The organism is Spirosoma lacussanchae (assembly GCF_005870035.1).
Lineage (GTDB): Bacteria > Bacteroidota > Bacteroidia > Cytophagales > Spirosomataceae > Spirosoma > Spirosoma lacussanchae.
This window is the reverse complement of record NZ_SWJG01000008.1, coordinates 1-57,671: the sequence shown is the minus strand read 5'-3', so window position 1 is coordinate 57,671 and position 57,671 is coordinate 1. Positions and strand designations below refer to the sequence as shown.

Genomic DNA, 57,671 nt, shown 5'->3' with positions numbered 1-57,671 from the left:
CAGAACCTGTTCACCCTGACCCCATTCTGGAAAGGTTTCGACCCCGAAATCAACAACAACACGGCTGAGTTTTATCCGCTCATGAAAACCTATACCGTTGGCCTAAACCTGAAGTTCTAGACATCGCCATGAAAAAGACAGTTTCGATTATTGCGCTGGCCCTCCTGGCCCTGGGTTGTAAGGATTTTCTGGACCGACAGCCCTTAGATACTCCATCCAGTGCCACCTTCTACGCCAACGAAGCCGAAATCCGGATTGGCCTGACGGGTGTCTACAACGCGGCTTTCTGGAATAGCCGCGGCAATGTACCCGACCTGAAACGGATTGAGGGTACTACCGATCTGATCATCTCCCGCAAAACCGACCCCGAATCGCTGGTGGCCATGGGAAACCAGGGGCCCTTCGTGATTGGCAACGCCATCTCGGAAACCGGCTGGCAGCAGGGCTACCGCCTGATTGCCCGGGCCAACGAACTGCTGGAGGGTATGAAACGGGGCGAAGCCAGAACCAGTAAGGCCAGCTACGACCGGATGCGGGGCGAAGCGCTAACGCTGAGGGCCTGGGCCTACCTGAACCTCATGACCTGGTACGGCAACGTCGTGTATTACACCCAGCCCCTTCAGCCCGATCAGTACGAAACGCAGCCCCAGACGCCTAAAGAAGAAATTGCCCGCGCACTTTACAAAGACCTGGACGAAGCCTACGCCGGGCTGGATCTGAACCCCGCCGAACGGGGCCGCATGAGCAAGCACATGGCGCTCGGAATCAAAGCCCGGCTGGCTATGCTGATCAAGGATTACGCCACGGCGGCTGAGGCTACCAACACCATCATAAGAAGTGGCAACCACAGCCTGAATCCCAACTACCAGGCGTTGTTCACCCTGGCCGGACAAACCGCCAACGTGGGCCGCGAGGTTATGGGGCAGATGATGTACCCGGCCGAGAACCCGAATATTGCGTCGTGGCAGGTGGTTGGATATACGCCCCGGCAGACGCTGGGTGCGCAAAGTAACAACTTCCCCACCCAGGCCATGGTCGATAAGTTCGAATGCATTGACGGCAAGCGAATCGACGAATCGCCCCTCTACGATCCGGCCAATCCAAGCCGTAACCGCGATCGTCGACTCCGCTGGACGCTCTACATGCCCGGCGATACCATTGAAGTCAGGATGGTGAAAGCCGCCAGCCTGCCGTATCAGAACCCGAATCAGCGGTTTATCTACAACATCCACAGCGACCAGATCTTTCGCTACAACTGGAACACCCAGCGCTACGATGTCATCAACGGCAACCCCGATTTTGTGACCTCATCCAACAGCGTCTGGCAGTTCGGGGCCACGGGGGCCGTGGGTGGTGTTGGCTACGTATGGCGGAAATACAACGATCCCGACCAATACGTGTGGGAGTTGAAGACACCGTTTATACTGATGCGGTATGCCGAAATTCTGCTGACGTATGCCGAAGCCAAAATCGAGCAGAACCAGATCGACGCGTCGGTAACGGACGCCATCAACGCGGTTCGTCGGCGGGCGGGTCAACCGGCGGCTACGGTAACGGATCAGGCCAGACTGCGGCAGCTGGTGCGTCGGGAGCGCGCAGTTGAGTTTGCCACCGAAGGACTCCGGCTGTTCGACATTCGGCGCTGGGAGATCGTCAAGGAAGTACTGAACGGACCTATTGTCGGGGCGGCCATCAACCCCGCCAACGTGCCGGCCATTCCGTCATTCGGGGCCAAAGGGTCCGTGCAGGATCTGAACGACATACCTGATTACTCGGCCAGCGTTGCCCAGCGAATCAAAAGCCGCAACGAAACCCGGCAAAACGTGGATAAACACGCGCTCTGGCCAATTCCGCAGGGTGAAATCGATAAAAATAAAAGTTTGAAACAGAATCCAGGCTGGTAATAAACTTGTCCAGGTAGTTAACGTACGCTCACGTCTCATGCAAAAATTTGTTCTTTTCAGCCTGTTGTTTGTCCTGCCTGCCCTCCTGGGGCAGTGCAGACAGACGGCAGCGGTCGAGGCTGGTCCGGGCCGCCCGCCCGTGTCAACCCATTTGCGGGGTGTCTGGCTCACCAATGTGGGCAGCCAGGTCCTGAGTACCCCTGCCGGCATCAGGCAGGCCGTTGCAACCTGTCGGCAAAACGGTATCAACCACATTTTCGTGGTCATGTGGAACAAAGGCCGGACATTGTACCCGTCGCGTGTGATGAAAAATACCTTCGGTATCGAAATCGACGAAACGCTTAGCGGTCGTGATCCGCTCCGTGAACTGCTGGACGCGGCTCATGCCGATTCGATCCGGGTATCGGCCTGGATGGAGTATGGCTTTGCGGCCGAAAACAATGGCTTCGGCGAACACATTCTCCGGCTCAAACCCCAATGGGCCGCGCTCGGTCAGGATGGGCGGGTGGTGGTTAAAAACGGCTTCAAATGGATGAACGCTCTCAACCCCGACGTGCAGGATTTTATGCTGTCGCTGCTGAAGGAAGTGACTACCAACTACCCCGACCTGGACGGTATTCAGGGTGACGACCGGCTACCAGCTCTACCCACCGAATGTGGCTACAATCCGGAGGTACTGGCGGCCTACAAACAGGAAACGAACGGCTCGATACCAACAGATCCGAAAACCGACACGAAGTGGGTAAACTGGCGGGCCGACCGGCTTAATCAGTTTGCGAAACGCCTGTATACCGAGCTGAAAGCCATCCGACCGTCTTTGCAGATTGCAATGGCCCCTAGCATTTACCCCTTTGCGAAGACTGAATATTTGCAGGACTGGCCAACCTGGGTGCAGAACGGGTGGGTCGACCTGATTTCCCCACAGGTGTATCGGTACAACATTGATGCCTACCGGAATGAACTCGACAAAATCACTACCCAACAGATTTCGGCCGACAAACTGCCCATGCTGGCTCCGGGGGTGCTGCTAAAGGTGGGAAGTTACAAGCCGACCCGTCAGTTTCTGGAGGCTATGATCCGCGAAAACCGACTGCATAAACTCAACAATGAAATCTTTTTCTATTACGAAGGCCTTACCGAACAACCCGACTTTTTTAAAACCTACTCAACTAACTGACTGTAAGCTGGATACTAGCGCCCCGTGCTCTCCTGCGCGTTGACCGCGCTGACCAGTAGGCAGGCCTCATTTTCATTTTACACCATTATTTCACATGACTGTTTTAGACCGGTTCGCCGACCTGTACAAGTGCGAATTACTGACCAATATCATCCCCTTCTGGCAGGAGCATGCTGTTGATACCGAACAGGGCGGATATTTCACCTGCCTCAACCGCGATGGATCGGTTTTCGACACGGACAAGTTCACCTGGCTACAGGGCCGTCAGGTATGGACCTTTTCGATGCTCTACAACCTCGTCGGTCAAAAGCCCGAATGGCTTGATATGGCGCTGCACGGAGCCGATTTTCTGGAAAAGTACGGCCGTGCTCCTGATGGGTCCTGGTATTTTTCGACCACGCGGTCTGGCAAACCGCTGGTGCAGCCCTACAACATTTTTTCAGATTGCTTCGCCACCATGGGGTTTGGGCAACTCTATAAAGCCACGAATACCGAGCGCCATGCCGACATAGCCCAATCAACGTTTCACCAGATTCTCGATCGGCGGCATCAGCCGAAACGGGGCTGGGATAAAAGTGTGGTCGGTACGCGGCCGCTGAAGAATTTTGCCTTACCGATGATCCTCTGCAACCTGTCGCTGGAACTGGAGCACCTGCTCGATGCGTCGCTGGTGAGCGGCTTGATCGACGAGTGTATTCACGAAGTGATGGAGGTGTTTTACGATGAGTCGCTGGGGCTCATCCGCGAAAACGTCGCGCCGGATGGCTCCGTGGTCGACAGCTTTGAGGGGCGGCATCTGAATCCTGGACACGCCATCGAAGCCATGTGGTTCATCATGGACCTGGGGCAGCGGCTCAATAAGCCCGCGCTGATCGAAAAGGCCAAAGAGCTGACTCTTCAGCACCTGGAGTACGGCTGGGACAAAACTCATGGCGGAATCTTTTATTTCCTCGACAGCAAAGGTTATCCGTCGCAGCACCTCGAATGGGACCAGAAGCTCTGGTGGGTCCACGTTGAAACCCTGGTGGCACTGCTCAAGGGCTATTATTTCACAAAGGATGAACGCTGCCTGACCTGGTTCCTGAAGGTGCACGACTATACGTTTAACCACTTTCGTGATGCCGAGTATGGAGAGTGGTTCGGCTACCTGAACCGGCAGGGCGAGGTACTGCTCCCGCTGAAGGGGGGTAAATGGAAAGGTTGTTTTCACATTCCGCGGGCGCTGTACCAGTGCTGGCAGGTGCTGGAAAAGATCGAAGCCAGTGCCCTTGTCCCCAACCCTCATACAGCCTGATCATTATCCGCTATCGTATAGGTTGTCACGTCGCCCTGGCCAAGCTGTTGCCAGGGCGATGTATTTTTTGGGGATGTCCTGGGCCAATCAGAGACTTTATAACCGACCGTCGGTTGCCGAAGATCTTTTCCGGTTGCGGGGATTCCCTGCTGACATAGGGCTGTCATGGGTGGGCTGTTCCTTTGTGTGGTTAACTAACGGATAAACATCCAGCACGCAGTCATGGAAAACACAACCCAAATTGAATCCTCACAGAATCAGACGTTCCTTTCATCGCAGCAACTGCTCGATCACTGGCAGGCGCACCGGCGGCTCACCCGGCGGCTGATCGAGACATTCCCCGACGATCAGTTTTTCACGTATTCGCTGGGTGGCATGCGTCCCTGTGCCGAACTGATCGCCGAAATCCTGGGTATGACCGGGGCCGGCATGGAGGGGGTTCGGTCGGGCCAGTGGGATGCCTTTCAGACAATGGATGCCTCCAGTAAGGAAGAGGTACTGGCCCAGTGGGACCAGGTCACGACCCAGATCGATACCATCTGGCCCCAGATTCCGTCGAGCCGGTATCAGGAAGTTGATCTGGCGTTTGGCCTGTACGAGGGCACAATTTATTGGTTCATCCTGTACCTGATCGACAACGAAATCCATCACCGGGCGCAGGCCTACGTTTATCTGCGCACGTTAGGCATTGAACCCCCTGCTTTCTGGGACCGCTCGTAGCTGTTATAGCTGCCTATACCAACGTGTAGGAGGACAGGCTATTTCTTGTCATCCTGACGAAGGAGGAATCTAAGACTGTCTTTACCAGAAAGTCAGGGACGTCTTGGGTTTCTCCTTCGTCGGTAAGATGGTCTAATTAATCGGCACAGTGAACTTGCTTAACTGGCAAGACCATGCAGTATAAAAAATCAACCGGTTAAGTGTCGCAAATACGCCGTGACCTTAAAGGCCTAAGGTATCGGGGTGAGAGCGTTCTTTCGTAACCCTTTTTTCCTTGCTGAAATAGCAAAGTACTGGGTTGACCGGTAGTGAGTTAGCGGGTGGAGAAGCCGGTATACGCCGTTCTGCGTGGGAACCCGTTGAACGGGCTTTTTGGGAACCCGCCGGTAGAAAGTGAATACTATACCGTTTTACTTCCAATAATATCCCGACAAAACTCAGCCCCTTCGTCAACGTCTGAACTACCGTGAACCGACCCGGATCAACTAACTTTTCATTTGCCATAAAACCTCTTTTTTGGATAGGTATGGCTGCGCTGATCATTGGCGGTTGGGTCGCACGGGAGTCGGCTACGAGTTACCCGACAGCTGCTTCCAGTCCCAATGTCGTGTTCATCCTGACCGACGACCAGGGCTGGGGCGACCTAAGCCTCCACGGTAATCGGTACGTAGAAACCCCAAACCTCGATCGGCTGGCCCGCAGCGGGGCCCAGTTCGAGCGCTTTTTTGTCAGCCCGCTCTGCGCCCCCTCCCGCGCCAGCCTGCTCACGGGCCGTTACCACCTCCGCACCGGCACGGTGTCGGTCACCCAGGGCTGGGAACGCATGCGTGGCGCTGAACTGACCCTGGCCGAGGTATTTCGCCAAAATGGCTATTCCACCGGCTGTTTCGGCAAATGGCACAACGGAGAACACGCGCCCGAAGACCCCAACGGACAGGGATTTGACGAGTTCTTGGGCTTTTGCGCAGGCCACTGGAATAACTATTTCGATACCGACTTGCAGCATAACGACCAGATGGTGTCGACCAAAGGGTTCATCACCGATGTACTGACCGATGCCGCGCTGAACTTCATCAGTACGAACAAGGCCCGGCCTTTTTTCTGTTATGTGCCGTTCAATGCCCCCCACAGTCCCCACCAGGTAGCTGATCGATACTTTACTAAATACAAGGCTAAGGGTCTGGACGATGAACAGGCCAGTATTTACGGCATGGTCGAAAACGTCGACGATAACGTGGGGCGGCTGTTAGCAAAACTGGACGAGCTGGGTTTGGCCAAAAACACGATAGTTGTGTTTGCGACCGACAACGGCCCTAACGGCCACCGCTACAATGGCAATATGAAGGGCATTAAAGGGTCGGTCGACGAAGGAGGTGTGCGCGTGCCGCTCTTTATACGATGGCCGGAAAAGATACGTCCCCAAACCCGCATCCGACCCAATACGGCCCATATCGATCTACTTCCGACGCTGGTGGGTTTGTGTAGGTTGCGCTTCAGACCTGCCAATCCGATTGATGGCCGTAACCTGTCGGGTCTGTTGCTGGGCCATACCGATACGCTGCCCGATCGCCTGCTGTTCACGCACGTGGCCGGGATGGGCCCGAATGGCATACCTGCCGAACCAGGGGCTGTTCGCACGGCTCAGTACCGGCTGGTGTTGCAGAAAGAGCAGGTTCATCTGTACGATATGCTCCGCGATCCGGCGCAGTCGACGGATTTGGCCGCTGAAAAGCCTCAGCAGGTTCAAACCCTGCAGAACGCCTATGAGGGCTGGTTCCGGGATGTGTCGCGGGCTATTAGCGCTTCACGGCCGGTGCCGGTAGCGAGTCAGCGGGTGTTGCTTCAGGCGCCGGAAGCCCACTTTTCGGGTAAGGTGCGCTACCAACAGGGCAATGGCTGGGCTAACGACTGGATAATCAACTGGCAGTCGCCCACGGATTCCATCTGGTGGGATGTTGACGTACAGCGCCCGGGGGCGTACCAATTGAGTCTGCAATATACCGCACCTGAATCCGCTCTCGGCACGGTATTGACTCTTACGGCTGACAGCAAGACGCTGCAACAAACGCTCAGAACCAGTTTCGACCCACCCCAAAAACCCAGCCCCGACCGGGTTCCCCGTAAAGAAGTGTATGAAAAGCCCTGGGCGTGGCTGCCGTTTGGCACGCTTACCCTGACTGGGGGCCATCAACGGATTCGGCTTCAGGCCGGATCAATCCCGAATGGGCAGGGGGCAGCCGTAAAAGCGCTACTGCTTACCGCCCCGAAATAGGCTATTAACGAAAGTGTCATCAACCCATTTGGTAGCCGAAGTTGCCGGTGTACCATTGAGCCGACGGAGAATTTGGCGGCTGTTTGGCGGTTTTTTTCCTGTCACCAGCCCGGCTATTCGCTACCAGTTTCGTACGGCGCTGTTTCCTGTCAGTGACTTCTGTTATATTATCAATCCATTAAGCGTGCCCGTTCACCTGTGTTCATGGTCTGGCGCTTTTTACTTTTAGGGCCGCAAGCAGAAAACCAGCTCTACCACGGCCTTACTTACGTTGGCTGCTGATCCTCGATATAACGTTGGGCGAGTTCTGACCCTCTCGGGACTGGACTGCTGACTTTCCGATCAACTCATGAACAATCTTGTTTTGTCCGCCCTGCTGTTGGGCGCCAGTCTGGTTACGGTCGCTCAGCCGACATCTCAATACTCGCCAGCCCAGGCTCACTCCCATAATGATTATGAGCAGACCATCCCGTTTGGGCAGGCCTACGACCAGCAGTTCGGTTCTATCGAAGCGGATGTAGTTGCGCGGGACGGACGGCTTTTTGTGGCGCATGACTCCGCTGCAATCAGGGCGGGCCGTACCCTGGAGTCTCTGTATATTATGCCAATTGTTGAAAAAATACGGGAGAACAAAGGGAGGCTGTACCCGGAAGCTGACTACAAGCTGCAATGGCTGATCGACTTAAAAACACCTGCTCAACAATCATTGCCTCTGCTGGTCAGGTTGTTGAGCCGTTATCCGGCTATTTTTGGTCCGGGTGGTCAGGTACAGGTAGTCGTGAGTGGAAACACCCCAGCACCCGACCAATACGACAGTTACCCCAGCTGGATACAGTTCGACGGTCGCCCCGATGTTGTCTATTCCCCCGGGCAACTGGCTCGTATTGGTCTGATCAGCCAGGACTTTACCAGGTACACCCGCTGGAACGGAAAGGGACTCATCGTAAAAAGAGAGCGGCAAACCATTCAGCAGGTTATCCGGCAGGTACACCAGCAGGGCAAAAAGATCCGCTTTTGGGCTACGCCCGATCATGTGAACGCCTGGAAAACCCTGATGAATCTGGGAGTCGACTACATCAATACCGATCAGATTGCCCCGCTTGGCCAGTTTCTGCGGCAACGCCAGACGGCCGAGTACCAGCATATGACCCCGCATACTCTTTATCAGCCCACGTACCGCAACAACGATAACCGCAGCCGCGTCCGAAACGTGATTCTGCTCATTGGCGATGGCATGGGGCTGGCCCAGATATACGCGGGTCTGACCGCGAACCGGGGTGAGTTGAACCTGACCAAACTGCTGAACATTGGTTTCTCGAAAACCAGCGCGGCCGATACCTACATTACCGATTCAGCGGCTGGCGGAACTGCCATGGCAACGGGGCAAAAAACTAACAACCGGGCCATTGGCGTTGACTCAACGGGTAAACCGCTATCGGCAATCCCGACCCTGATCAGGCCGTGGAACATGGTAAGTGGACTTATCTCGGCGGGCGCCATCACCGACGCGACCCCGGCGGCTTTTTACGCGCACCAGCCCGACCGTATGTTTGAGCGCGAAATAGCCCGCGATTTTCTCCATGATCCGGTCGATATACTCATTGGGGGTGGATACCGGTATTTCTCCGAAGAGAAAGTGCTGGACACGCTTCGTCAACGGGGGTATCAAATCGGTACCAGCTTTGCTCAACTCGCGGCTCTCAAACGCCCGTTCGTACTCCTCGACGATGAGTCGGTCGTGGCGGTGAACAAGGGCCGGAAAGACTTTTTACAGAAAAGCCTGCAAAAAACGCTGAACGACCTGCAAGCCAACCCGGCGGGCTTTTTTGTGATGGCCGAGGGGGCTCAGATCGACTATGGCGGCCACGCAAATCAGATGGGTTATGTCGTGCAGGAGATGCTGGACTTCGACCAGGCCATTGGCGACGCGATTCGTTTTGCGGACTCGAACGGCGAAACCCTGGTCATCGTTACGGCTGACCACGAAACCGGCGGGCTGAGCCTGCTCGATGGTGACCTGAAGCGAGGCTATGTGGACGGACACTTCAGTACCAACGACCATTCGGGCGTCATGGTGCCCGTATTCGCCTATGGCCCTCACTCGCTGGATTTTAGGGGCGTTTACGAAAATACCGCGATCCAGCATAAGATCATGGCCATATTGAACCAGTATAAATCAACGCATCAAGCGGCTTCGCATTAACCACCTTCCCGGAATGAAACAGATTCTACTAGCCGTTATCCTCATGTCGGCTGCTTTTTTGACTCAGGCCCAGGTTCACAGGGACTACCAACCGTCTGTTTATCCCGATCGCGTTATTCTGGGCTGGCAGGGCAATCCGGCTACTTCGCAATCGGTCAACTGGCGTACCGATTCTACCGTAACCAGGGCAGTTGGGGTCATTACGGAAGCGGACCCATCGCCCGATCTGGCCGAGAAGGGGAGGTTGCCAACATTCCGGAGAAATGTTTCTTCAAAGAGAATCAAGAGTCTACCAATCAGTCCTTTGATTGGGTTTCGGTCGTCTGCTTACTATGAATCTTAACACCCCGATGGCGTAGGTATTTGTAAAACATCATTTTAGAAATACCCAACTTTTTGGCGATTATATTAACCCCTAGTGCTCCTTCTTTGTAATACATTTCCGCCAAACGGCATTTTTCTTCGCTTCTGGGGAAAGACCTTTCTGTCGCCCACCCTTTCGGCCACGAGCACGCTTCATGGATTCGATGAGTTGTTGAATAAAGAGTTTGAGCAATGTTGAATAACCCCAAGTGACGATTTTTGTACGAAACGGCAAAGCTACCCTACGTTCGAGTACATTGAGGGTCGGTACAATCGTCGGCGGAAACATTCAGTGCTGGGCTACCGCACTCCCTGTGAACAGGAATCTTATTTTTTCACTTCCACAATGGCGGCTTAGAAAAAAGCTCCACCATACTATTGCAAGCCCAATCGAAGCTTTCCACAGTATTCTGGAGCACGATGTGATCGAACGGAATGAATTAGACAGTTATTATGAAGCCAAAGAAACTCTGGTGCAATATTTTATACACTACAACTTTCACCCATTCCATCGATTAATTGGCTTTATAACCCCTCAGCAGAAGTAGGGGGGAAAGGAGGTGGTGTACGCTACAACTTTTTCAGAAAATCTGTCCAACTAATAGGTGGCTAAGAAAATATATTTGCTGATGATCCCCAACGCTGTGTTTATTGAAAGTTTGCACCTCAAAATTCACACGGTTTTGCAGATTATTCGTAAAGTTTAAACAGCTTCCAGATGTTGTTTGCAACATTCGTGTTCATAAACTAGGGTAGTTAGTTAACAAACAAAAGCACCGGCTCGTCGGGCCGGTGCGAATAGTGGTTGGGGTTATGTTTACTTGTAAAATGTTAGCTCGTCGTCTACGATGCCTTTCTGCTGAAGCACATCGTTGATGGCATCCAGCATGCCTACGTCCTGCATGGTGGCGGTGCCTTTCAGGTTCCGGCGCAGGGCCTGGTAAAACAGCAACTCACCCAGAGCCATATCGTCGACCCGGTCTTTGCCCGTCAGAATTTCCTGAGCGTATTCGTTTATTTTGTTCTCTACAAACTCTAGCAGTTCCATTTTATTAGTTAAGGTTCAGACGTTATTTAAAGAGATTAACCGGTTTCTAACTGATTCTATCTACTAGCTGCTGTATTCTATCTCGCATGGTCAAACCAATAATACTTCCTTTCTTCTGCCCATCTTTAAATGCGTACAATGTGGGTACAGAACGTATGCCCTGTCTCATTGAAACTTCAGAGCAATCATCAATATCTATCTTCACAAATTTCACTTTGGGACTTTCCTCGGCTACCTGTTCAACGAGTGGATTCATTGCTTTACAAGGTCCACACCAGGTTGCAGAAAAGTAGGCAATAACTGGTTGAGTACTCTTTAGTACCTCCTGTTCAAAATTATCATCTGTAAGCTCAGGAAATCTCATACAAAAAGGGGGTTACGGTTAAACAATAAACTATTTACAGCCGTGAAAAAAAGGACCAACAATCGCAAATGCAACTAAAATCTACTAAATTTTTTACATTTTTGTATGCATTTTCTTGTTAAGAGCCTATCTAAAGATAATTGATCGTTTCCAGACGACTTGAGCGCAGGCTAAAAATAGCACTGCTTTGTAATTGGCCACTTTCTTTCCCTAACGCACCAGCAAAGCCCGGTACCAGTTGAGCCAGCTATGGGGCCGTTTGCAGACCTACCGACGGGTTCGGTGCGTAAACAAGCCCGGAAAGAGTAGCGGATTGTGGAATGGGGACATAGTGCATTGCATACAGCACCCTGCTGCCCCCTGGTCTGGCGCGAGCTGCCTGAGGCATTCCTAGACATCTTGCCCTGAATCTAGCATAGTTGATATGTGTATCTAAATTGCTCTTATTTAGACTTATTAAAATTTGTTTTCACACTTATTTAGAACTAATCTAAATAACTCTAACCTTTGCCGGATCAATAGATTAAATTCTTACTAGTTGCGATCCTTTATGGTAAAGTTATACGAGTACTGTACGTCAATTAGTCGACGGGTTCAGTGGGTGCTTTTTATCGGGTGCTATCTGCTTAGTAGCTTAGCCAATCAGGCCTTGGCTTTTACCGACGAAAACCCCGATCGGGGTACGCTTAGTGGGCAAGTCCTTACTGCCGATGGCAAACCGGCGGAGTTTGTGTATGTGGTGCTGCGCGGGTCGCGGTTCGGCGCTTTAACCGATTCTGAAGGCTGGTTCGCGCTGAAGGCGCCCGCTGGTACCTACGAACTGGTAGTATCGACCGTTGGGGTTGAGTCGCAAATGCTGACGGTTAGCATACAGGCCGGTGAACGGAAAACGCTGCCCGCTCTGAAACTTAACGAAACGGCCCGGCAACTCGGTGAAGTTCTGGTCACGGCCCGTCGAACGGGGACATACGCGGAGCCCGTCAGTGAACTGGCCACCCGCATGACCCTCCCCCTTCGCGACGTGCCCCAGTCGGTTCAGGTCATCAACCGCGAACTGATCGCCGACCGGCAGATCCAGTCGGTGGCCGAAGCTACCAAAAGTATGGTCGGGGTGAATGCTTTTTCGTCGAGCCAATACAGTGATTACGTGCTGCGGGGCTTTCGGTCGTCGCCCGGAAACTTCGCCTACAATGGCATACGGGGCGATTTTTACCAGTTCGATCAGGCTGCACTAACCTACAACCTGGATCGGGTAGAGGTACTGAAAGGACCGGCGTCGGTACTGTTTAGCGCTGGCAATCCGGGGGGCGTGATCAACCACGTTACCAAGCGGGCTCAGGCGGCTCCCCGGTACGAAGCGAGTGCTACGGTGGGTAGTTTCAGCCAGTACCGGTTCATGGGCGATGCCACCGGAGCTGTGACGAGCAATCAGAAACTACTATATCGTTTTGTTTTCGGCTACGAAAAGACCGGGCAGCTTGATCGTAATCAGAAAATTAGAAACGTTTTTGTGGCTCCTCAGCTTCAATACAATTTTTCGGACCGAACGAGCCTGAATTATGAACTCAACTACGCCAGTGACCGGCGAACAATGGGCTTCCAACGGGGTGTTCCGTCCCTGGCAATCCTGGGCACCGACGGGCAACCCATTAGCTGGCAGCTAAGTCGCTATCCGCGTGATTTTTCGATGGTCGATCCAAACGGCTACAGTCGGGTAACGACTCTCTCCCAGCAGCTTATGGTCAGCCATCAGTTCAACAACCGGCTGAAGTGGACCGTGCTTGCCCGCAGCGTGGGCAATCCGACATATGAGCAGTTCGACATCTCGCCGGGCGATTTCAACACGGGAGCCGTTCGGGATTCAATGACTTTTGAGCAGCGCTATTTCGATCAGATCAACAACCGGCAGCGGCAACTTAGCACCTACCTGAATCTAACGGGACAAACCGGGCCGATACGCCATACCGTACTGGTCGGCGCCGACGCTAATGTGTCGGGCCGGACGTATAATTTTGCGACGATGGCTTCGCGCCGGTTAAGCCTTTATAACCTCGATTATAGCTGGGCCAATTACCAGTGGACACCCGCCACCATTGCCTCGGCGGAATACCAGACCCGCACTACCGAAGAAACCCGCCTGTTTGGGGCTTACGTGCAGGATCAGCTTTCTATTGGCGAGCGCTGGAAAGTGCTGCTGGGCGGCCGGTTTGAACAGCACCGGTATAACCAATCGAGCTACGATATAGCCGCTGATACGCTGACCGGAACCGACAGGCTGCGGGCCAACCGATTCTTACCCCGGCTGGGCGTGGTGTACCAGCCTACCCGAACCACCTCACTCTACGCCAGCTATACGGAAGGCTTTCAGCCTCAGTACGGCAGCAATATAGCGGCTGGTGGCCCTTTTGCGCCCGAAGGGAGTGTACAGTATGAAGTGGGCATCAGAAAGGACTGGCTGGGTGATCGGCTTACGACGTCGATTGCGGCCTACCATATCCGTAAAACCGACGTGCTGACCCCTGACCCCACCGATCCCGACGGGTTGCGGCTTATCCAGATGGACGATGTGACCAGCCGGGGTATCGAACTCTCCGCGCAGGGCAACCTCTCCCGCAACCTGAATCTGATTGCCAATTACGCATACAATGAAGCCCGAACCCCCGGCGATGCGGGGTACGACTATATTCCGGCGGGCTGGTTTCCCAATGCCCCCAACCACAATGGCAATTTGTGGGCTACGTACAAGCTTGTGCAGGGCGCCCTGGAGGGGCTGAAATTCGGGGCCGGTTTCAACTACCTTAGTAAGCGCTCCACCTACGTACCTGGTTTCGAGATACCGGCTTATACCACCGTCGATGCTTCGGTAAGCTATGCCCGTCGGGGGTTCACGGCCAACCTCGGCCTGTTCAACCTGACCGATGCCGTTTATTTTCACGGCGTGTATGGTCCCGCCAATCTGTGGCCCGGCAACCCGCGCTCGTTTAGGCTCACACTAACGCAGGTTTTCTAACGCACACCGTATGACTGGTTTCCGTAAACTCACCGGCATGCTGCATCTCTGGCTTGGACTGGTCTCCGGGCTGATCGTATTCATCGTCAGCCTGACGGGATGCCTGTACGTGTTCGAGTCGGAAATTCAGTCGCTGTATAACGGCCCCTACACCCGCGTTCCGGCACAAAACGGTCCGCTGCTACCCGTATCGGAGCTGGCCTGGCGGGGTTGGCAAGCCTTATCGAACGAAGTGAACATGCCCGAACGGTTTGAGTATGCCACGGTAAGCCTATACAGCGATCCGGCCAAAGCCGCTTATTACTATGTGTATGACGACCGGCAAAACCTGCAGCATTACGTTCATCTGAACCCGTATACGGGGGCTGTACTGAAGGTACGGGACATGCACACCGATCCGTTTGCTATTATACTCCGTCTGCACACCAGCCTGCTGTTACAATACGAAGAAGGACACAAAATCGTGGGCACTGCCGTGCTGATATTCGTCATCTCGCTCCTGACAGGGCTGGTACTGTGGTGGCCCAGAAACAAAGCCGCCCTGAAACAGCGGTTCAGCGTGAAATGGTCGGCACGCTGGCGACGAGTCAACTACGACAGCCACAACGTATTCGGATTTTATAGCCTGTTACCTGCCCTGCTCATTGCTGTAACGGGCTTGGTCTGGTCGTTCGATTGGGTGGAGCAGGGCCTTTATTTTCTGTTTACGGGTCGCACCGATGTACCTGCCTACTTCGAGCCGACATCCAGAAGGGAACCGCCCCGTACGGATACGGTACTGGATCGGTCGATGGCTCAAACGCGGGGGCAATACCCCACGGCGGCCTATTACAGTGTGAGTTTGCCCGCGGCCGATACGAGTAGCATTGCTGTGAGTGCGTATCCAAATGAAGCTACCTATTACGACGCTACGACCTTTTTTTATAACCAGTACACGGGGCAGCTGCTGGGCACAGACCGGCTGGAGACGCAGAACCTGGGGCAGAAAGCCCGGTTGATGAATTATGATGTGCATATCGGCAAGATACTAGGCCTGCCGGGTCAGTTACTGGCGTTTTTTGCCAGCCTGGTTTCGGCCAGCTTGCCCGTTACGGGTTTCCTGATCTGGTGGGGACGACGCAAAAAGAAAAGGCCTGCTGCCGTTTCCCACCCGCTGGGTAGGTCCAGACCCCAAACGGCATCAAAAACCGTTTCCTGATTGCCGATAAACAATAAGCTCATTTGAGATGTCATACGGCAAAGCCGTACTCACCGAGTAGCTGACACGAGGTGCTCTTACGGGTTGCTGAACCTACTTGTTACAAACAAATGGTAGCTGTAAAGCCATGAGTTGACCACCACGTGGGTTTAAGAAGCACGGCCCCAGGCCACGAACGCGGCCAGTCCCATAAAAACCAGATTGACGCCAATCAGGGTGGCCTCCCCCGGGAAAGGTGAAGGACAACTGCTCCGATCATCAGCCCGATTACCCCAACCGCTGCCAGGGATGCCACCCGGGGACGGACGTTGAGCAGGGTGGGAATAACCAACCCGATGGCGCATAACCCATCGAAGAAAGCCGTCAAGTTGACAAAGGCGTTAGGGAGCTGAGCCGTCCAGGGCCACATGGCGGCTAACTGAGCAGTGGGCAAAAATAGCTTCAGGCAGGCAGCCCAGATAAGGCTGCTGGCCAGTACGATTTGGACAAGCCATAAACTGATGTGCAGAAGCCTGGCTGATGATTGTACCGAACGCATAGCTAACGGAGGTTGGTGGCTACAAATCTATTTACCTTTGCCAGGCAGAACATGGCACTATACCGGCAGATAGTGCTATCCACCAAGATAGTCATCGATACGTATGCTGAACGGAACAACGTGCCCGGCGAGCTTGCTGTCCATCAAAGATGCGCTGGAAGTGCTGGAGGGGAAATGGAAGCTCCTGATCCTGTTTGTGCTCTCCTCCGGCCCCAAACGGTTCAGCCAGCTGAGCCGGGAGATGAATGGCATTTCGGATCGAACACTCTCTAAAGAATTAAAACTTCTGGAGATAAATCAGCTCATAACACGTACGGTAACCAATACGCCCCTGCCGGAAGTCCATTACGAGATTACGCCACATGGTCGCTCGTTAGCGGCCGTACTGGACGAGTTGCACAAGTGGGGCCTGCTGCATCGGAGCGAAATCATACGTGACTAACCGGTTTTGTCGATCAGTCAAACGGGGCCGGGATGCCACCGAACAACACGAACTATCTACCAACGGGCGTTGCTGTCCACCGGGGTATTCAGGGGCGTTATTTTGCCCGGTAGTAGGGTAGTTTTGCTGCCGATTCAGCTTACCCCTGTCTGAAAACGCTTCGCCCCCTCGCTACCGACGTTTCGCCCCCGAACCGCTTTCAGTGTCTTTGCTCTTTCACCAGTTTTGAGCCGTCAATTAGAAAAAAGACGATAACCAAAACAGAGAAAGATCATGAAAAACCGTACGATTACCTTCCTCTCTTTCCTGGCATTTTGCTCATCGGCATGGGCTCAGGATACGCAACGGACTAACTTTCCCTATTCTAATCGGTTGACGCTGGGGGGTGGAGTCAGCCAGCTTTTACTGGGCGGCTTTAACGTTCAGTCCGAATACACAACTAAATGCATGGTTTTCGATTATTCGCACGGCTTCAACATCAGGCTGAGTGGCCAGGCAGCGTCACTGGTAGCGCAGAACCGCTGAGCGACCGGTCTTTTTTGTGCGCTGAATGGTGGTATCGCCCTTACACCAGGTGCTGTTCGGCATAATGGGCAGGGGATACCCCGTACATTTCCTTGAACGAAACCGAAAAGTTGTTCACGTTCGCAAAGCCTGTGGCAAAAGCGACTTCAGACACGGTTAATCCCTTATTGGTCAGCAGGTCAGCCGCCTGTTTCAGCCGGATATGCCGGATCAGGTCGCGGGTGGTAGCGTTGGTCAGTTCTTTCAGCTTACGGTGCAGATGAACCCGACTGATGCCGATCTCGCTGGCAATCATTTCCACGCTTAACTCCGGATTGGCCAGGTTTTTATTGATCAGGGCGTGTACCTTTTCCAGCAATTTGGTATCGGCAGATTTTAGACTGACTTTGGCAATAAACTCATCCTGGTACTGCTGCTCATTCTCATTATTCAGGATAATTTGCCGGTTGCGGATCAGGCTCCTGATCGTTTTCGACAGGATCTCAATGTTGAACGGTTTGGTAATGTACGCGTCGGCACCCAGTTCAAAGCCCAGGGCGTTGCTCGACTCTTCGGTTTTGGCCGTCAGCAAAATGATGGGGATGTGATTGACGAGCGGGTTGGCCCGCAGTTTACGGCACAACGTCATACCATCCATCAACGGCATCATCACATCACTGACCACCAGATCCGGTTTTTCTTTGACAATGCCTTTGTAGGCTTCTTCCCCGTTGGCGTACGTCAAAACCGTATACTCACCCGACAACTCGCCGGAGAGGTAGGTGCAGATTTCGGCGTCGTCATCGGCAATGGCGATGCGCCGGGGCCGCTTTCGGGCTTTTGCTATCGCCGGGCTATGCGCTGCCCGCTCTGGCAGTTGCGGGAAACTGACAGGCGGTTCTACAGCCGGTACGTGTACTTCATTAACGACCGATTCGAGGGGAATTCTGATTAGAAACCGACAACCAACCGGGCTCATGTTTTCGGCTTTGATCGTGCCCCCATGGAGTTCTACCAACTGTTTTACCAGATGAAGGCCGATGCCCGTACCCTGCTGGTTATAGCCGCGATGGTCTTCTGACTGGTAAAAACACTCGAAAATTCGCTCGGTCTCCAGCTCGCTGATACACTGTCCCGAGTCTTCGATGGCTATCCGCAAAACCGGCTGCTCAACGGCGGCTTCGTCCGCATCGACCCGCAGCACGACCCGGATCAGGCCACCCGCCGGGGTGAACTTAAAGGCGTTGGCGAGTACATTGATCAGTATTTTGTCGAAGTTGTGCGGGTCTACACGGGCGTAGATGGAGGCAGTCGGAAAGTCGGTACTGAACTGAATCGACTTGGCGTGGATTCGTTCTTCAAAAAGCTGGCAGATCTCGTTGGTGAACTGGGTCATTTCGACGGTTTCGAGTTGCAGCGTCATTTGCCCCTTCTCAATTTTTCGGATATCCATCAGCTGGTTTACCAAATCCAGTATCCGTTTGGTGTTACGCCCCATAATGCTGTAAAGGTGGCTGCGCTCCTCGTCCTGATCGTGGGTGATGAGTTTTTGCAACGGGCTGACAACCAGGGTTAGTGGTGTCCGGATTTCGTGAGCTATGTTGATAAAGAACTGAAGCTTGGCTTCGTTAATCTCTTCCTGGCGCTGGTGGGCGAGTGATTCCGCTTTTACCCGTCGCCGTTGCCTGACCGTTCTGGCCACGAATACGGCCCCGATCAGGGCCAGCAGGGCATATACCAGCATGGCCCAAGTGGACAGGTACCAGACCGGATGCACGATGACGGTCACCCGGCGAATGGCCGAAACGGCGTTGCTGAATTTGGCCCGGAGCCGAAACTGGTAGCTGCCCGGCGACAGATTATCGAAGGTGAGTCGGTTCGTGCCTGGCCGTAGTTCTTCCCAGACGTTGTCGTTGATCGAATACTGGTAGGCCACTCGTTCCGCGTCGATAAAATCCATGGTCGAAAACTCGAGGGTGAACGAGTTATCGTGATGGGCCAGATTAAATTCACGGGCGTTTGTAACGGTGGTATCGACCACCTGAAAACGGCCCGACCGGGTCCCTTTTCTGACAGGTTTGTCACGAATGTAAAGGTCGACAATCTGTACCGCCAGGTGTTTATTGGCCACGCGAATTTCATCGGGTTTGAAGTGCGTGATGCCGTTTACCCCGCCAAAATACAGCTCGCCGTCATCGGTGATCAGTGAAGCTCCCCGGCTAAATTCATTACCCTGCAGTCCATCCGACGAATAGAAGTTGGTAAAGGTGTTGGTTTTCACATCCATCTTCGAGAGGCCGTGGTTGGTACTTATCCAGAGGTCGCCCATTTTATCGCCCCGGATCGACCAGATCAGGTTACCGGGCAGGCCACGATCGGCGTCGAAGGTGGTCATTTCTCGGGTGGAGCGGTTCATTTTTTTCAACCCCTGCGAGGTACCTATCCACAGAATACCCCGGTTGTCTTCAAAGAGGGAGTAGACGACTGTACCGGCCATCAGCCGGTTTGTGCCCAGGGTAGAGATGAAACTTTCTGTATCCAGGTCCAGACAGCCAAGCCCGTCGAAGGTACCGATGAAGAGCTTATTATCTTTGGTAATATACAGGCAGTTGATCCAGCTATTCAGCAGATTGTTGTACTCGGGCCGGTACAGGTGACCGGGCAGGGCGTCGTAGTTTTTGACCATCCCCGACCGCATATCCATCCGAAAAATGCCCGACCCCATCGTACCGATCCATAGCCGCTGCCGCGAGTCTTCCTGTATGCTGAACACGCGCTGTACATTGTCACCCCGCTTGTCGACCAGTTTGGATATAGTGTGGCTTTTACCCGTGCTGCGATCAAACCGGGACAGGCCACTGAGGTATGACCCCAGCCAGAGGTTTTTCTGGGAATCCTGGTGAATCGTCAGGATGTTGGACGGTACGGTGCCGCCTTCCTTATCTGTCGGGTAGTGAACGCTGGCGGTACCACCGGCCGGTAGCGCGTACAGGCCGTCGCTGTCGGTGCCAACCCAGACCGTTCCCTGCTCATCCTGCTCCAGCGCCATAACCGCACTTGACCCGATCGACTTCCGGCTGACCGATTTGTACCCGATGTAGCCGAATCGGTTGGTGTTGCCCGCCAGCAGCAACAGGCCTTTCTGGTAAATCCCGATCCAGACATTACCGGCCTGATCTTCGAGCATGGTGTTCACCTTGGACCGGGAAAAATCGAAACTGGTTACGCTGGGTTCGAGATCCAGGATTTTATTGGAAACCGGGTCGAAATACTTCATCCCCTTGCCGCTGGTGGCCACCACGATCTGGTTGCTCTGGTTGACCAGCAGATCGGCCACCGGCAGATCGGACTTCCCGTTGTAGGGTATTGAAATGAAGGTTTGGCCGACTGGGTCGTAGCGATACAGCCCACTGCTCATGTTGCCCACAAACAGACGCCCGTATCGGTCCTGACAGATACCGCTGATGATGTTGTTCTGCGACTTTTTCGATACGAAGTACGCGTTGACCGTCTGGCCGCTAAACCGGTAGAGGCCTTTGTCTTCGGTGGATACCCACAAGTTCTGTTCGTTATCTTCCAGCAGTCGGATGATCAGTTCGCTGGGGGCATTTGTCTGTGTTTTATGGCCAACTAGCCGTGGGCCTTGCCGGGTTAGTTTAAAGGTGCCGTGGCCAGACGTGCCCACCAGTATGTCCCCATTTCTTCGCTGGCAGATCGTAGATACACTCGCGCTGACGGCGTGGCCATTGGGCAAAATAAGGGGGACGGCGTGAAACGTGTCGGTAGCCGGGTCGTAGTACTGAAGCCCCTCGATGCAACCAACATACATGCGGCCGTTTTTGTCGGCAAAGAGTACATGGATCTGGTTGTTCAGCAGACTCATCGAGTCTTTTTTGGCATGGCGGTATACGGTGAATTTTATCCCATCGAATCGGTTAAGCCCGTCTTCTGTGGCTATCCAGATAAACCCACTTCGATCCTGATGAATGTCCGTAACGAGGCTGCCCGACAGGCCGGTTTCGACTGTGAAAAGCTTGCCCAGCTGGCCCATTGCCAAACACGGCCACATAAACCAGAGAACGAAGAGTAAATGCTTACGAGCCATGTATACTACGCTGAGTTTACTACTAACTGAGAGAGGATTGTAAACCGGGCCTATCAAAGCCGAACGACGGGCTTTACCGGAGCGGTTTATGGTTTTTGTTACGGGCAATGAGCCATACAATCGGCTAAAATAAAGGATTTCGTCATCCCACTTGGCAAGTGAAATGACGAAATCTATGGTTTTAGAAGGGTAGTTGACGCAATCCAGTTATTTGAACTCCGCACTCACGTTTCGACCGGCCAGTCCGTTGGCGAAACCACCGTAGGCCTGTTTGCGGCTGTAGTCGCGTTTCCAGAGGCCGATGGGTTCACCGGCTCGCCAGGTCGACCCTTCGGCGCTATCCATCGGGCTCCACATGGTAATGCCGTAGCGTTGTTTGGCGGGCACCAGTTCCATGTATTTCGAGATCACGTATTCGTAAAGGTCGGCCTGGGCTTTGTACTGTGCGGGGGTTGTAGCCGGGGTTTTGATTCCCGTACCGATGCCTATGTCCATCTCGGATATTTTGATCATTTTGCCGGTAGCGGCCAGCATCCTAAACATCTGATCGATGTTTTCCCGCTTCGTATCCAGGCTCATGTGCATTTGGGTGCCGATGCCGTCTACTTTGGCGCCGTTGGCCTCGAGGTAGCTGACGTAGTCGATCAGGCCCCGGCATTTGTTGAGGTCGTATTCGAGGTTGTAGTCGTTGATGAACAGTACATCGTCGGCATTCCCGTACTGACGGGCCAGCTTGAAGGCTCTGACCCCATAGTCTTTACCCAGGTAGTCCTGCCAGAAGAATTCATCCGTAGCGATTCGGGCCCGGCCAGCGGCTGTCTTCAGCGTGGTCGGTTTGGCATCGTCCATGGGTTCGTTCACCACGTCCCAGGCCTTTACGTAGGGCTTGGTTTGTGTAACCATTTCGGCGATCCACTTGTCCATGGCTCCGCCAATAATACGCCCTTTTTCCTGGTCGCTCAGCTGCAGAATAACCGGTTTTTTATACAGCGTGGATTTTGGATTCAGCCGAACCTCGTCGAGATAATACGTGCCCGGCGTGGTGCCCATGTCGTAGCGCAAAGCCTGTAACGAACCCGCCGACTTGATGTCCCACTCCACGTACTGCCAGGTGGTCGACGTAATGACATCGGCCTGGTATTGCACGTCGGGGCCCGTTCCTACCGTTGAGCAGCGAAACTTACCCGGCGCGTCGGACCGGACAAAGAACGACAGGGTGTACTCGCCCACGGGTACGGGCATCGGGGAGAAGTCCAGCGCGATCTGAGCATCCCAGGGGTTTGCTTTGGACGTATGCGTGAAACGCAGACTTTTCGTGCCAACCAGGCCCGTATTGACAATGTCGCGGGTGCTGGAGCCGCCCCAGGAGTTCCAGCCGGTCTGGTTCTGCTCGAAGGAGCCATTGACGTAGTTTACGCGCTTGTCGGCCGGGTCGAAGTCGACGCCCGTCAGCAGCAGGCTATTGAGGTAGGCCGCGTTCTGGTTGGCGTGCCAGGCCAGTGTGTGTCCATAGACGCTAACCCCGGCCGCCTGAGCGGCCTTAAGCAGGTTGATTACATTGGTCAGATCCAGCTTACCATCGGCTTTTACGACGGCGCCATGCTTCATCTCGTACCCCAGGGTAATGTCGTTGAAATTGCTGTTGATCATCCGGTAAGCTACGCCCCGGGCCATATAATCGGCCAGGCTCACGCCAGCGCCTAACTTAAAGCCGGGGTTGGCCGTTGGGTCGACGTATGATTTCAGGGCATCGTACCGGTTGATGGGCGCCATGGTCGCTACACTTTCGGGCCTTTCCAGAACGAATTCTGTTTCGTCGGGACTACAGGCGGCCGAAAGCACCGTCAGGAGCGCCAGGCAGGTTGTCGTTTTCAAAGGTGTCATCGGGCTCTAAAGGTTAAGGGTGGCTTACTGGTATACCGGAATAAACGTTTCGGCAACAACTCCCCGGTTGCGTACGACCAGGGTATCGGTGGTGGTGAGGACCGCATCTTTGAAGTTGACTTCGTAGTTGAGGTGCAGCACGTCGCGGTCCTGGTTACCCCAGCTTTTGAGATCACCTTTCTTCACAAACCGTCCCGTTCCCTTCACCGTGTAGTCGGTGGCGTCGGTGGTGATGGTGCAGTTGCTGGCTTCGTCGAAATTCAGGATAAGCCGGAACGGCATGTCGGTTCCGTTGGCCGCCTTAATGGAGTTGCTGAATACAACCTGGTTCAGCGAGCGGGTTGACAGGTTGCAGACTTCGCTATTCTCGACGTATCGACCCCGGCGCACCAGGGTTTTACTGATGGCGGTATTCCCGTCCTTACCGGCAATCACATCCTTGCCCCGGCGCAGGTAGGTAGCATGCCAGGGGTTCACGTATTTCACCGCGTACAGGATATAATCTTTAGGGGTAATGTCCCAGTCACTACCCACCGTCCGGCGGGGCGACGCAAGTGTGCTCTTTCCCCGCAGCAGCGAATCGGCATTCTGCACCTGGTTCATCACCACCGGTATGACGTAGGTATTCCGGATCGCGGCCGGGTCCGAAAAAAACGCGTCGGTCAGCTGCACCTCTACTCCGCCCGTAATGCTGCCTTTGGGGATAACGATCTGGTTGGCGGCCAGGCTGTAGTAATTGGCTGGCATCGGTAATACCTTCTGACCATTGGTGCCGAACAACAGTCTGTCACAGAGCGAATTGTCGACCTTGATGTCTACGGTGATATCCGTGCTGTTGGTATAGGCTCCGCCTTTGGTTGCCATGATCCTGCATTTGCGTGCGTTATCAAGCGAGGTATCGTAGAGGTCTTCACCAAGGGTGATGGTGCGAACCGGAGACTGGTAGGCAAAATAAACCGTCGTGTACTTAAAATCCGGGAATACCCATTCCTGGTTTTCACAGGCGCTGAAAACAGCCATTCCTGCCAGTAGTAAGAGTGTATGTAACTTCTTCACCTTTGTAAATGATTGGTTATGAGGAGTGTTTACCAGCCCTTGTTTTGGACGAGCGACTTCCATTTGAGCATTTCGCCGTACGGAATAGGCCCGTGGTTCATGTGCGCCGTGAACGATCGGTTCTCTACCGGAAAAATGGAGTAGTTTCCGTTCGTTATCCGGATGCCATTGGCGCCCTCTGTGAGCTTTTCGTTCCAGCGACGCAGGTCCCAGAAGCGGAAGCCTTCGAAACACAGCTCCAGCCGACGCTCATTCCGAATGAGCTGACGCATATCGGCCTGGGTCTGGACCGAAGCCAGATACGCATCCCCGTTGTTGGCACCGATACCCGCCCGCTGACGAATGGCCCGGATTACATCGCGCGCCGAGAATCCGAACGAGCCCTGCCCGTCGGGGCCCCAGGCTTCGTTGGCCGCTTCGGCGTAGATCAGGAAGATTTCGGTGTAACGGATGCGGGCCGTGTAATGCCGCTGCTGGTTGGCGCCAATCGGGTTCAGGTTCACGTCCTGACGCAGCAGTTTACGCAGGTAATAGCCGGTGCGTGTCGATGTCTCGATCTGATTGACAGCGTCGTTGCCCGCGCCGGTCTCGGTTCTGATCACCGTGTTCGATGGCCCCAGGGTGCTGTTGTTGACCACGATATACCGCTGCAGCCTGGGGTCGCGGTTGGTATACGGCGATTGCGCCCGATACTCGCTGGCTGCTGCCGTGATGGGGTAACCATTCGCCATCGGAAACGCGTCGACCAGGTTTTGGGTCGGGTTGACACGACCCCGGCCAAACAGAGAAGGCGGATAGTTGTCCTCCTCCAGGTTGCGGCTGTTGGACGCATCGCCCCGCCAGAGAATCTCGGGCGGATTGATACCCGCGCCCAGGTTGTTGATCTCCGTGCGATTGTCGTACCAGGTGCCTCCGTTGGCAGCCAGTCTGGCCGGTCCGCCTACCAGTTTCAGCACCTCGCCCGCGTAGTTGGCGGCATCGATCCAGGTTGTGGTGGTGCCGGTTCTGTAGGCCGGGCTGGCAGCCAGCAAGGCCGCCTGTGCCCGAATGGCTTTGGCGATCCGGGCCGTTAGCCGGAGTCGGGAGTATTGCCCGAATACCCGGGTATACTCTTCCGGGCTGATGCCGCTGTATTTGGCGGGTATCTGCGAGGCCGACGTAACGTCTTCATAATCGAGGGGCAGCAGGTCTTCGGCTTGTTTAATGTCGCTGTAGAGCTGTTGCATGCAGGCTTCGAAGGTAGCGCGGGGCTGGTTGAAGTCGGAGTTCGTATCCTGGGGTTTGGTCAGAATGGGAACCCCCAGCAACTCGCCACTGCTTGCCCAGCCGCCATGGGCCCGCAACAGCTGAAACATGTAAAAGGCGCGCAGGCCGTAGGCTTCCCCCTTAATGCGGTCCCGGAACATCTGAGCTGCCTTGGGGTCCGTGGCCCAGGTAACCTTATCGACTTCGGCCAGCATGGTGTTCAGGTATTGAATGGCCGACATGCTGTTCACCCACTGATCGGTTGGGTTGTAGTTGGCCGTCCACTGGCCGGTGGCAATTTTGAGGAATGCGTTGTTTTTGTCGTTACTGACGGCATCGTCGGTGGCCACATCGTTGAAGGGCAGACCGGGCAGCCGCGTGTATCCATTCAGGAGGAACCCCTGGGCAAAGGTCACCTCTTTGTACATGGCATCTTTGCCGGGGAGGTTTTCGACTTCGGGTTCCAGCAGATCGGCGCAGCCTGTCAGCGACAGGCACGCAGCGAGCAGGACGGGTAGGTATCTTTTCATAAGTTTTGCTAGCCAGAGAGTAAAAAGCTGGTCAGAATGCTGCGTTCAGGCCAATGTTGAAGAAGCGGGTCTGGGGCGTGCCGCCAATGTTCATTTCCATGATCTGCCGGGCCCTGGCCAGGGTAAGCAGGTCGGACCCGCTGGCATAGATAGTCAGATCGCGGATGAACCTGACGGGCAGCGCCTGGCCGGGTATGGCGTAGGTAACCTGTACTTTAGCCAGGTTGAACCGATTGTTGCGGTAGAGCCAGAAGTCAGACGTACGGATGTTGTTGTCGTTGTTCAGGCTGGTGAGCCGGGGATAGGTGGCCGTTTCTTTCGTGTCGGGCGTCCAGCGATCGCGAACGGCTGCTGAATATTTGTCGTCGCCCCGAATCCAGAAATACGAACTGTTCTTCTGCGAGAAGGCTCCGTTGTTGCCAGTGGCGATGGTGAACACCGTCCAGTTTTTCCACCTGGCTGTCAGGTGCAGACCAAATGTAACCGGAGAGCCATTCCAGCCCGCCCGGCCCAGGTACACCTCATCGCGACTGTCGATGAGGTTGTCGCCGTTCTGATCTACGTACTTGATATCGCCCGGTTTAACCTGGCCGAACGTTTGGGTTGGGTTGCTGGCGATGTCGCTTTCGTCGGCAAAGAGCCCGTTGCTCCGCAGCCCGAAAATGGCGTCGAGTGGCTTGCCCACCCGGTTCTGATAGGTGTTCTCGTAGTTTTCGGCGCGCCTGATCACCTTCGAGTTGTAAACGGTTCCGGTCATACCTACGGTCCAGGCAACCTGACCCAGCTGCTTGTTCAGGCTCAGGTTGAAATCGAGGCCGTTGCGCTGGTCGTTGTTGTAATTGATGTAGGGGATAAATGAGCTCTGGGGGAAACCGGTCACGAAGTAGTTCGGGTAGATAGAAGCCGCCTGGGTTACGATGCCATCCATCCGGCTGACGAAATAATTGGCTTCCAGCGTCACCAGTTGTCGGAAGAGCGAGGCTTCGATCCCGACGTTGATATCCTTCCGCTGCGCAAAGAAAAGGTCGTTGTTTTCGCCCCGGCGCGAATCGGTTGTGCGGGTCAGGGTGCCGTCGCGCCAGCTGTACCAGGTACCATCGGCATGGGTAAAGAGGCCTTTGTAGAGGTAATAGCCCGGAATATCGAGATCGGTATGCAGAATACCCGCCGATGCTGTCAGTTTCAGGTTGTTGACAAACGACGCCCCCGCCATGAAGGGTTCATCGCTGATGCGCCAGCCCGCCGAAAGGGTGGGTGAGAAGGCCTGCCGGTTGCCCGGGGGCAGTTTGGCCGAATGCAATACGGCCCCGCTGAAGTCGAGGTAATACCGCTGCCGATAGTTATAGGCCAGTTGTAACCCCAGGTTCACGTGGCTTTGTGATTTGTGGTATACGCTGGTCTCTGCCCGCTGGTGGCCGGTACCGACCAGGATGGCGTTGATGTTATGGACGTTGTTGATTCGTCTGAGGTAGTTGAACTGTCCCGAGAAGAAGATGGTCTGTTGCCGCCAGCTGTTGCTTACGTTCTGCGCTCCGTTTTTGCGGTCTTCGCCGAACTTCTGCAGGCTGCTGATCATGTCGTTCCCGGCATAGCTGTTCCAGGTCGGCGCGTAAATCGCGTACTGATCGTTGAACGACAGGTTATAGGACGTGGAGTAGTCGACCCCGATGCGCGTACCGAACGATAGCCCCGGCAGGGCTTTGCGCAGGTCTACGTTGATGGCGTTGGTGAACTGAAACTGGCGCGTGGTTCCCTTGTTGTATCCGGCCGCGTACATGTCGGCGAAGGGGTTCGTCAGGTGCTGCTGGGTGCCGCCCAGGAGGTACTTGCCATCGATGAGGTAGTTGCTGTTCTGCACCTGAAGCTGGGTTAGCTGATCGGTTTCTTCGATCATGCTGATCGGAATCAACGGCGAGTAGCGGTAGGGGCGTAGCGTAGCGGCATTACTCCAGTAGTTGCCATGCGCGAAGCGGTTGTTGCCGAAGATGGCCGTGGCGTCTACCGATGTACTGATGTAATCGGTGAGCCGTACGTCAATGTTTCCGCGGACGTTGAGCCGGGTATTGTTGTCGTTTTTGGCTTCACCAACGTTCAGCAGGGAGTTTGAGTGAACAAATCCGATGTTGGTATAGAACCGGGCCCGGTTGTTGCCTCCCGATATTTCGGTGAAGGCGTCGGTCCGGTTATACGCTTTCCGGAGGTACTCGGGCGAGTAATAGTTGACGTCCGGGTAGCGGTACGGATTGGTGCCGGAATAATGGTTCCAGATGGTCTCCTGATTGTAGAGGGGCTCCAGACCGTCGTTCCGGCGGGCTTCGTTGTACAGAGTCATGTACTCGGCCGAACCGAGGTAATCCGGGTAACCCTTGGGCACGTGCAGCCCCGTATTGACCCGAACGTTGATCCGTTTCTCGTTGGCAACGCCCCGTTTGGTGGTGATCTGAATAACCCCCTTGGCCGCCCGGCTCCCGTAGAGCGCGAGGGCAGACGCCCCTTTCAAGACCGTAATCTGCTCAATTTCGGTCGGGTGAATATCGGTGGTGGCCGAGCGGGGTACCCCGTCAATGAGCACCAGATACTCGCCCATGCCCCAGATATTGCCGTTGAAGCCAGCCGCAAAGGCACTCAGGTTGTCCAGCGCGCCGGTGGTATAGTTTTTTTGCAGCAAGCCCGGCAGATTAACCACGGCTACCCCGCCCAGCAGGTCTTTTTTGGGCACTGTGCGGAAGGCCACGTTAACCAGGTTGGTATTGTCGTCGATACCGGCCAGAACGATGTCCTGCATGTTGGTATCGGCCTGGGCAACTTGATCCTGGTAGCCCTCGGCCGATACGAGCACGGTCGATTTGGGCGCCAGGGCCAGCGAGAACGCACCGAGACTATCGGTCTTGGTTTTCACCTGACCGGCATTGGCGCTGATGAAGGCACCCCGCAAAGGCTTGCCCTCTGCATTCCGAACAACCGACCTGACCTCGACTTTCGGATTGGTCTGCGCCCTGGCGCCTGCACTGTAGAGTGCCAGCAGCGAACAGACCGTTGTGATGGAGACTAACTGTTTCATGAGGATGGTTTGGAAAGCCTGCCAACTCCGCCATACCGGATTCTAGTCATGGCATGGCCTGCTGTGCCCCCTTCAGGAGGCACAAAAACGGATGTTGGCGGTGATACGCGGCTTAGAAAAGTGTTATCAATCAGGCGGTAGAGCCTGCGGTTTACCAGCCTGGATTTTGTGGAAAAGCCAGGTACATGCTCACGTCGACGACCTTCAGCGGCAGCCAGTAGTGTTTGCTGTTGAAGCGACGTTCCAGAATAATCCGCTCTTTCAGGTTGGCCACCTTCCCGTTGGGTGCCCGATCGAAATCGTGGGCTGTTTTCAGCGTGTAGGGACGCTCGGTGAGCAGTAGCCAGCGACGCAGGTCATTGAAACGGTGCCCCTCGAACGACAGCTCTACGGCCCGCTCCCGGATCAGTTCGCCCATGAAAGCCTCCTTCGAGCCCAGAAACTTGGCGTTCACATCCGCAACCCCCGCCCGGCGCCGAATCTTGTTGACGGCTTCGACGGCCGAAATGTAGCCTGGATAGGTGCCCTGCGGGTTTCCGTAGGCATGCAGGGCCGCTTCGGCATACATCAGGTAAACATCCGCCAGCCGCATATAACTCAGGTGGATGAAGTGCGACTGGTTATGCCCGTTATCGTCGTAATTGGTTGTTCGGGGAATGAACTTACCATTCAGATAGCCGGTGCGGCTGCCGTTGTTCTCGTCGCGGTAGCTGCCTTTGGTATACAGGTTGGCGTACCGGTGGGCCTCGCGGGTGGCCGAAATACCCTGTATCATTTTCACGCCGTCATAGATGATGTCTTTATAAAAACGCGGATCGCGCCCTTTCCAGGGATCGGTCGGGTCGTAGCCTGACTCGGGGTCAGCCTGCTCGGCATTCTTGATGGGAAGCCCGTTGGCCATGCCGTAGTAGGTTACGTAGTTGGCCGTTGGCGAGAAGCAGGTACTGCCGCCATTGAACAGCACCCCCGCTACGTATTGCTCGTTAAGGCCCCAGCGCGTGGCCCCACCGTCGTAGGCCGGCGACTGCATAATGGCTTCGGGAAAGCCCGGCACCCGCATACCCTGGTTCAGCGTGTAATACACACTCGACATCTCCGAGAAATTGGCGAGTTTGTGATGCGTCTTACCACTTTCGCTCATCTGGAGCAGGGTAGCAAAGGCTTCGGCCGCCTTTTTGCACAGGTCGGCATCGTAGGTTTTGCTACCGGTCGATGACCAGTTCATCAGCGGACTGGCCGCGTAGAGGTAGTTTTTGCCCAGGTACCCGTAAGCCATAATCTTGTTGATACGCAGCTGATTTTTTCCCAGCGTCCGTTTCCCGGCATCCGTATCGTCCCAGTTTACGGGCAGCAGTTCGGCGGCTGCCTTGAAATCCTCGGCGGCCCGAAGGGCGGTTTGCTGATAGGTCAGGCGCGGCAGGTCCAGCTTCTGGTCGGCGGGCAACACCTTATCGATGTACGGAAGTCCCCCAAAATAGGTCATGAGCTGGAAGTGGAACCAGGCCCGGAAAAAGAGCAGCTGGCCTTTCACCAGGTTTTTCTCTTCCGGGGTAGCATCGGATAGCCGTTCAATATTCTCCAGACCCATGTTAGCTTTCCGGATACCGTACCAGGCCAGGGGCCAGAACCGTTTGTTGAAGCGGTTGGTCTGATCGAGCGTATTGCCGGGACCGTCCATCCAGCCCGCACCCCAGCCGTCGTTTTCGCGCTGCCAGCCCCAGAAGTCGCCATTGTCGATTTTGTAGCCGTAGAACCAGGTCGCGCCCGCCACAATGATTTCGTCTTCGCCCCAGTTGAACGAGTTCTGCCAGTAGAACTTAGACGACTCCGGTATGCAGTAATACAGTTCTTCGACAAAGCCCTGAAAATTGATAAAATTCTTGAAGGCGTCGGTAGACGAAACAGTCGACTGATTTTCCCGGTCCAGGTAATCGCTACAGGAGGGCAACATGAAGAGCATTGCTGCCAATCCGAGCCAGCCAATCGTTTTTGTAATTCGTTTCATGAGTCAGCCGTGAGTTACAGGGTAATGTTTAGTCCGAAGTTGTATCGCTTTACCGTGGGGTAGGCACCCTGGGCGGCCCAGCCCGTTCCGGCAAAGTTCGATTCGCGGTCGTCGGGCATCCGGGTCCAGAGCCAGAGGTTGTTTCCGTTAGCGTAGACGCGTAGCGAGCGTATCCCAAACCGTTCGATCCAGCCGCGGTTGAAGGTGTAGGCGACCTCCGCATTTTTCAGCCGCAGGTACGACCCGTCGTACATGTAGAAATTGCCGTAGGTGGATGGGTCGGTGGCGGTCATCAGCCGGGGCAGGGGCGAGTTGGCCGTCGGGTTTTCCTTCGACCAGTATTCACCCTGGTCATAGACGGTGTTCATCCGGGAGCCGAAGCTGGTGAAAACGACCTGGCGGGTTACGTTGTTAACGCCGTAGAACTGCGCGAAGGCGCTGAATCCTTTCCACTCAAAACCAACGGTACCGTTATAGGTATTCTGTGGCCGCTCGGGAAATCCGTACGGTATGTTGTCGTAAGTGTCGATTCGCCCATCGCCGTTGAAGTCGACGATCTGGAAGTTGCCCGGTAGCTTCTGCCGGTCGTTGGTGTTCTGTTCAGTGCTGGCATACAGCTCGTCCCAGTTGTTGTAGTACCCGTGACTGACGTACGAATAAGTCTGACCAATCTGTTTGCCCTCGGTTTTGCGGTAGTCAGGCAGCAGGCTGGGGTTATCCGCTTCGATGATCCGGTCTTTAGCATGGGTCATGTTGGCGTTGGCCCAGAGTCTGATGCCGTTGGTGAGCTGGTGATTGACTTTCACTTCCAGTTCGTACCCCTTCACCCGAACTTTACCCAGGTTTGCGACGGGGGCGTTGGTCCCGAAGTAAGATGGAATGGCGCGCGACCCGCCGGCAATGAGGATATCGGTTCGGTAGTCGTTGAAATAATCGACACTACCCGAAACGGTGCCGTTAAACAGGGAAAAGTCAGCACCCAGGTTGGTTTTCGTTACCGTTTCCCAGTGTACAGAGGGGTTTCCCACCGATGATTCCCGATACCAGACGTAGGGGCTCACGTCGGAGTTGTTCTCCCCGATTTTGGCCTGTCCGGTATAGGCCCACTGGGTCATGTACAGCCACCGCTGGTTGATGTTGTCATCACCGATTTTTCCGTACGACACCCGTAGTTTCAGCAGATCCAGAAACTTGGCCCGCTTGAAAAAAGCCTCTTCAGACAAGAGCCAGCCTACCGCCCCCGACGAGAAAAAATGGAAGCGGTTTTCCTTTCCGAACTTTTCTGACCCATTATAGGCGCCGTTTACTTCGGCGAAATACTTACCCGCATAGTCGTAGGTGGTACGAAACACCCAGTCTTCGCGGTAGTTCGGAATCTCACTGCCGGCTGCCCGGTCCTCGCGGCTGAAGAGCCCCATGGCGGTACCGGTATGCTTACCCCAGGTTTTGTTATAATTCAGCTTGAGCTGGTAAAACAACCGTCGGTACGTAGCCCCGTTGTCCATCGTGCCCGCCTGGGGAGCCCACCGGATAGCCTCCTGAAAGTCGAACATATTGGCCGCATCGTAGGTGAAGCGGTAACGCGACTCGCCGGTAGCGGGATCGATCCACTTGGTTTGCGGATCGTTGTAGAGGTCGTTGATACCCCGCTGGCTTTCCACGAAGGTGTTGTCCCACGAAACCGTACCCGACGTGCTCAGCCCGTTCAGAACCATCTTCAAATCCTGATTCAGGGTAAAATCAGTGGTGATGCGGCTGGTGGTCCGCTTCATGATTCCACTACGGGCCAGGTTCAGCACGGAGTTGGTGGCGGCTACCGGGTCCTGGGCGTAGTACCCCCAGGTGCCGTCAGAATAGCGGGGCAGCATTGCATCAGGCGCCACGCCATATGCCCCCTGCCACATATCGTACTCGCCACCGGTAGCTCCCCACGGACTCTTCTTCACCCCGTTTAAGCTGGACAGGTTTGTGATAAGCAGGGTGCTGGGCGTCAGCTGAAAATCAAGGTTGGTCCGAACGTTGACCCGGTTGAACCCGTAGCCCGCCTGATACCCCCGGTTGTTGTTCCACTCCTTGAAAATGTCGCCATCCATCAACACATCGGCCGACGCAAAATACTTGACGAACGACGTACCCCCCGACACGTTGAGGTTGGCGCTGTACGACTTGGTAACCGGCTTGAACATCTCTTTGGCCCAGTCTACGTTCGGGTAGCGCTCCGCTTCGGCCAGGTTGGCCGGGTTTCGGTATTTATTGAGGATCTCGTACGGTGTGTAGGTAGCCCAGCCCGCCGACTCCAGCCCCAGCTCGTTTTCGATAACCCGGTTCCGAATGCTTCGGGCATCGTAGGAGTCGTACTTGTTGGGCAGTGCCGAGGGTACTTTCAGGGTATAATCGGCCCGTACGTTGATGGTCGCTTTGCCTTCTTTGCCCCGCTTGGTGGTGATCAGAATAACCCCGTTGGCACCTTTCACCCCGAAAACGGCCGTTGCCGATGCGTCTTTCAGGACTGAAATCGTTTCGATCGATGAGATGTCCACGCTGTTCATGGGCCGCTCGATCCCATCGACCAGAATGAGGGGAGAGCTGTTGTTCCAGGAGCTCAACCCCCGAATAAGAATACGCGGGTCTTCTTCGCCGGGCATACCCGTACTGGATGTGGTTATGACGCCCGGTACGTTACCCGTCAGGGCTGACCCCACGCTGTACACACCTCCCGCCCGCTCAAGCACCTTACCCGTAGTCTGGGAAATGGCTCCGACAACGCTTTGTTTCTTTTGCTGCGCGTAGCCGACCACAACCGTTTCGTCGAGGGTAATGTCGCTCCCGGTGAGCACGACCTTGAGGCTACTACCCTTATCTACAGCCACTTCCTGCGCTTTCGATCCCAGGTAGGAGACTGCCAGCGTTTGCTTACCCGCCGGAATCTTGAGGCTGAACTCACCATTGACATCGGTAGTGGTTCCGGTCATCGTATTCTTCAGGATTACATAGGCGCCAAACAGCGGCTTCTGGTTTTCATCCAGCACGACCCCTTTAACCGTTTGACTTTCCTGCGCCAGCGCGATCTGGTTGCTCAGAATTAAGCTGATCCAGACGGCTAAAAAAGCAATAAGTCGGTTTTTTAGCATTCCATTTCTTGGAAATCGGACTGCGAACTGTATAGTTTTGATCATTTCACTTCCGTTGAATTACAGTGATCGGTTATGTTGATTAATTCAGACAGAATTCTGTGTCTTTTTTCTGCGCTGATCAAGATGAAAAATGCATCTGATTGTAAGGTTGGGTAATTGCATAGAAGAGGTTGGGTTTAGGAATTAATAAGAAAAAGGCAAAGTCACAGCAATAAATGACTGTCTATTCGTAAAGTAAAAAGTTAGGTTTAACCGGCTATTTAATTCATGTGTATATAATCTTTGAGTGGTTCAATTTTTTGAAAAACAATTAATAAGTAGCTCAGTTAATTAGATTGTCGTTACAAAAAAAATCAGTCGAGCGGTCTTTCTGACTTGTAGCCAGGAAGCTGCAACAGGGGCCTGTCTAGTTATGTGTTGAAATGACACAATTGCGGAGAAACACAGCCCTGTTCTATAAAATTTGGTGGCTAACGAATCGGGTAAGTCTTATAAAATCTTACTATTGCCTCATTTCGCTGGCTTGTCAGAATATCCTGCCCAAAACCTGAGGTCAAAAGTATATTAGCATAGTGCTATATGTGCTACGTGCATGTTACACGTTCAATTGGCTATGTTACATTCTTATAAAATTAATCATATAATGTGCCTTTTTAAGCCATTTAAGGGATTTGCTACAAAACATAAGCCCGCTTTCCGATAATATGATGGCGTTGATACGAGGGGAACGCAACATATTGATTACCCAGATAACCTGTTCGGATGGTGGCTAAAACGAGTTTGTTCAGTGACCATGGAATTATATTCCTGAACAACTAAGGCGATCGAACGGCTTAATTGTATCTGGTCAGCCTGGTAAGCAAAGCGATAGTTGTATGTAATGGTATTTTTTATAGCAGCTTGGAGCGAGAATTAGGAAAAATAGAGAGGCATGTTAGGTTGTAAATAAACAAGTCCGGTAATCTGTATTGCACAACAACATTATTTAAAACTGAGTTATTAAGTTAAATATACAATAGTACCCCCATGAGAATTTATTAATAAGCATGATTGGTTTTACATACTATTAATTGTTTGTACTGTATGTCTATTGGCTAAACAATGATCGTATTCTTCGTGTTGATTATTTTTTTATGACCAGCTTACAGGATCAGTTTAGTAGGTCTGGCTTTTCCTATCAATATCGAAATAAGTTAGTACAGAGTAGAGCGAGCTTACAGTAGATGATTTTTTTACTATGAGACTCAACGCTGATTCATATAAATTGATACATAATCAACCCATAAGCTCGGGCTGATGCACTCCGACAAGCTACGCAGAAGGAAAAAAACCTTCCGACAAGTATTCCATGCTCGTTCGGAAGGTTTTCGTTTGTGAAGAAATCTCTGTCTGGATAACGTTCTGTACGAACACGTCTAACTTTATTCAGTTTGTAAGCTTTTGACGGGATTTACCAAAGCCGCCTTGATCGCCTGGTAGCTGACCGTTAGTACGGCGACAAGGGTAGTCAGTCCACCGGCTACCACAAAGATCCACCATTCCAGCCTGGTTTTGTACGCAAAGTCTCCTAACCACTGACTCATACAGTAGCCGGCAATCGGTGAAGCAACCACCAGAGCAGTAAGAATCAATTTCACATAATTGGTTAGCAGTAGCAGAACAATACTAGGGACCGATGCGCCAAGCACTTTGCGAACCCCGATCTCCTTTGTGCGTTGGTAGGCTGTAAAGGCCGCTAACCCGAATAAGCCCAGACAGGCAATCGCTATTGCTAGCCCGGCGAAAAGCCCGAATAACTGCCCGATGCGTTGCTCAGATTGGTACATGGCGTTGAACCGTTCGCCAAGAAACGAGTAGGCAAATGGATTGTCCGTTTCAGCTTTCCAACTCCGCTCCAGTTGGTCTAGTAAAGCCGGTAGGTTGTCGGTGCGGGTGCGCAGGGCCATCTGGTACGAATCGCCACCGTATAGCATAATCAGGGGCGCAATGGGTTGATGCATGGACTCGAAGTGAAAATTACGGGTAACGCCAATCACCGTATAGGTGTGCCGGTCTGATGGACTGCCGTTGCCGACACTGGCAATTCGCTGCCCTATTGGGTTCTTCCAGCCAAATTGCCGAACAGCCGCTTCGTTGACCAGCACAGCGGCACTATCATCGGAAAAAGACGAAGAAAAATTACGCCCTGCTGCCAGACCAATTCCTAAGGTGGTCAGGTATTTGTCATCAATCCGGTAGGTTTTCAACCGGTAGGGGGTCTGTTCTGCTGGCGCGTTGACATCCCGAAAACCGTCTACTCCCTTGTTCGAATGGCCAGCTGGTAGATACCCCGCCAGGCTTACGCTACTGATCGACGATAGTTTTTCCAGTTCCTTCTTAAAAGCAGTCAGTTTATCGCCCAGTACATACGTATCATGCAAAATCAGGACCTGCTCTTTGTCGAAACCCACCTTTTTAGTCTGAATGAATCGGAGTTGCTGGTAAACGACTAATGTGCTGATAATCATAGTAATGGAAACTACGAACTGAACGGTAACTAACGTACTTCGTAACCAGCCACTTCGCACACCAGCCTGCAGACGGCCTTTTAACACACTAACCGGGCGGAATGAGGCTAAGAAAAATGCCGGGTAGCTGCCCGCCAATAAGCCAATAACTACACAGCCTGCCAATGCGTAAGCAATCAATCGGCCATCGAGCAGGGTTATGAGGCTAAATTGCTTATCTGCTAACTGGTTAAACGTCGGTAGCACCAGCACGACCAGTCCACCGGCAACCAGCAACGCCAGCAATGTGATCAATATCGATTCGGAAAGAAACTGGCTTACTAACTGCTGTTGCCCAGAGCCAAGTGCCTTGCGAATACCGACCTCTTTAGCGCGACCCGCCGACCCCGCCGTGGAAAGATTCATATAGTTGATACAGGCAATGAGCAGAATAAACACTGCGATGGCCATGAAAATATAGACGTACTTTTCATCGCTGTTGGGCTCCAGTTCACCTTCCAGGTCAGACCCCAGGTGAATGGTGGTGAGCGGCTGAAACCCAAACCCAAACCGATCTCCTTTTTTGGCAAATTCGGCCAGGCTCATGCCCAAAAATTCCTGTACCTCTGCACCGAGATACTTACGCACAATGTCCGGGCTTAGAGCCGCTAGTTTCTCGGCAGAGTAGTCTTTCCGCAAAAGCAAGTAGGTATTGGCACCGCTGGCAAGCCACTTCTCACGGGCGGGAAGTGAGCGATAGGAGCCAAAGAAATCAAAATGAAAATGCGAGTTGGAGGGTACATCCTGGCAAACGCCAGTGACCCGGAAAAGGCCCATTGTGCCCATCGTCAGGCTTTTACCAACCGGGTTCTGATCGCCAAAGTATTTCCGGGAGGTTGATTCAGTCACGACGACAGTATTGGGTTCGGTGAGTACCGAGCGCGAGTCGCCTTTCAGCAGCGGGATGGAGAACAGCTCAAAAAATGTGGAATCAGTAAAAACAACCCGTTCTTCCTTAAAGCGCTCCTGGCCGTGTTTAACAATGAATGTCCCTTGCTTTTCCAGTCGCGCAAAGGCTTCCACGCCAGGATAGTCAAGTTTCATTGCCGGTCCGGCGGGGGCGGGAGCATAGGCCATATTGAGTTCTTTTCCACCAACACGTCCGTGCAGGGTCATCCGGACAATGCGGTCGGCGTGGGTATTGTAGCGGTCGTAGCTTAACTCGTGCCGCACGAAGAACATAATCAGCAGGCATGTGGCCAACCCTAAAGCGAGACCAAAAATAGTAATGATTGAAAACGCTTTTTGCCGCCATAGGTTGCGCAAAGCAATGATTAGGTAGTTAGAAAACATGTCCATACATACAGGATTAAGGTACTTGCGGTCATCGCTACATGTAATGTCGGCCTTTTGTGGCCCGAACTTGACTGGCTCAACTGCTCTTCGTTTCAGAAAGAATGGTGTTAAGCAGTGTAGTACGGCGAGGACGTATTTGCGTCGGGCACGACTCAGGCCCACCTGATCAACCTGTTTATGAAAGGTCTCATGTAGATCTCCTTGTACATACTCCAGCAGGTGTGGAGCAACAAACCATTCCAACAGGCGATCGGCCCAACGGGGTGGTGATGGATGGTCAATGTGAGGGATCGGTTGCTTTCGGATCATGGCCACAACACGCTTAAAGTCCCAACAGTTGAAGCTTGCTTTGGGGAATGGCTTCCCAAAGGCGGGCACGCATGTGCTGAATCTCTAGCAGCACCCTACCCCCTTCGGTCGTCAGACTAAACAGGCGCTTACTTCGCCCACCCCGCTCGGGGGTTGCGCCACCCACTGACGATGACAGGAACCCTTTTTCTTCGAGTCGATACAAAGTAGTATGCACGGCACTGATGGTGAAGTTTCGTCCGGTTTGTCGTTGAAGCTGCTCCATAACCGGCACGCCGTAGACATCCTCAGTGCTGGCCGCTACGACTAGCAGCACTAACTCTTCCAGCTCGCCAAGTACAGTCTTTTTCATCAGGGGGGCCACACAGTTTATTAGATACAATATCTTAAATCAAATGCAGTGCCAACTGCATAAAACAGTCTTTACCAGCCATATGAGCAGATTATGATCCCAACCCTGTCCGGAAGTGGACAACTAGTTGTCCGTGAATGGACGGTACTTCATGCAGCTTTGATCTTTTTTGACTGAGTCTATAAATCTGTCATTTCTTCTCAATGAAAATTTATTTCCCCTGCCTCAGAACGCCACTTTTCACCCACGTGAACCCGTCAGGTTCGTTTGCGGAGGGAGCCGGGCGTTTGGCCTGTATACTTTCTGAACTGCTTACAAAAATGGCTTTCGTCGGTATAACCAAACTCATCGGCTATCTCGGCCAGTGTCAACGGGCTGTACAGCAGACGGGCCTCGATGAGTTTTATTTTATGTTTAATGATGTACTGCTTCAGAGATTCGCCCGTTTGCTTCTTGAAAAAGAGGCTGATGTACGCGGGAGCGTAGTGAAATACATCGGCCAGGTGGTCGATGGTTAGCTTGTCGGGCTGGTAAATATGCTGGCGGATGTACATCAGGATCGCTTCTGCCGAGTCGTTGGTCTGGGCTCTGGCGGGTGTCTGGCTAAACAGATTGCGCGCCAGGATCATTAGCATACTCCGTAACAGACTATCCCGTATAATGGTGAAGTAGGGCGCCTGATCCCGTTTGTATTCCTCCTCCAGAACCGCGAGCAGGTTATGTAATTTCTGTTTCTCCTGTCTGTCGGCTACAAGGGTGCCGCGACTCTGTGAAGACGTGGAAAGTAGGGTCTCTACGATACATTGCCAGCCGTTGTCTTTTTCGCCGGAGGTGTGTCGATATACTGACTCATTAAATCGAATAAAGCAAAATTCCGTTGGTTCCCGGATAACGAAATTATGGTAGTCTTCGGGCCCCAGTAAGAACACATCACCTTCGGTATAGTCAAAGGTGTTGCCGTTGATGGTGTGAATGCCGTTCCCCCTGATGATAAAGATGATCTCGAAGTAGGTATGCTTATGAACCGCATGCTGCCAGGTGGTTGCCTCAAAGTGGTAGATGTTGAATGGGGTGTGGAGAATGTAGCGTTTCATGCGGGTCGGGTGTAAACGTAAACCTACCAATAAAGCATGGATTTTTACCATAACGTCGAGAGAGGCAGGCCGTAGGTTTGCTGCCGATACTGCAGACCGCCCGCTATGACTCCGTGCGTATGAAATTACTAATCACACTTCTTATAGGCCTTTGCGCCCTGGGTTCTTTGCCATCCCTGAATACTCGTGATGAGTGGGTGCCATTGCTGGATAATAACCTGTCCAGGTGGGGAAATTATCTGAGCTATGCGCATCGCCCCGACTATAATGGAAATGTACCAAAAGACGCTTCGGGGTCGCCTATCCAACCCATTGGTTACAATAAAGACGATAACCGGGTTTTCTCGATCATCAATGATCCCGGCGGGCCTGTTTTGCGGATTAGCGGGGAGAAGTATGGTTGCCTGTTCACCCGGGACTCGTACGAAAATTATCATCTCGTGCTGCAGGTCAAGTGGGGTAGTCAGAAACACGAGCCCCGGCTCACCAAGTTGCGGGACTCGGGTATCCTGTACCATTCTATTGGCGAAGCAGGAGTTGAGTACTGGCGGTCCTGGATGCTGTCGCAGGAGTTTCAGATTATGGAAGGACACATGGGCGATTACTGGTGCCAGGCCAACTCCGCCATCGATATTCGAGCCTATCAATCGGAGGGCGTTATGAATCGGGTCGCCGACGATAAACTACCCTTTTTGGCCTTCAAAAAAGGAAGTGATGCCTATTGCCTCCGGTCTGGTAACTACGAAAGCCCACCTGGCGAATGGACGAAGCTAGAGCTGATCTGCTTCGCGGGTAAAAGTCTGCACATCGTGAACGGACACGTGGTCATGGTCCTCAAAGACTCCCGGTATACCAACGAGAATGGACAGGATATTCCCATGCGGAAGGGGAGGATTCAATTGCAGAGTGAAGCGGCCGAAGTGTTTTTTAAGGACATCCGGATCAAGCCCCTAACGGCCATGCCTACCGAATACGCAGGCTTGTTCTGATACATACAGGCAAGTTCAGCCAGGCCGGACTGACCCAAATGGGCACGTTTCAGAAACGGTATTCCCTCTTCGTCCCATTTATAACCCATTTCACCCCATTTTTTCATTTGACATGTAGTTGACCGGTATTCTTGCTGGCATGATTGGTAACTACATCAAAACATCCGGCCGCAACCTGTTGCGCCACAGACTGTTCTCGTTCATCAATGTCGTTGGTCTCGCTATCAGTATGTCGGTGGGCTTGCTGCTCATTGCGTTTGTGATGGACCTGTGGTCGTATGACAGGTTCCACGAAAACGGTGATCGCATTTACCGGATTACCAGCGTGGCAACCTTCAATGGCGAACAAGGTGGCAAGTTTGGTACGACATCCATAAAGGCCGGTAAGCTGATTCGGCAGAACGTGACCGGCGTCGAGGAAGTAGCAATCCTGCGAACCGACTTTTCGCAGGACGCCCGGGTTGGCGACAAGGTGCTGCCTGTCAAAGGGTTCTGGGCCGACCCATCGGTGTTCAACATCTTCACTCTGCCGATGATTGAGGGGAATCCCGCTACCGCCCTGAACGATCCGTACTCCATTGTTCTTACCGAGACCGCAGCCCAAAAGCTGTTCGGAACCCAATCTGCTCTGGGCAAGTCGATCCGGTTCGATACCCTGAGTTATCGGGTGACCGGAATCCTGAAAGATGTCCCCTTTTTCTCGCACATCAGCTTCGAAGCCCTGGTCTCCCTGTCAACGGCCGAGCGACTCAACCAGAACAATACTGACTTTGGGAAATGGACAAACATGTCGTCGAATTACGTGTACCTGCTGCTGCCTGAGGGTGCGGATATGGCCTCTATACAGTCCCAGCTCGACGCCCTGGCGAAGGCGGAAAACCTCGCCCAGGAAAATACCCGCATCGAGCTTGAGCTTTTGCCCCTGTTCAGCATCGTGGTTGGTGAAACCCTCCGTCAGTCCGAAGGCGGACCGGGCTCCGGGGGACCACACATGCCTACGGCGGTACTGTGGATACTCGGCGGGCTGGCGCTGGTGGTGATCCTGTCGGCCTGTTTCAACTATACTAACCTCTCGATTGCCCGGGCCATGCGACGCTTCAAGGAGGTTGGTATCCGCAAAGCCATCGGTGCCGGCAGAGACCAGATCTGGCAGCAATTTCTGGCCGAAGCCATCCTGATTTCGCTGGCCGCCCTGTTGCTTTCTTTTTTCCTCTTTCTCCTGCTGCGGCCACAACTGATCAACCTGGCTCCGGAGATGCAGCGCACGGTGAAGCTTGAGCTTACCCTATCAATGGTTATGGCGTTTGTTTTCTTTTCGGTCGCTGTGGGGGTTGTGGCCGGTTTGCTGCCAGCCCTTTTCTTTTCTAAAGTCAGTACCATCAACGCACTCCGCAATGTCTCAACGGTGAATCTCTTCAGGCACGTGCCACTCAGACGCGCCCTGGTTGTAGTTCAATATACGCTTACCCTGATTTTTATCACCGCAACTACCATTAGCTATGTACAGTATAGAGATATCCTCGCTTTCGATCTTGGCTTCAGGACCGACAATATCCTGAACATCGATATGCAGGGTAATAAGCCGGATGCACTGATGAAGGAGCTGGGTGAAATTCCGGAAGTAACGGCTTTATCCAGATCCCTGATCGTGACGAGCATAGGTAACGCCTGGGGCGGATTTATGAAATATACCGACTCGCGTGACTCGGTGCTGGTCCTGACCAATCATGTCGATGAACAGTATATGGCGCTGCATGATCATAAGCTGCTGGCTGGAGGGAACTTCAAGGCCCGACCAGCAACGGCCGCTGCCGCTACGGAGGTGATCGTGAACCAGCAGGTGCTGAAGCGGTTGAACATCGCAGACAACCCAGACCAGGCCATCGGTAAAGAGATCTCGTTCACCAATTTCAGCGGTACCCGCCGGATGACAATCGTGGGCGTTATCCGGGATTTCCACTACGGTAAGGTCGACAACCTCATCGAGCCGGTAGCGTTCATGTTCTGGACCCCTGGAGACAGGGCTATTATCAATGTCAAAGTACAAAGTGCTGATCTGCCGGCAACCCGGGCTAAACTGGAATCGATCTGGAAAAAGATTGACCGGGTTCATCCGTTTCGGGCTGAGTTCTACGACGAAGCGATCGAAGAAGCGTATAGTGAATATTCGACGATGATCAAGATCATTGGGTTTCTGTCGATTCTGGCCATTTCGATTGCATCTATGGGACTCTTTGGCATGGTAGCGTTCACGACAGAAACCCGGCTCAAGGAAATTAGTATCCGGAAAGTGATGGGGGCCAGCTCAAGAAGCCTTGTCTACTTACTGAGCCGTGGTTTTTTGGTCCAGCTGTTGATAGCTGCTTTTATCGCTCTGCCTACCACCTACCTGTTCTTCGAGCGGATTGTGCTCGCTCATTTCCCCTATCATAAACCTGTTCAGCTTATCGAGCTGATGGGGGGCTTGCTGGTGGTGTGGGTAATTGCTTTTCTGATGATTGGATCGCAAACCATCAGGGCAGCAAAAACAAATCCGGTCGAAACCCTGAAAATGGAGTAGAGCTTAAGTTGGTCATCTGTTGGTGTCAATCAGGCAAAGCTGACCGGTAGGCGGCTGCTGTCATCGAGTGATAAACCCTGTTCCTGACTACTCGTGAGGTGTTTAATCTGCCCCTGTTGATTCACCAGAAGGCCAATGGGCTGGTTGGTGAATCCGGGCGGTTGTTTGCTGCTATACGCGTCGATCAACTGCACAAAGGCCGCCTGACTGACAGGCCCAAACTCACCTAGCTGAACAAGGACGAATCGATTGAGCAGGTAATTGAAGAAGACCAGTTCCGCCCATCGGTCCTGCCCATTGACAGATACGAATTGCCGCTGCCCTACAAAAGCGAAGCCAACGTAACGGTCGAGCATTATTTTTTTGATGCTGGCCAGCCGGGTCCGGGGCGTACCGCCAACGGCCGAAAGGGTAGGGGTGCTACTTCTCTCGACTCTTTCTTCAGTGGGCGAGCCGGGCAATAAGTTCGTGTCACCGAGAGCTACCTGGTAGTAATAGCGGGTACGAATCAACCGCTGCATGAATCGCACGGTCCACCGTTCGTCAGCCGCCTGGTTAAGGTAAAAAGCCCGTTCCTGCAGGTTTTCGAGCTGCATTAATACCCGATAATGTGACCAGGTCAGCTCAGTTCTAAGATGTTGCCTGAGGTTTGTTAATTCTCTCCCATTTGTGGAGAGAATTGGAAACGCCAAGAAAAACTGTTTGAACCGCCACATATTGGGCAGGCTGTATCCTTTTCCAAATGCCTGCGTTAGCTGTTCCGATAGTGATTCGATGAGGTGTATACCGTAGTCAGCCCGTACCTGCCCGGCCTGCTCAATCTCGACGATGATGCGACCGATATGCCAATAAGCTTCCACTAAAGCAAACTTTGGAAAAGGGGAGGAGGCCTGTTCGGCAGCATCGACCAAAGTCCGTAGATACCGAAACAGCTCTATGGGCTCGTGATCGGAGTGGCTGGAAATAGGAGCTGGCGGCATTTTTATACGCTTGAATTGATAAAATTCTACCGCAAATATGGGTATCCTGGCCAACTCATACCAGCTTTTATGCATCCAGGCAGGCTTTTGCACCTGACTGAGAAATCAGGTGCACCCCATTAGCTTATGCAATGAATGAGTATGGTGCCCCGGTACCGTTGACCTTAGGGTTCCACGGTATCGGGGCACCATACAACAGGTATATGTGTGCAGCAGAAATTAGCCGGACCCACTAGGGGGTAATAGCTGGAATACGCTGTTCGGTTACCATCCGGTTAAACTCGGGCACCTGCTGATCAATAATCGTTTTTAACTTACCCAGCGCCGTTCCTACCTGCTTTTCGAGAGCCTCATAAACCACGTAAGAGGACTTTGTCGGCTTGGTCTCCGCCGATGATACGACTGAGCCCACCCCCGACAGCTTGTCATTTAGCCGAATTGGGTAAGCCAGCGCATCCTGAATCGCTTTCGACTTGGGCTGCATCAGGGTAGACTCCAGCTCATCCAGTGATTCGAGCATCGGTTTGGTCACCTTTTTGAATTTCTCTGCCGTTTTGGGGTCTTTGACATCCTTCATGTAGCCGTTAATCTGGCTTCTGATCTGACGGATCTGATTGACGCCCTTGTGGGTTTCTGAAAGTTTGCTGTTTATTTTCATCAACAGCTCAAACTGCTCCCTGTAATCAGCATCCGTAATCGCAAGGCGCGGGTCTTTCCGTATCTCGATCGGTTGCTCGGCAATCAGTGAGTCGCCCAGCAGCATACGAACTTTATACGCCCCGGGAACAACCTTAGCCCCTGTCCCCCGTCCTGTCCACATCACATTCGTTCCCTCAACCGGTGTTGCATCCGGGTAGCGCATATCCCACACGAATACGTTCATGCCTGGCCGTGCAGACGCGCTTCCCGGCCGTTTCTGACCCGGGTCGTCGTAGAACTCTTTAGCCACTTTCAGGGGTTGACCGCGCTTGTCTTTCAGGCTGGAGTAGGTGATAATGGTATCGCCTGCGTTGGTCATGAACAGCAGTTTCAGCTCTTTGTCGGGCTTATTTTTCAGGTAATATCGGACCAGTACACCGTTTGGCGCGTTTTCGCCCTGATCGACGGCCTCGCCCTCTTCAGCCGTTTGCGCTCCACCATCCATCCGGTAGGCCGGACGGGGCTTGTACAGATGCGCCGTTTTGCCGGATAGTCCGTCGCGCTGATCGGTCAGTTCATGCAGGGGGGTTATGTCATCCATGATCCAGAACGATCGGCCGTGGGTGGCCACCACCAGGTCTTTATCCCGCTTGTGAATTTGCAGGTCGCGGACGGGGGTAACGGGCAGATTCATGGACAGCTTGTGCCAGAAACCGCCATCGTTGAACGAGACATACACGCCCCGTTCGGTACCCGCATACAGTAAGCCCGGCTTATTAGGGTCTTCCCGAACAACATGGCAGTGCTCGTCGGCCGGGATACCGCTGGTGATGAGTGTCCAGGTTTTCCCGTAATCCGTTGTTTTAAGCAGATACGGCTTTCGGTCGCCCGACATGTACCGTTTAGCCGCCAGGTAGGCTTTGCCAGTAGTATGATCGGACGGGTGCACCATGCTCATGATCGCCCATTCGGGCAGCATCGAAACAGGTGGAGTAATCGGTTGCCAGGTTTTGGCCCCATCGCGGCTGATGTGCATCAGACCATCATCAGAACCTGCCCAGAACACGCCCTTCTCTACCGGCGACTCAGCCAGAGTGAAAATGGTCGGGAAGGTTTCGGCACCGGTGTTGTCTTTCGTGATCGGGCCGCCCGTGTCGCCCTGGGTCTTCGGGTCGTTGCGTGTCAGATCTGGGCTTATATCCTCCCACGAATGCCCATAGTCCATGCTCCGGTGCACATATTGGGAGGTGACATAGAGCGCTTTGCTGTCGTGCGGGGAAAAAACAATCGGAAAAGTCCACTGAAACCGGTATTTCCGATCAGACGATGGGGCACCCATGCTGTAATCGGGGTAGACATTGATCCGCTGGTTCTGGTCGGTGGCTTTGTCGTAGCGGGTGATCAGCCCATCGTAGCTACCGCCGAATGTAACCAGCGGGTTGTTCGGGTCCGACGTGATGTAGCCAGATTCCCCGCCGGCTACCGAATACCAGGCGCTGGGCCCAATGACATTGTCGGTGGTGCGGCTGGCAATCCGGATGGCGGAGTTGTCCTGCTGGGCACCGTAGAGATTATAGGGAAAATCGTTGTCGATAGACACGTGGTAGAACTGGGCCGTTGGGATGTCGACATCCGAAAAGGTGGCCCCGCCATTGTAAGTTACTTCGGCTCCACCGTCATCGGCAATGATGAAATTCTGCGGATTTTTGGGGTTCCACCAGATATCATGCGTGTCGCCATGATGGACCGCGATGCGTTGAAAGGTTTTGCCGCCATCGTACGACTTCAACGCGTTCACGTTCAGGACAATAAGACCGTTTTCGTTTTGCGGGTCAGCCGCCAGCATCATGTAATACCACGGCCGCTGCCAGAGGTTCTTATCCTCGTTGATCAGCTGCCAGCTGTTGCCGGCATCATCAGAACGGTACAGTCCACCCTTGGCGTTTTCAACCATGGCGTACAACCGGTTCGAGTTGGCGGGCGACACGGTTATACCAATTTTACCCAGTAATCCTTTCGGCATACCAGGCCGTGTGTGCAGGCTTGTCCAGGTATCGCCCCCATCGGTCGATTTGTAGAGGCCGCAGCCGGGCCCACCACTGCTCATTTTATAGCTGTTTCGGTAGGCCTGCCACATCGACGCATAAACGATAGAGGGGTTATTGGGGTCAAGCTCTACCACGGCGGCCCCCGTACTGTCGTTTTTGGCCAGAATGTGCTTCCAGGTTTTACCCCCATCGGTTGTTCGGAAGACACCACGCTCCTTATTGGGAGCAAACGGATTACCCAGGGCTGCTACGTAGGCTATGTCCGGATTTTGCGGATGTACTTCAATATTCCCGATCGCATCGGCCAGTTTCAGGCCCATATGCTTCCAGGTTTTTCCGGCATCGGTCGACTTATAAACTCCGTCCCCGTTGGCAATATTGCTCCGGATATCGGCCTCGCCCATACCTACGTAAATGATATTCGGGTTAGAGGGGGCAACCGTTACAGCCCCGACCGAGCTCGACTGAAAGGTACTATCCGAAATAGGCATCCAGTTAGCACCTCCATCTATGGTTTTCCAGACGCCCCCGCCCGTAGCTCCGAAATAATAGGTAAGCGGCTGATCGGGGTGGCCTGCTGCTGCCAGAGAACGCCCGCCCCGAAATGGACCAATATTGCGCCAGCGAAGCCCGTTGAATAGACTGTCGGATAGCTGACGGTTAACTGCCGGACTCGATTTTGTCTTTCGCTGGGCCATGACCGGCTGTCCGAGCAGCAAAGCGCTGACAACTACTCCGGCGAGCAAAGTAAAGGGTTGATACATAAAGCTTAGGTTAGTGAAGTGAACGTAATTTTCGGTAGCATTTTATTGAAAACCGCATACAATGCAATGATTATTTTGTATACTTTGCAAAAGTAGGGTTAACAATATGAGATTTTTAATTAAAGCCAAATTTTATTGGTTTAAGTCCTACTTCGTCCCCTCTACTTCTTTCTTAGACCGGTCAGCGTATGCGGAACCATTTACTTCGTTGTTTGCTCGTTAGCGCTCCCTTCTTAGGCCAGGCACAGACGATTATTGTACGGGACCAGGCTGACTCCTTACCACTGGAGGGCGTAACACTCTCCAGCACCGACCGTAAAACGTCGGCCGTTACCGATGCCGCGGGCCGCGTTGACCTGGCCGATTTTAAAGGAGCCTCTACCATTGAGATCAGAACCCTGGGCTACCCAACGCAGACACTGAGTTACGATGAGTTAGCGAAACGTGGTCCCAGTCTGTACCTGCAGGCCTCGCCGGTTTCGTTACAACAGGTTGTAGTAACCGCCAACCGGTGGCGGCAGTCGAGCCGGGAGGTTCCTTCCCGCATTATCCGTATATCAGCCCGGGATGTGGCCTTTCAGAATCCGCAGACAGCGGCCGATATGCTGGGGATTTCGGGAGAGGTTTTTATTCAGAAAAGCCAGCAGGGCGGAGGCAGTCCGATGATCCGTGGGTTTTCGACGAACCGGCTGCTGATTACGGTAGACGGCGTGCGGATGAACACGGCCATTTTTCGCAGTGGTAATCTCCAGAATGTGATCTCACTCGACCCCTACGCCATTGCCAATACCGAAGTACTGTTCGGCCCCGGGTCGGTCATGTACGGGAGCGACGCCATCGGCGGAGTGATGAGCTTTTACACGCTGACTCCCCAGTTGGGAGCCGGCGCCACCCCTGCCGTTTCCGGAGGGGCAGCCCTGCGGTATTCGTCGGCCAACAGCGAGCAGACGGGCCATATCGATGTGAGCCTCGGCTGGAAAAAATGGGCCTTGCTGAGCAGCGTGTCCCACAATACCTTTGGCGATTTACGCATGGGCAGCCACGGACCGACCGACTATTTACGCCCCGAATACGTCGAACGGATGAACGGTGAAGATCGGGTTGTTCCTAATTCGGACCCGCGGGTTCAGCGGCCCACCGGGTATTCGCAAATCAACCTCATGCAGAAAATACGCTTCCGGCCAACGGATCGCTGGGATGTCAACTACGGTTTTCATTACTCAACTACTTCCGATTACTCGCGGTACGACCGATTACTCCGCTATCGACGGGGTTTGCCCCGCTCGGCCGACTGGAAATACGGCCCCCAAACCTGGATGATGAACAATCTGACGGTCAATCATACCTCATCCAATTCGGTGTATGATCAGCTGACCGTACGGCTGGCCCATCAATACTTTGAGGAAAGCCGGATCGACCGGGATCTGAATGACGCGCAGCAGCGAACCACCCGCGAGCAGGTACAGGCAATTTCGGCCAACCTTGATTTTGATAAACGCATCACCGATCGGCAGCGGGTATTTTATGGACTCGAAGCCGTTTACAACGACGTCGTTTCCACGGCCAGCACCCTGAACATCAAAACGAACAGCACCGTGGCGGGTGCCCCCCGGTATCCGGCGTCAAACTGGGCATCCTACGCAGCGTATCTTACCTACCAGCTGAAACTGAACGACCAGATAACCCTACAATCTGGCCTGCGTTACAACCAGTTCAAGCTGAACTCCCAGTTCAAAACCGATTTTTATCCGTTTCCATTTACCTCCGCCCGGCTGAATAACGGCGCGTTAACGGGCAGCCTGGGACTGGTTTATCTGCCATCGGACACCTGGACGCTCAGCTCCAATCTGTCAACCGGGTTCCGGTCGCCCAATGTCGATGATATTGGCAAAGTATTCGACTCCGCGCCCGGGGCTGTGGTTATTCCCAACCCATCGCTCCGTGCCGAATATGCCTATAACGCAGAAGTGGGCGTGGCTAAGCTGATCGGCAATTTGCTGAAAGTAGATGTCACGGGGTACTATACCTTGCTGGACAATGCCCTGGTTCGTCGCAATTTCAGGCTGAACGGCCGGGACAGCATCGTTTATAACGGTGAACTTAGCCAGGTGCAGGCCATCCAGAACGCAGCCAAAGCGCGGGTTTATGGCGTACAGGCCGGGCTGGAGTTCAGCTTACCGGCTGGCCTTCGCCTGTCGTCCCAGTTTACCTATCAGAAAGGCGACGAGGAACTGGACGATGGCACGACCAGTCCTCTGCGCCATGCGGCTCCCTGGTTCGGCATAACCCGCCTGAGTTATACAACCCGGAAACTACGGCTCGAAGTGTATGCCGTATACAATGATGCGGTGTCGAATGCGGAGCTACCCCAGGAAGAACTCGGTAAAGATTATATGTACGCCCTCGATGCAACGGGCAAGCCTTATACACCAGCCTGGTATACGCTTAACCTGAAAGCGCAGTATGGGCTCAACCGCTACCTGACGGTGAATGCCGGACTCGAAAATATCACCGACCAGCGCTACCGACCCTACAGCTCCGGTATGTCCGCTGCGGGACGTAACCTGATAATCTCGCTGAGAGGCAGGTTCTAACCGGCATGCCGCACACCAGCTCTTAGGCCATTTGTACCACAACCACCCCGAATTTTTGAAATCCCTGACAAATTCCGGGTGGCTTCTAGTGTACGCGTACTCCCTGTATGAGTAGGGTCACCAAAACCTGAACCTAGGTCAATATGCACAATACTATATTTTGCGTAAGTTGAATATTATAGAATTATATTTTAATTAATGCCGAATTAAATAGTATAAAATATAGTATTTTGACATTAAAAACAAATTAAAGACCGTAAGCACTTGACAAGCCTACAGGGAACAGTATATTTGACACACTGTTAATCGAATAAGTCTTTCACCTTTTACGACAGTTGCTTTATTCTAGCCGCACTGAAGAAAGCAAAACTCTAATTTCCACTCGATTACCCCTTCTCACCACTAACCCGTTGGGCTGTTAGCCCGGTTGGTGTGTGACAAAAACCCCACACGCGCTGCCGATTGGGGTCGGGGATTGGTCTGCTTTTACGTCACGTTTTTTTAACTGCCACCGAGCCCGACAGGCTCGGACAGGGCTGTATGCCCTTTATCCGGCCCAACTGGGCCCGCTCTGAAATTTCCTGCTTTCATTGAATCAACCTTATAACTCCTGTTCTACGATGAAAAAAGTCTTCATACTTTTTGTATTGCTTTTTATCTCGTGTTTATCGAGTCCAGTGTTTGCACAAAGTCGGGTGGTGAAAGGTCGCGTTCTGTCTACCGAAGACAATAGTGCACTACCTGGGGTCAACGTAGCCATTAAAGGCACAACCATTGGTGCATCCACCAACAGCGAAGGCAATTACTCCCTCTCGATCCCCTCTGAACACGCGGCCGGAACGCTGGTTTTTTCGTTCATTGGCATGAAAACAACTGAAGTCGTCATTGGTAATCAAAGCACGATATCGGTTTCACTCATTCCCGGCGAAACCTCCCTTTCCGAGGTGGTAGTAAGCGCCCTGGGCTTCAAGGAAAACGCCGATAAGCTGGGTGCCACGGCTGCTAAGATAGATGCGAAAGACATCGTGCGCTCCGGCGAAACGGGGGTGATCAACGGTATGGCCGGTAAAGCAGCCGGTGTGCAGATCACCCGGTCGGCCGGTGATCCAGGCGCCGGTTCATATATTCAGATACGGGGGCAAAATACCATCACGGGGTCGACTCAGCCGCTGGTTATCGTCGACGGTATTCCTATCAGTAACTCCACCCTGGGCGATGGGGTAGCCGGGGTCTCCCAGCAATCGCGCCTGAACGACATCAACCCGAATGATATCGCTTCTATGCAGATCCTGAAAGGAGCATCGGCAGCGGCCCTGTGGGGGTCCAGAGCGGCTAACGGGGTGATCGTCATCACGACCAAAAAAGGCGCGAATACCGATAAAGTAAACATTGCACTCACCTCAGCCGTGTCGTTTGACCAGCCCAACCTGTTACACCCGATGCAGAGCACCTACGGCCAGGGAGCAGGCGGGGTTTACAGCCCAACTGGTTCGTTTACCTGGGGTGACCGGATTGCTGACCGGTCGGGTGCAGCGGATGAGGTCAACCAGAACGGACCCCGGTTTGAAGCGGATAACGGTCAGATATTTTACCCGATCATCCGTAAAAACTCCCGGGAGACATTCAACGATGTTCGGCGGGATCAGGTCTTCCGGACGGGTACCTACATCGACAATAACCTAAGCATTAGTGGGGGCAACGATAAGGGCAACTTCTACCTGAGCGTCGGCGATCTGCGTCAGCAGGGGATTCTGAACGGGCAGAGCGACTATAAACGCACGACGGTTCGATTCAATACCGAACGGCGATTCAACAACCTATTTAAGGCGACTACCAATGCCACCTACGCCCGAACAACCTCCAACCGGGTACAGCGCAGCAACAGTGTTGCCGGGCTCTACATCGGTATGCTGCGAACACCCCCCGATTACGACAACCGCGGCTATAAGGGAAACTATTTCGCATCACCCACCGCCAGCCCAATCCCGAACCGCCAGCGTTCGTTCCGAAATTACCTGGGTGCATCCGCCAACCCGGTATACAATGACCCGTTGTGGGCCATCAACGAGATGACCAACACCACCGAGGTAGACCGGTTCATACTTAGCTCCGAGCTGTTGATCACCCCGGCCAGCTGGTTCGACATTACCGCCCGGGGCGGGCTGGATAGTTATACCGATCTGCGTATCACTAATTCTCCGGTTTCATCAGCCGTCAACAGCGGGTTGGGAAGCTTTGAACAACAGATGCTGAAAGAGACAGAGATGAACATGGATGTCATCGGCCGCGTGTTCAGGGACTTCGGGAAAAACATTACCAGCACATTGATCCTCGGCTTTAATATCAACGACCGGAAATACCTGAGTCTGGGCGGAACGCTGAATACCTTTATCATTCCCGATGCGCCACCCAACTTTACCAACGCACTGGCTGCCAACCGGGTGCCTTATAATACCAGAACGCACCGCCGAACGGCCCGGGCCTACTCGTCGCTGAACCTGGGTTTCTTCGATCAGTTATTTGTCAATGCCTCGCTGGCGGGTGAGGCTGGTTCTACGTTCGGCAGCGAATCGCAGTCGACGTTCTATTACCCGTCGGCCGATGTAGCGTGGCAATTTACCAAGCTACCTCTTCTGAGCAGCAACAAGTTTCTGTCGTTCGGCAAACTGCGGGCTTCATACGGTACGGTTGGGGTGCAGCCTGACGCCTACCGAAACACGACTACCTTCGTCAACGCTTCGTTCGGGAGCTGGGGAGGTCCGGTTAGCGGCACCGGCTACGGAAATGGCGCCTTTGTTCAGAGCAACCGGCAGGGCGATCCAAATCTGCGTCCGGAGCGAAAAACGGAGTATGAAGTGGGGACCGATCTGCGGTTTATGAACGACAAGCTGTCGGTCGGATTTACTTACTATCAAAACAAAATTGTAGACCTGCTCCTCGACGTAGCCACGGCTGGCTCGACCGGATTTACCCAGAAATACACCAATGCCGGTACCATGGAAAACAAAGGGTTGGAGCTGGAGCTGAACTACAATGTCATGAGCCGTGGCTCGTTCAACTGGAACCTGTTTACCAACCTGAGCCGGAACAGAAACCGGGTGCTCGACCTGGCTGGTACGGATAATATCACCCTGGGTGGTTTCAGCAGCACGGCCAGTACCGTTGCCAAGGTGGGCTACGCCATGTCATCGCTCTACGGTGGCGTATACCAGCGCAACGAAGCGGGTGCTCTCGTCCTCAACGCCAACGGATTCCCACAGATTGCCTCCTCGTTTGGGGTGCTGGGCGACCCGAATCCCGACTGGCGCGGTGGCTTCGGCACCAACCTCTCTTTCAAAGGAGTATCACTAAACGTCCTGTTCGAAACCTCGCAGGGTGGCGACTTCTACAACGGCACGCGAGGGGTGATGTACCATTTCGGTACCCATCAGGACGTTGGGTATGACGTAACGCTGGGGCAGCCGCTCAAAAATTATGCAGGCAGAACCATCGCTGCTGGCACAACGGTTCGGGGTGCTATCAAGGATTTTGGTGCTGGACCGGTACTGCTGGACGAAAGCTACTACACCTCGATCGGGGGCGGCTTCAGCACGCTGGTTGAGCAGTTTATCTCCGACGGCAGCTGGACCCGCCTGCGCGAAGTCTCAGTCGGCTATTCGCTCAACTCGGCCAGTTTCCGCCAGAAGACCCGGCTGCAGTCGATCAACTTTACCCTGACCGGCCGTAACCCCATTCTGTGGACGAATGTGGTCGGGATCGACCCCGAAACCGGACTAAACGGTACGGGCAATTCGCGGGGCCAGGATTACTTCAACAGCCCGAACACCAAGTCATTGCTGTTCAGCATCAAGATCAATTACTAGGCTGAAAGAAAGAATCGCATACAGCCGCTGCGTCTTTTTTCCTCCCTGTCATCTTAACTCAGGACGATCATGAACCGAATCTATAAACTACTTTCCACGTTTAGCCTGTTCTTTTTTTTGCTGTTCGTCTCCTGCCAGTCTATTGTCGATGGGCTGAACGTTGATCCCAACAATCCGACCAGTGCTCCTGCCTCGCTCGTTTTCACCGGCACCCAGCTAGCCAACATTGCCACCCAGGAGGGCATGGCCAGCCGCTTAACAACCATCTGGAGCGGCTATACCACCGGCGCCGACCGACAGTGGAAAGACTACTTTAATTATAACGTCAGCGCCGGGGTATACGACGCCGACTGGAACCTGGTGTTTCAGGCTACCAACGCCAACGCGCTGATTGCCATTCAAAAAGCGGGCGAACTGGGTAACCGACGCATGATCGGAATCACCAAAATTTTACGGGCCAACGCCCTGGCAACGGGCACGGAACTCTGGGGCGACATCCCGTACGACGAAGCAGGCGATATTATCAAATTCCCGAATCCGAAGTTTCAGCCGCAGGCCGAAGTCTATACAAAACTACTTACGCTCGTCGATGAAGCAATTGCCGATCTGGACGCGGGTGTCGGCACCGTAGGCGCCGAGGATATCCACTTCGGGGGCGATGCTACCAAATGGAAACAGGTGGCGTACACCCTGAAGGCCCGACTGCTCACTGATACCAAACAATACGAAGCCGCCTATACGGCCGCTCAGAATGGCATCAGCGTCTTTGCCAACTCGCTCTATGCTCCGCACGGAATTACGACCAGCGTCAACGAAAATCATTATTTCTCGTTTCTGACGAACCAGCGGCTGGGCGACATCTTTGCCGTTGGTGCCTATAATGTGGGCCTGCTCAATCCCACAAGCACTGCGTATCGGGGCCATGCCAAAACGGTGGAAACGGCCCGTTTCCGGTTCTATTACCTCGAAAACGGTGTCAACACCCCCGGGCGTATTGAGCCAAACACATCCAGTACGGCTACGGCCAGCGGTTTTTTTGCCCGGAGTGCCAGCTTCCCAATGATTACGTATCAGGAGAATATACTGACGCTGGCCGAAATGGCGTTGCGGTCGGGCAAAGGGTTTACGGTGGCGCTCGACCACCTGAACCGCTACCGGGCGTTTTTAAACACCGGCGGCTATATCAACTCAACCTACCTGACAACAGGAAACTATAAATATGACCCCTTCGTGGCAGCCGATTTTGCCGCGGGTGGCATCGAGAATAAAGACAACATCAGCGCCGACAACGCCCTGCTGCGTGAAATTCTGCAGGAGCGGTACGTGTCTTTTTACGGCCAGCATATTGGCTGGAACGATGAGCGCCGTACTCGTAACGAACCCTACGGCATCAAGCTAACGCCAAACAACGGCACCCAGCTTCCGTGGCGTTTCATCTACTCGCAGAACGAGCTTAACTCGAACCCCAACAGCCCTAAACCGGTACCCGGCACCTTCGATGCGCTGGCCATCTACAAGTAATTAACCTAACCCGATCAATCATGAACCAGAAAATAACCCATATTCTCCTGACCGCTCTACTCCCGCTCAGTGTAGCGCTGTCGCAGCCAGTACCTATTTCAGCCCTTAAACAGATGAAAGCCCGAAGCGTTGGCCCGGCGGTTATGGGCGGGCGCATTACGGCTATCGATGCCGTAGTGAGTAACCCGGACATTATCTACGTCGGAGCAGCCTCCGGGGGCGTCTGGAAAAGCACCAATGCCGGAGGGACCTGGAAACCTGTATTCGATGATCAGCCTACCCTAAACATTGGGTCGATCGCTATCCAGCAAAATAATCCGAACGTGGTATGGGTGGGCACTGGGGAAGGAAACCCGCGTAACTCGGTAAACATGGGCGGGGGCATTTTCAAAAGTATTGACGGTGGTCTGACCTGGAAGTCAATGGGTTTAGAAAAGACGTTTAACATCCATCGCCTGATCATTGACCCTACGAACCCCGACGTAGTCTACGCGGGGGTGATCGGTTTTCCCTTCGGCGAGCATCCCGAGCGGGGTGTTTTCAAAACAACGAACGGCGGTCAGTCCTGGGAGAAGGTATTGTACACCAATGAAAAGTCCGGAGTCGCCGAAATGGTCATGGACCCTACAAACCCAAGCAAGCTTATCGTAGCCATGTGGCAGCATCGCCGGACGCCCTGGGATTTTACGTCGGGTGGGCCCGGCTCGGGCTTGTTCATCACCTACGACGGGGGCAAAACCTGGAAGAAAAAAGGCGAGAGCGACGGGTTGCCAAAGGGAGATTTCGGCCGGCTGGGCCTGGCTATCAGCCGCAGCTCACCCAACAAAATATACGCGCTGGTCGAAGCGCCAAAAAACGGGCTGTACCGCTCCGACGATGGGGGTGAGAAATGGACCCTGGTTACTGACGACCCCGCAGTAGCGACCGACCGGCCGTTTTATTACAACGAAATTTACGTCGACCCACTGGTCGAAACGCGTATTTATAAACTGAGTGCCCCGCTGTCGGTCAGTGAAGATGGTGGCAAAACGTTTACCGTGCTGGCTACTCCCGATCAGGTCCATTCTGACCACCATGCCTTCTGGATTCATCCCACCAATCCGGATATAATCATCGAGGGCAATGACGGCGGCCTGGCCATCAGCCGCGACCACGGCAAATCATGGACCAATCCGGAGGCCATTCCGGTCGGTCAGTTTTACCACGTAAATGTTGATAACGAAGTCCCTTACAACATTTATGGTGGATTACAGGACAACGGCTCCTGGACTGGGCCTGCCTATACCTTCCAGACGGGCGGTATCCGAAACAGCCATTGGCAGGCGTTGATTCTGGCCGATGGGTTCGATGTGATCCCCGATGGCGAGGACTCCCGGTACGGGTACGCGATGTCACAGGGGGGGAATATCATCCGGTATGACAAGAAAACCGGGGGGGCCGCTTTCGTAAAACCTATTATCAGTGACATGAATACCCGGCTTCGGTTCAACTGGAATACCGGCTTTGCGCTGGATCCTGTCGATAAAAAGACGATTTACGCAGGCAGTCAGTTTCTCCACAAGTCAACCGATAAAGGCATGACCTGGGAAACCGTTTCGCCCGACCTGACCCTGAACGATCCGGCGCACCAGAAACAGGACGATAGCGGTGGGTTAACCGTCGATGCTACCCAGGCCGAGAACCACAATACCATTCTGACCATTGCACCCAGCCCGCTGAAAGCGGGGGTTATCTGGGTTGGTACCGACGATGGAAATGTTCAGCTTACGCAGGATGGGGGAAAAACCTGGACTAACCTCAGCAGCCGCCTGCCGGGCCTGCCCAAAGAAGCCTGGATTGCCCAGATCACGGCATCACGCCACAAGGCCGGGGAAGCATTTGTAGTGGCCAACTTATACCGTATGGGCAGCGACTTCTCGCCCTACGTATACAGGGGGGCTGCCCACATTCGTACGAAATGTTCCATCAAGAAACCTACATACATCAGCTAGCTTTCTGGCTGGCACGTATGTAGGCATACAGCGTGGGCTTACTAATAGCTAACAGCTCGCAAATCTTT

General features: G+C 53.6%; 32 protein-coding genes (1 of these 32 running past the window's edge). 17 read left to right on the top strand and 15 right to left on the bottom strand.

The features are described 5' to 3' along the window. The 7 genes from FBR45_RS21690 to FBR45_RS21660 form a co-directional block, all read left to right on the top strand. On the top strand, window positions 1–120 hold the final stretch of the coding sequence (locus tag FBR45_RS21690; protein WP_138506234.1) for a SusC/RagA family TonB-linked outer membrane protein. Its footprint begins 2,913 nt before the window's first position; only the last 120 of its 3,033 coding nucleotides appear in the window; its start codon lies beyond the left edge, outside the window; its stop codon occupies window positions 118–120. Window positions 121–128: 8 nt separating this feature from the next. After that, entirely contained in the window at window positions 129–1,904 is a 1,776-nt protein-coding gene (locus FBR45_RS21685) for a RagB/SusD family nutrient uptake outer membrane protein (protein WP_138506232.1), read from the top strand. Between the two features lie 37 nt (window positions 1,905–1,941). Beyond that, window positions 1,942–3,081 carry a glycoside hydrolase family 10 protein gene (locus FBR45_RS21680; protein ID WP_138506230.1) on the top strand — a complete coding sequence of 380 codons (1,140 nt, stop codon included), beginning with the start codon at window positions 1,942–1,944 and terminating at the stop codon, window positions 3,079–3,081. A gap of 94 nt (window positions 3,082–3,175) precedes the next feature. Further along, window positions 3,176–4,375 (top strand): AGE family epimerase/isomerase, encoded by a 1,200-nt coding sequence (locus FBR45_RS21675; protein ID WP_138506228.1) that lies wholly within the window; start codon window positions 3,176–3,178, stop codon window positions 4,373–4,375. A 222-nt stretch (window positions 4,376–4,597) separates the two neighbouring features. Continuing rightward, entirely contained in the window at window positions 4,598–5,095 is a 498-nt protein-coding gene (locus tag FBR45_RS21670) for a DinB family protein (RefSeq protein WP_138506226.1), read from the top strand. Between the two features lie 526 nt (window positions 5,096–5,621). Next, window positions 5,622–7,367, top strand: a complete 1,746-nt coding sequence (locus FBR45_RS21665) for an arylsulfatase (protein ID WP_138506224.1) — start codon at window positions 5,622–5,624, stop codon at window positions 7,365–7,367. Window positions 7,368–7,716: 349 nt separating this feature from the next. Further along, entirely contained in the window at window positions 7,717–9,570 is a 1,854-nt protein-coding gene (locus tag FBR45_RS21660) for an alkaline phosphatase (protein ID WP_138506222.1), read from the top strand. A 1,180-nt stretch (window positions 9,571–10,750) separates the two neighbouring features. Here the strand turns inward: FBR45_RS21660 and FBR45_RS21645 are convergent. Together FBR45_RS21645 and trxA are read right to left on the bottom strand one after the other, a co-directional pair. After that, the gene (locus FBR45_RS21645; protein ID WP_138506221.1) at window positions 10,751–10,981 is read right to left on the bottom strand and encodes a hypothetical protein; all 231 of its coding nucleotides are present in this window, start codon (window positions 10,979–10,981) and stop codon (window positions 10,751–10,753) included. 46 nt (window positions 10,982–11,027) lie between these two features. After that, window positions 11,028–11,345: a thioredoxin gene (trxA, locus tag FBR45_RS21640; protein WP_138506219.1), complete on the bottom strand. Its 318-nt coding sequence runs from the start codon at window positions 11,343–11,345 to the stop codon at window positions 11,028–11,030. 649 nt (window positions 11,346–11,994) lie between these two features. Here trxA and FBR45_RS21635 point away from each other — a divergent pair. Both FBR45_RS21635 and FBR45_RS21630 read left to right on the top strand, forming a co-directional pair. After that, the gene (locus FBR45_RS21635) at window positions 11,995–14,355 is read left to right on the top strand and encodes a TonB-dependent receptor (RefSeq protein ID WP_171044934.1); all 2,361 of its coding nucleotides are present in this window, start codon (window positions 11,995–11,997) and stop codon (window positions 14,353–14,355) included. A gap of 10 nt (window positions 14,356–14,365) precedes the next feature. Next, window positions 14,366–15,553 carry a PepSY-associated TM helix domain-containing protein gene (locus FBR45_RS21630; protein WP_138506215.1) on the top strand — a complete coding sequence of 396 codons (1,188 nt, stop codon included), beginning with the start codon at window positions 14,366–14,368 and terminating at the stop codon, window positions 15,551–15,553. A 211-nt stretch (window positions 15,554–15,764) separates the two neighbouring features. Here FBR45_RS21630 and FBR45_RS21625 read toward each other — a convergent pair whose 3' ends face one another. After that, window positions 15,765–16,091, bottom strand: coding sequence for a DoxX family protein (locus FBR45_RS21625; protein WP_212748643.1), 327 nt, complete (start codon window positions 16,089–16,091; stop codon window positions 15,765–15,767). Window positions 16,092–16,194: 103 nt separating this feature from the next. Here FBR45_RS21625 and FBR45_RS21620 point away from each other — a divergent pair, with 103 nt between their 5' ends. Together FBR45_RS21620 and FBR45_RS21615 are read left to right on the top strand one after the other, a co-directional pair. Next, a complete protein-coding gene (locus FBR45_RS21620; protein WP_138506213.1) occupies window positions 16,195–16,533 on the top strand; it encodes a winged helix-turn-helix transcriptional regulator in 339 nt (112 codons plus the stop codon). A gap of 273 nt (window positions 16,534–16,806) precedes the next feature. Further along, a complete protein-coding gene (locus tag FBR45_RS21615) occupies window positions 16,807–17,058 on the top strand; it encodes a hypothetical protein (RefSeq protein WP_138506210.1) in 252 nt (83 codons plus the stop codon). A 40-nt stretch (window positions 17,059–17,098) separates the two neighbouring features. Here FBR45_RS21615 and FBR45_RS21610 read toward each other — a convergent pair whose 3' ends face one another. The 10 genes from FBR45_RS21610 to FBR45_RS21565 all read right to left on the bottom strand — a co-directional run bounded on the left by FBR45_RS21610 (window position 17,099) and on the right by FBR45_RS21565 (window position 39,654). Further along, window positions 17,099–21,142: a two-component regulator propeller domain-containing protein gene (locus FBR45_RS21610; protein ID WP_138506209.1), complete on the bottom strand. Its 4,044-nt coding sequence runs from the start codon at window positions 21,140–21,142 to the stop codon at window positions 17,099–17,101. Window positions 21,143–21,349: 207 nt separating this feature from the next. After that, complete coding sequence (locus tag FBR45_RS21605) at window positions 21,350–23,026, bottom strand: endo-1,4-beta-xylanase (protein ID WP_138506207.1); 1,677 nt, start codon at window positions 23,024–23,026, stop codon at window positions 21,350–21,352. A 24-nt stretch (window positions 23,027–23,050) separates the two neighbouring features. After that, complete coding sequence (locus FBR45_RS21600) at window positions 23,051–24,082, bottom strand: DUF5627 domain-containing protein (RefSeq protein WP_246082337.1); 1,032 nt, start codon at window positions 24,080–24,082, stop codon at window positions 23,051–23,053. 29 nt (window positions 24,083–24,111) lie between these two features. Continuing rightward, on the bottom strand, window positions 24,112–25,857 hold the full coding sequence (locus FBR45_RS21595; RefSeq protein WP_138506205.1) for a RagB/SusD family nutrient uptake outer membrane protein: 1,746 nt from the start codon (window positions 25,855–25,857) through the stop codon (window positions 24,112–24,114). A gap of 31 nt (window positions 25,858–25,888) precedes the next feature. Further along, entirely contained in the window at window positions 25,889–28,918 is a 3,030-nt protein-coding gene (locus FBR45_RS21590; protein WP_138506203.1) for a SusC/RagA family TonB-linked outer membrane protein, read from the bottom strand. A gap of 151 nt (window positions 28,919–29,069) precedes the next feature. Continuing rightward, entirely contained in the window at window positions 29,070–30,923 is a 1,854-nt protein-coding gene (locus FBR45_RS21585; protein WP_138506201.1) for a RagB/SusD family nutrient uptake outer membrane protein, read from the bottom strand. Between the two features lie 14 nt (window positions 30,924–30,937). Then, window positions 30,938–34,054, bottom strand: coding sequence for a SusC/RagA family TonB-linked outer membrane protein (locus FBR45_RS21580; RefSeq protein ID WP_138506199.1), 3,117 nt, complete (start codon window positions 34,052–34,054; stop codon window positions 30,938–30,940). Between the two features lie 1,424 nt (window positions 34,055–35,478). Next, window positions 35,479–38,208, bottom strand: a complete 2,730-nt coding sequence (locus FBR45_RS21575) for an ABC transporter permease (protein WP_138506197.1) — start codon at window positions 38,206–38,208, stop codon at window positions 35,479–35,481. Between the two features lie 13 nt (window positions 38,209–38,221). After that, complete coding sequence (locus tag FBR45_RS21570; protein WP_138506195.1) at window positions 38,222–38,560, bottom strand: PadR family transcriptional regulator; 339 nt, start codon at window positions 38,558–38,560, stop codon at window positions 38,222–38,224. 257 nt (window positions 38,561–38,817) lie between these two features. Further along, window positions 38,818–39,654 (bottom strand): helix-turn-helix domain-containing protein, encoded by an 837-nt coding sequence (locus tag FBR45_RS21565; protein ID WP_138506193.1) that lies wholly within the window; start codon window positions 39,652–39,654, stop codon window positions 38,818–38,820. Between the two features lie 119 nt (window positions 39,655–39,773). Here FBR45_RS21565 and FBR45_RS21560 point away from each other — a divergent pair, with 119 nt between their 5' ends. Together FBR45_RS21560 and FBR45_RS21555 are read left to right on the top strand one after the other, a co-directional pair. Beyond that, window positions 39,774–40,643, top strand: a complete 870-nt coding sequence (locus FBR45_RS21560) for a 3-keto-disaccharide hydrolase (RefSeq protein WP_138506191.1) — start codon at window positions 39,774–39,776, stop codon at window positions 40,641–40,643. A gap of 139 nt (window positions 40,644–40,782) precedes the next feature. Continuing rightward, the gene (locus tag FBR45_RS21555) at window positions 40,783–43,203 is read left to right on the top strand and encodes an ABC transporter permease (protein WP_138506189.1); all 2,421 of its coding nucleotides are present in this window, start codon (window positions 40,783–40,785) and stop codon (window positions 43,201–43,203) included. Window positions 43,204–43,232: 29 nt separating this feature from the next. Here FBR45_RS21555 and FBR45_RS21550 read toward each other — a convergent pair whose 3' ends face one another. Both FBR45_RS21550 and FBR45_RS21545 read right to left on the bottom strand, forming a co-directional pair. Continuing rightward, entirely contained in the window at window positions 43,233–44,183 is a 951-nt protein-coding gene (locus tag FBR45_RS21550) for a DUF1016 N-terminal domain-containing protein (RefSeq protein ID WP_246082336.1), read from the bottom strand. A gap of 232 nt (window positions 44,184–44,415) precedes the next feature. Further along, entirely contained in the window at window positions 44,416–47,634 is a 3,219-nt protein-coding gene (locus FBR45_RS21545; RefSeq protein WP_138506185.1) for a WD40/YVTN/BNR-like repeat-containing protein, read from the bottom strand. Between the two features lie 212 nt (window positions 47,635–47,846). Here FBR45_RS21545 and FBR45_RS21540 point away from each other — a divergent pair, with 212 nt between their 5' ends. The 4 genes from FBR45_RS21540 (at window position 47,847) to FBR45_RS21525 (ending at window position 57,603) form a co-directional block, all read left to right on the top strand. After that, window positions 47,847–50,228 carry a TonB-dependent receptor plug domain-containing protein gene (locus FBR45_RS21540; RefSeq protein WP_246082335.1) on the top strand — a complete coding sequence of 794 codons (2,382 nt, stop codon included), beginning with the start codon at window positions 47,847–47,849 and terminating at the stop codon, window positions 50,226–50,228. A 677-nt stretch (window positions 50,229–50,905) separates the two neighbouring features. Then, window positions 50,906–54,091 carry a SusC/RagA family TonB-linked outer membrane protein gene (locus tag FBR45_RS21535; protein ID WP_246082334.1) on the top strand — a complete coding sequence of 1,062 codons (3,186 nt, stop codon included), beginning with the start codon at window positions 50,906–50,908 and terminating at the stop codon, window positions 54,089–54,091. A 69-nt stretch (window positions 54,092–54,160) separates the two neighbouring features. Further along, on the top strand, window positions 54,161–55,612 hold the full coding sequence (locus FBR45_RS21530; RefSeq protein WP_138506179.1) for a SusD/RagB family nutrient-binding outer membrane lipoprotein: 1,452 nt from the start codon (window positions 54,161–54,163) through the stop codon (window positions 55,610–55,612). A 20-nt stretch (window positions 55,613–55,632) separates the two neighbouring features. Then, the gene (locus tag FBR45_RS21525) at window positions 55,633–57,603 is read left to right on the top strand and encodes a WD40/YVTN/BNR-like repeat-containing protein (protein ID WP_138506177.1); all 1,971 of its coding nucleotides are present in this window, start codon (window positions 55,633–55,635) and stop codon (window positions 57,601–57,603) included. The last annotated feature ends 68 nt before the right edge of the window (window positions 57,604–57,671 follow it).

Excerpts from the sequence above, each read along its gene's own strand:
- FBR45_RS21685 (WP_138506232.1), top strand. The coding sequence starts at position 129 with ATGAAAAAGACAGTTTCGATTATTGCGCTGGCCCTCCTGGCCCTGGGT.
- FBR45_RS21680 (WP_138506230.1), top strand. The coding sequence starts at position 1,942 with ATGCAAAAATTTGTTCTTTTCAGCCTGTTGTTTGTCCTGCCTGCCCTC.
- FBR45_RS21675 (WP_138506228.1), top strand. The coding sequence starts at position 3,176 with ATGACTGTTTTAGACCGGTTCGCCGACCTGTACAAGTGCGAATTACTG.
- FBR45_RS21670 (WP_138506226.1), top strand. The coding sequence starts at position 4,598 with ATGGAAAACACAACCCAAATTGAATCCTCACAGAATCAGACGTTCCTT.
- FBR45_RS21665 (WP_138506224.1), top strand. The coding sequence starts at position 5,622 with ATGGCTGCGCTGATCATTGGCGGTTGGGTCGCACGGGAGTCGGCTACG.
- FBR45_RS21660 (WP_138506222.1), top strand. The coding sequence starts at position 7,717 with ATGAACAATCTTGTTTTGTCCGCCCTGCTGTTGGGCGCCAGTCTGGTT.
- FBR45_RS21645 (WP_138506221.1), bottom strand. The coding sequence starts at position 10,981 with ATGGAACTGCTAGAGTTTGTAGAGAACAAAATAAACGAATACGCTCAG.
- trxA (WP_138506219.1), bottom strand. The coding sequence starts at position 11,345 with ATGAGATTTCCTGAGCTTACAGATGATAATTTTGAACAGGAGGTACTA.
- FBR45_RS21630 (WP_138506215.1), top strand. The coding sequence starts at position 14,366 with ATGACTGGTTTCCGTAAACTCACCGGCATGCTGCATCTCTGGCTTGGA.
- FBR45_RS21625 (WP_212748643.1), bottom strand. The coding sequence starts at position 16,091 with ATGCGTTCGGTACAATCATCAGCCAGGCTTCTGCACATCAGTTTATGG.
- FBR45_RS21620 (WP_138506213.1), top strand. The coding sequence starts at position 16,195 with ATGCTGAACGGAACAACGTGCCCGGCGAGCTTGCTGTCCATCAAAGAT.
- FBR45_RS21615 (WP_138506210.1), top strand. The coding sequence starts at position 16,807 with ATGAAAAACCGTACGATTACCTTCCTCTCTTTCCTGGCATTTTGCTCA.
- FBR45_RS21610 (WP_138506209.1), bottom strand. The coding sequence starts at position 21,142 with ATGGCTCGTAAGCATTTACTCTTCGTTCTCTGGTTTATGTGGCCGTGT.
- FBR45_RS21605 (WP_138506207.1), bottom strand. The coding sequence starts at position 23,026 with ATGACACCTTTGAAAACGACAACCTGCCTGGCGCTCCTGACGGTGCTT.
- FBR45_RS21595 (WP_138506205.1), bottom strand. The coding sequence starts at position 25,857 with ATGAAAAGATACCTACCCGTCCTGCTCGCTGCGTGCCTGTCGCTGACA.
- FBR45_RS21590 (WP_138506203.1), bottom strand. The coding sequence starts at position 28,918 with ATGAAACAGTTAGTCTCCATCACAACGGTCTGTTCGCTGCTGGCACTC.
- FBR45_RS21585 (WP_138506201.1), bottom strand. The coding sequence starts at position 30,923 with ATGAAACGAATTACAAAAACGATTGGCTGGCTCGGATTGGCAGCAATG.
- FBR45_RS21580 (WP_138506199.1), bottom strand. The coding sequence starts at position 34,054 with ATGCTAAAAAACCGACTTATTGCTTTTTTAGCCGTCTGGATCAGCTTA.
- FBR45_RS21575 (WP_138506197.1), bottom strand. The coding sequence starts at position 38,208 with ATGATCCGAAAGCAACCGATCCCTCACATTGACCATCCATCACCACCC.
- FBR45_RS21570 (WP_138506195.1), bottom strand. The coding sequence starts at position 38,560 with ATGAAAAAGACTGTACTTGGCGAGCTGGAAGAGTTAGTGCTGCTAGTC.
- FBR45_RS21565 (WP_138506193.1), bottom strand. The coding sequence starts at position 39,654 with ATGAAACGCTACATTCTCCACACCCCATTCAACATCTACCACTTTGAG.
- FBR45_RS21560 (WP_138506191.1), top strand. The coding sequence starts at position 39,774 with ATGAAATTACTAATCACACTTCTTATAGGCCTTTGCGCCCTGGGTTCT.
- FBR45_RS21555 (WP_138506189.1), top strand. The coding sequence starts at position 40,783 with ATGATTGGTAACTACATCAAAACATCCGGCCGCAACCTGTTGCGCCAC.
- FBR45_RS21550 (WP_246082336.1), bottom strand. The coding sequence starts at position 44,183 with ATGCCGCCAGCTCCTATTTCCAGCCACTCCGATCACGAGCCCATAGAG.
- FBR45_RS21545 (WP_138506185.1), bottom strand. The coding sequence starts at position 47,634 with ATGTATCAACCCTTTACTTTGCTCGCCGGAGTAGTTGTCAGCGCTTTG.
- FBR45_RS21530 (WP_138506179.1), top strand. The coding sequence starts at position 54,161 with ATGAACCGAATCTATAAACTACTTTCCACGTTTAGCCTGTTCTTTTTT.
- FBR45_RS21525 (WP_138506177.1), top strand. The coding sequence starts at position 55,633 with ATGAACCAGAAAATAACCCATATTCTCCTGACCGCTCTACTCCCGCTC.